General features: G+C 54.2%; 47 protein-coding genes and 2 tRNA genes (1 of these 49 running past the window's edge). 33 read left to right on the top strand and 16 right to left on the bottom strand.

Annotation, left to right across the window (positions count from 1 at the left end; all coding sequences use genetic code 11):
• Both CE153_RS04960 and CE153_RS04950 read right to left on the bottom strand, forming a co-directional pair.
• On the bottom strand, positions 1–613 hold the beginning of the coding sequence (locus CE153_RS04960; RefSeq protein WP_180753413.1) for an LCP family protein. 830 nt of this gene lie to the left of the window's left edge; the window shows 613 of its 1,443 coding nt (coding positions 1–613); it begins with the start codon at positions 611–613; its stop codon lies beyond the left edge, outside the window.
• A gap of 73 nt (positions 614–686) precedes the next feature.
• The gene (locus CE153_RS04950; protein ID WP_180753412.1) at positions 687–2,093 is read right to left on the bottom strand and encodes an LCP family protein; all 1,407 of its coding nucleotides are present in this window, start codon (positions 2,091–2,093) and stop codon (positions 687–689) included.
• Positions 2,094–2,356: 263 nt separating this feature from the next.
• On the opposite strand from CE153_RS04950, the gene CE153_RS04945 reads away from it, so the two are divergent.
• The 3 genes from CE153_RS04945 to CE153_RS04935 are packed head-to-tail and all read left to right on the top strand — an operon-like array spanning position 2,357 to position 7,320.
• Positions 2,357–2,656 carry a WhiB family transcriptional regulator gene (locus tag CE153_RS04945; RefSeq protein ID WP_099570697.1) on the top strand — a complete coding sequence of 100 codons (300 nt, stop codon included), beginning with the start codon at positions 2,357–2,359 and terminating at the stop codon, positions 2,654–2,656.
• 33 nt (positions 2,657–2,689) lie between these two features.
• Positions 2,690–5,791: a glycosyltransferase family 2 protein gene (locus tag CE153_RS04940; RefSeq protein ID WP_099595529.1), complete on the top strand. Its 3,102-nt coding sequence runs from the start codon at positions 2,690–2,692 to the stop codon at positions 5,789–5,791.
• Positions 5,788–7,320 carry a DUF5719 family protein gene (locus tag CE153_RS04935; protein ID WP_099595371.1) on the top strand — a complete coding sequence of 511 codons (1,533 nt, stop codon included), beginning with the start codon at positions 5,788–5,790 and terminating at the stop codon, positions 7,318–7,320. The genes CE153_RS04940 and CE153_RS04935 overlap by 4 nt, the downstream gene beginning before the upstream one ends.
• Here CE153_RS04935 and CE153_RS04930 read toward each other — a convergent pair whose 3' ends face one another.
• Positions 7,321–7,749, bottom strand: coding sequence for a metallopeptidase family protein (locus CE153_RS04930; protein ID WP_099570695.1), 429 nt, complete (start codon positions 7,747–7,749; stop codon positions 7,321–7,323). It lies immediately after the preceding gene.
• Between the two features lie 76 nt (positions 7,750–7,825).
• On the opposite strand from CE153_RS04930, the gene CE153_RS04925 reads away from it, so the two are divergent.
• Both CE153_RS04925 and CE153_RS09005 read left to right on the top strand, forming a co-directional pair.
• Positions 7,826–8,632: an HAD-IIB family hydrolase gene (locus tag CE153_RS04925; protein ID WP_099595370.1), complete on the top strand. Its 807-nt coding sequence runs from the start codon at positions 7,826–7,828 to the stop codon at positions 8,630–8,632.
• 407 nt (positions 8,633–9,039) lie between these two features.
• Positions 9,040–9,387 carry a ComF family protein gene (locus CE153_RS09005; RefSeq protein ID WP_236824470.1) on the top strand — a complete coding sequence of 116 codons (348 nt, stop codon included), beginning with the start codon at positions 9,040–9,042 and terminating at the stop codon, positions 9,385–9,387.
• A 13-nt stretch (positions 9,388–9,400) separates the two neighbouring features.
• Here the strand turns inward: CE153_RS09005 and CE153_RS04915 are convergent, their stop codons facing one another.
• Genes CE153_RS04915 through glgB form a run of 3 tightly spaced genes read right to left on the bottom strand, consistent with a single transcriptional unit; the run spans position 9,401 to position 13,511 of the window.
• Complete coding sequence (locus tag CE153_RS04915; RefSeq protein WP_099570692.1) at positions 9,401–10,477, bottom strand: sensor histidine kinase; 1,077 nt, start codon at positions 10,475–10,477, stop codon at positions 9,401–9,403.
• Between the two features lie 34 nt (positions 10,478–10,511).
• Entirely contained in the window at positions 10,512–11,240 is a 729-nt protein-coding gene (locus tag CE153_RS04910; RefSeq protein ID WP_099570691.1) for a response regulator transcription factor, read from the bottom strand.
• 15 nt (positions 11,241–11,255) lie between these two features.
• Positions 11,256–13,511, bottom strand: a complete 2,256-nt coding sequence (gene glgB, locus CE153_RS04905; protein WP_099595368.1) for a 1,4-alpha-glucan branching protein GlgB — start codon at positions 13,509–13,511, stop codon at positions 11,256–11,258.
• 137 nt (positions 13,512–13,648) lie between these two features.
• Here glgB and CE153_RS04900 point away from each other — a divergent pair, with 137 nt between their 5' ends.
• Together CE153_RS04900 and ispF are read left to right on the top strand one after the other, a co-directional pair.
• Positions 13,649–14,245 (top strand): CarD family transcriptional regulator, encoded by a 597-nt coding sequence (locus CE153_RS04900; RefSeq protein ID WP_099595367.1) that lies wholly within the window; start codon positions 13,649–13,651, stop codon positions 14,243–14,245.
• Between the two features lie 9 nt (positions 14,246–14,254).
• Complete coding sequence (gene ispF / locus CE153_RS04895) at positions 14,255–14,749, top strand: 2-C-methyl-D-erythritol 2,4-cyclodiphosphate synthase (protein WP_099595366.1); 495 nt, start codon at positions 14,255–14,257, stop codon at positions 14,747–14,749.
• 24 nt (positions 14,750–14,773) lie between these two features.
• On the opposite strand, the gene CE153_RS04890 is transcribed toward ispF, so the two are convergent.
• From CE153_RS04890 to CE153_RS04880, 3 genes are all read right to left on the bottom strand, one after another.
• Positions 14,774–15,610, bottom strand: coding sequence for a metal ABC transporter permease (locus CE153_RS04890; RefSeq protein WP_099595365.1), 837 nt, complete (start codon positions 15,608–15,610; stop codon positions 14,774–14,776).
• A gap of 2 nt (positions 15,611–15,612) precedes the next feature.
• On the bottom strand, positions 15,613–16,506 hold the full coding sequence (locus CE153_RS04885; protein ID WP_099595364.1) for an ABC transporter ATP-binding protein: 894 nt from the start codon (positions 16,504–16,506) through the stop codon (positions 15,613–15,615).
• Between the two features lie 188 nt (positions 16,507–16,694).
• A complete protein-coding gene (locus tag CE153_RS04880; RefSeq protein WP_099570685.1) occupies positions 16,695–17,780 on the bottom strand; it encodes a metal ABC transporter solute-binding protein, Zn/Mn family in 1,086 nt (361 codons plus the stop codon).
• Positions 17,781–17,920: 140 nt separating this feature from the next.
• Between CE153_RS04880 and CE153_RS04875 the strand changes: the two genes are divergently transcribed.
• From CE153_RS04875 to CE153_RS04845, 7 genes are all read left to right on the top strand, one after another.
• Positions 17,921–18,796, top strand: a complete 876-nt coding sequence (locus CE153_RS04875) for a bifunctional methylenetetrahydrofolate dehydrogenase/methenyltetrahydrofolate cyclohydrolase (protein ID WP_099570684.1) — start codon at positions 17,921–17,923, stop codon at positions 18,794–18,796.
• Between the two features lie 164 nt (positions 18,797–18,960).
• Positions 18,961–20,436 (top strand): 30S ribosomal protein S1, encoded by a 1,476-nt coding sequence (gene rpsA, locus CE153_RS04870; RefSeq protein WP_003835223.1) that lies wholly within the window; start codon positions 18,961–18,963, stop codon positions 20,434–20,436.
• Positions 20,437–20,557: 121 nt separating this feature from the next.
• Positions 20,558–21,190: a dephospho-CoA kinase gene (gene coaE / locus CE153_RS04865; RefSeq protein ID WP_236824479.1), complete on the top strand. Its 633-nt coding sequence runs from the start codon at positions 20,558–20,560 to the stop codon at positions 21,188–21,190.
• A 2-nt stretch (positions 21,191–21,192) separates the two neighbouring features.
• Complete coding sequence (uvrB, locus tag CE153_RS04860) at positions 21,193–23,304, top strand: excinuclease ABC subunit UvrB (protein WP_099595528.1); 2,112 nt, start codon at positions 21,193–21,195, stop codon at positions 23,302–23,304.
• A 39-nt stretch (positions 23,305–23,343) separates the two neighbouring features.
• On the top strand, positions 23,344–24,327 hold the full coding sequence (locus CE153_RS04855; protein WP_099595362.1) for a TerC family protein: 984 nt from the start codon (positions 23,344–23,346) through the stop codon (positions 24,325–24,327).
• A gap of 172 nt (positions 24,328–24,499) precedes the next feature.
• Complete coding sequence (gene pyk / locus CE153_RS04850; protein WP_033501733.1) at positions 24,500–25,942, top strand: pyruvate kinase; 1,443 nt, start codon at positions 24,500–24,502, stop codon at positions 25,940–25,942.
• 218 nt (positions 25,943–26,160) lie between these two features.
• Positions 26,161–26,234 (top strand) — tRNA-Leu (locus CE153_RS04845).
• Positions 26,235–26,346: 112 nt separating this feature from the next.
• On the opposite strand, the gene CE153_RS04840 is transcribed toward CE153_RS04845, so the two are convergent.
• Positions 26,347–26,571, bottom strand: coding sequence for a type II toxin-antitoxin system RelB/DinJ family antitoxin (locus CE153_RS04840; protein ID WP_099595361.1), 225 nt, complete (start codon positions 26,569–26,571; stop codon positions 26,347–26,349).
• A 306-nt stretch (positions 26,572–26,877) separates the two neighbouring features.
• The gene (locus CE153_RS08840) at positions 26,878–27,084 is read right to left on the bottom strand and encodes a hypothetical protein (RefSeq protein WP_155497141.1); all 207 of its coding nucleotides are present in this window, start codon (positions 27,082–27,084) and stop codon (positions 26,878–26,880) included.
• A gap of 301 nt (positions 27,085–27,385) precedes the next feature.
• Between CE153_RS08840 and CE153_RS04830 the strand changes: the two genes are divergently transcribed.
• From CE153_RS04830 to CE153_RS04815, 4 genes are all read left to right on the top strand, one after another.
• Entirely contained in the window at positions 27,386–28,597 is a 1,212-nt protein-coding gene (locus CE153_RS04830; protein ID WP_099595359.1) for a trans-sulfuration enzyme family protein, read from the top strand.
• Between the two features lie 34 nt (positions 28,598–28,631).
• The gene (locus tag CE153_RS04825) at positions 28,632–29,453 is read left to right on the top strand and encodes an amino acid ABC transporter ATP-binding protein (protein WP_099595358.1); all 822 of its coding nucleotides are present in this window, start codon (positions 28,632–28,634) and stop codon (positions 29,451–29,453) included.
• Between the two features lie 44 nt (positions 29,454–29,497).
• Positions 29,498–30,325 (top strand): amino acid ABC transporter substrate-binding protein, encoded by an 828-nt coding sequence (locus tag CE153_RS04820; RefSeq protein WP_099595357.1) that lies wholly within the window; start codon positions 29,498–29,500, stop codon positions 30,323–30,325.
• A gap of 84 nt (positions 30,326–30,409) precedes the next feature.
• Positions 30,410–31,072 (top strand): amino acid ABC transporter permease, encoded by a 663-nt coding sequence (locus tag CE153_RS04815; protein WP_099595356.1) that lies wholly within the window; start codon positions 30,410–30,412, stop codon positions 31,070–31,072.
• A gap of 122 nt (positions 31,073–31,194) precedes the next feature.
• Here CE153_RS04815 and CE153_RS04810 read toward each other — a convergent pair whose 3' ends face one another.
• Positions 31,195–31,905, bottom strand: a complete 711-nt coding sequence (locus CE153_RS04810) for a class I SAM-dependent methyltransferase (RefSeq protein ID WP_099595355.1) — start codon at positions 31,903–31,905, stop codon at positions 31,195–31,197.
• A gap of 190 nt (positions 31,906–32,095) precedes the next feature.
• Between CE153_RS04810 and CE153_RS04805 the strand changes: the two genes are divergently transcribed.
• The 6 genes from CE153_RS04805 to CE153_RS04780 all read left to right on the top strand — a co-directional run bounded on the left by CE153_RS04805 (position 32,096) and on the right by CE153_RS04780 (position 42,195).
• The gene (locus CE153_RS04805) at positions 32,096–32,308 is read left to right on the top strand and encodes a hypothetical protein (protein WP_099595354.1); all 213 of its coding nucleotides are present in this window, start codon (positions 32,096–32,098) and stop codon (positions 32,306–32,308) included.
• 407 nt (positions 32,309–32,715) lie between these two features.
• The gene (locus tag CE153_RS04800) at positions 32,716–34,452 is read left to right on the top strand and encodes an ATP-dependent nuclease (RefSeq protein WP_099595353.1); all 1,737 of its coding nucleotides are present in this window, start codon (positions 32,716–32,718) and stop codon (positions 34,450–34,452) included.
• Between the two features lie 4 nt (positions 34,453–34,456).
• A complete protein-coding gene (locus tag CE153_RS04795) occupies positions 34,457–36,040 on the top strand; it encodes a UvrD-helicase domain-containing protein (RefSeq protein WP_099595352.1) in 1,584 nt (527 codons plus the stop codon).
• Positions 36,041–36,457: 417 nt separating this feature from the next.
• Entirely contained in the window at positions 36,458–39,514 is a 3,057-nt protein-coding gene (locus CE153_RS04790) for a type I restriction endonuclease subunit R (RefSeq protein WP_442861968.1), read from the top strand.
• Between the two features lie 25 nt (positions 39,515–39,539).
• The gene (locus tag CE153_RS04785; protein WP_099595350.1) at positions 39,540–41,048 is read left to right on the top strand and encodes a type I restriction-modification system subunit M; all 1,509 of its coding nucleotides are present in this window, start codon (positions 39,540–39,542) and stop codon (positions 41,046–41,048) included.
• Positions 41,038–42,195, top strand: a complete 1,158-nt coding sequence (locus CE153_RS04780) for a restriction endonuclease subunit S (protein ID WP_099595349.1) — start codon at positions 41,038–41,040, stop codon at positions 42,193–42,195. Before CE153_RS04785 ends, CE153_RS04780 begins: the two co-directional genes overlap by 11 nt.
• Here the strand turns inward: CE153_RS04780 and CE153_RS04775 are convergent.
• Both CE153_RS04775 and xerA read right to left on the bottom strand, forming a co-directional pair.
• A complete protein-coding gene (locus tag CE153_RS04775; RefSeq protein WP_099595348.1) occupies positions 42,158–42,628 on the bottom strand; it encodes a restriction endonuclease subunit S in 471 nt (156 codons plus the stop codon). The genes CE153_RS04780 and CE153_RS04775 overlap by 38 nt on opposite strands.
• Positions 42,625–43,584 (bottom strand): site-specific tyrosine recombinase/integron integrase, encoded by a 960-nt coding sequence (gene xerA, locus CE153_RS04770; protein ID WP_058062704.1) that lies wholly within the window; start codon positions 43,582–43,584, stop codon positions 42,625–42,627. Before xerA ends, CE153_RS04775 begins: the two co-directional genes overlap by 4 nt.
• A gap of 193 nt (positions 43,585–43,777) precedes the next feature.
• Between xerA and CE153_RS04765 the strand changes: the two genes are divergently transcribed.
• Positions 43,778–44,425, top strand: a complete 648-nt coding sequence (locus tag CE153_RS04765) for a hypothetical protein (RefSeq protein ID WP_099595347.1) — start codon at positions 43,778–43,780, stop codon at positions 44,423–44,425.
• A gap of 431 nt (positions 44,426–44,856) precedes the next feature.
• Here the strand turns inward: CE153_RS04765 and CE153_RS04760 are convergent, their stop codons facing one another.
• Positions 44,857–45,723, bottom strand: coding sequence for a D-hexose-6-phosphate mutarotase (locus CE153_RS04760; RefSeq protein ID WP_099595346.1), 867 nt, complete (start codon positions 45,721–45,723; stop codon positions 44,857–44,859).
• 331 nt (positions 45,724–46,054) lie between these two features.
• Here CE153_RS04760 and CE153_RS04755 point away from each other — a divergent pair, with 331 nt between their 5' ends.
• The 5 genes from CE153_RS04755 to glgX all read left to right on the top strand — a co-directional run bounded on the left by CE153_RS04755 (position 46,055) and on the right by glgX (position 53,513).
• Positions 46,055–46,816, top strand: a complete 762-nt coding sequence (locus CE153_RS04755) for an ANTAR domain-containing response regulator (RefSeq protein ID WP_099570675.1) — start codon at positions 46,055–46,057, stop codon at positions 46,814–46,816.
• Positions 46,806–49,658 (top strand): DNA polymerase I, encoded by a 2,853-nt coding sequence (polA, locus tag CE153_RS04750; protein WP_099595345.1) that lies wholly within the window; start codon positions 46,806–46,808, stop codon positions 49,656–49,658. The genes CE153_RS04755 and polA overlap by 11 nt, the downstream gene beginning before the upstream one ends.
• 77 nt (positions 49,659–49,735) lie before the next feature.
• Positions 49,736–50,641 (top strand): Nif3-like dinuclear metal center hexameric protein, encoded by a 906-nt coding sequence (locus CE153_RS04745; RefSeq protein ID WP_099595344.1) that lies wholly within the window; start codon positions 49,736–49,738, stop codon positions 50,639–50,641.
• 6 nt (positions 50,642–50,647) lie between these two features.
• On the top strand, positions 50,648–51,307 hold the full coding sequence (locus CE153_RS04740) for an NUDIX hydrolase (RefSeq protein WP_099595343.1): 660 nt from the start codon (positions 50,648–50,650) through the stop codon (positions 51,305–51,307).
• Between the two features lie 61 nt (positions 51,308–51,368).
• Entirely contained in the window at positions 51,369–53,513 is a 2,145-nt protein-coding gene (gene glgX, locus CE153_RS04735) for a glycogen debranching protein GlgX (RefSeq protein ID WP_099595342.1), read from the top strand.
• A 153-nt stretch (positions 53,514–53,666) separates the two neighbouring features.
• Here glgX and CE153_RS04730 read toward each other — a convergent pair whose 3' ends face one another.
• Entirely contained in the window at positions 53,667–54,836 is a 1,170-nt protein-coding gene (locus CE153_RS04730) for an ABC transporter permease (protein ID WP_099595341.1), read from the bottom strand.
• Positions 54,837–54,956: 120 nt separating this feature from the next.
• Here CE153_RS04730 and CE153_RS04725 point away from each other — a divergent pair.
• From CE153_RS04725 to CE153_RS04710, 3 genes are all read left to right on the top strand, one after another.
• Positions 54,957–55,030: transfer RNA gene (locus tag CE153_RS04725), tRNA-Pro, on the top strand.
• A gap of 252 nt (positions 55,031–55,282) precedes the next feature.
• Positions 55,283–56,623 carry a 3-phosphoshikimate 1-carboxyvinyltransferase gene (gene aroA, locus CE153_RS04720; RefSeq protein WP_099595340.1) on the top strand — a complete coding sequence of 447 codons (1,341 nt, stop codon included), beginning with the start codon at positions 55,283–55,285 and terminating at the stop codon, positions 56,621–56,623.
• A 629-nt stretch (positions 56,624–57,252) separates the two neighbouring features.
• On the top strand, positions 57,253–57,671 hold a 419-nt coding region (locus CE153_RS04710; protein WP_099595339.1), incomplete at its 3' end, for a GNAT family N-acetyltransferase.

The following is a 57,671-nucleotide window of genomic DNA, read 5'->3' as shown; positions in this document are numbered from 1 at the left end:
TCAGCCAGGACTGTTTGTTGAGCTGCCCGTCCACCCAATTCCATGCGGAGAATGTCGACAATCCCAAAGAGAGGATTATGGCAAGGAAGATGATCAGAATGGTTCTTCCCACATGGCGCTTTCCGTGCGGTCGAACGGATTTTTTTGCGACGGATTGCAATGCCGATGCGCCGGAGCCGGCCATGTTTTGTCTTGAGGTGCCTTGGTTGGTCATTCGTGGTGTGCTTGCTGGTCTGGAGGAGGAGCCTCGTACCTGTTGTACCGTACGTTTCGGATTATGCGATGCTGAAACAGGTGCGAATGAGGCGGGAGAGGACGTGGCCGGTTTGCGTGTTCCGCTGGCGGAACGTGCGGCAGGGCGGAAGCTTTGCGGTGTGCCCGACGCAGCTGCGGATGGCGCTGCGGAAGCCGATTGCGTGGATCGTCTGGCCGAATGCGAAGCGCTAGAACGGGCCTGTTGCGAGGCAGGAGAAAAGCTCGGAATCGATTGGGAGCCGGATTTCGGAGGAACCGGGGATTTATGAGGTTGTGGTTCCGTCTTCTTCCGCCCTGCGGACGGGATGAAGCTCGGTGGTACGGACATGGGATCCTTGCCGCCGTTCTCTTCACTCATACAAATATCCTCCACAAAGAAATCCGTTCCTACACCATTTACACCGTGTAGGAACGGATTCGGTGAAAGCGGTCTAGTTCTTTGCGGGAACGGCACAAACCGTCGCATTGAGGTAACGGTCGGCAAGTCCGATGTACTGTCCGGTAAGAGCGTCATGGATGGAACCATCTTCAGGGTCGACCGTGCCGCCGGTGTTCGGATCGATCAGCGTGCCATCGGCTTGCGTGATCAGACCAGTAACTGGATCGGGCGTGGGTGCTGCTTCCTGGGAACCCGCATTGTCGGTGCCTTCAGCCGAAGTATCGGTGGAATCGCCGGAATTGTCTGCGCTGCCGTCATTAGTGTTCGCCTCGGACTCATCGGAACCATAAATCGGCTTGTCCGCGCGCATCTTTTCCCAAAGCGTCTCCGCCTCATCGGCCCAGACCGAACGGTTCGGATCCGACGGCGCGGACACTACCGGAACGGTCTGCGAATACAGGTTGGACAGATTGAAGTCCTTGAGACTCATGGCGAGACCTGCAAGTGCGGCGGTGTCGGCCATGCCTTGCGAAATATACAGTGATTGCAACGCCGATTTCGCCAGCTGATATAGCTGTGCGGTATCGGTGAGAAGATTCTTGCTGAGTGCCTCGTTCATCAACTGTTTGATGAGGTACTGTTGCCTGGTCGTGCGCGACGTGTCGGAACCATCTCCCAAACCATGGCGGGTTCGCGCGTACTGCGTCGCCTGATATCCATTCAGATGGTGCAGTCCCTTGGTGAGCTGCAGGCTGGTGTAGGGATCGTCGACATCCTGCGGGATGCACAGGTCGACGCCTCCCACGGCGTCAACCATCTTGACCAAACCTGCGAAATCCACGACGATGAAGTTCTGAATGTTCAATCCGGTGAGACTGTTCACTGCATTCAACGTGCAGCTTGCGGCCGAGGCGAGATCGCCGCCGGTCTGATATGCGTTCGCGAAAATTGAATTGAACATCACGTTGTATTGCGCTGGAATCGTGCCATTGGTCGTCTCGCACTGGGGCACATCCACCAAGGAATCGCGCGGAATGGAAACCAGGTTGATTTTGGTGCGGTCCGCGGAAATCTGCACCACCATCGTGGTGTCAGCCTGATGGTTGCCTACCACATCGTCGAAATCGCCTCCGACGGACTGGTTTTCCTTGCCATCGCGGGAATCCTGCCCGATGAGTACGAATTCGATAGGCTTGCCGGAATTTGGGTCGATGATCGCCGTGTTGGCATCAAGTGAACCTTGACCGATAATTTCCACTGAATGGTTTTTGATGATGCCATTCACATCCAACCATGTCGCGGCTGCCGCGGTTCCCGAGAACACTAGCATCGCCGCGATGACCGAAGCGACTATCGTCCTCGTGCGATGCTGCACTCGATATCCAAGGCTGTGTCGCGGCTGTGCATCTCGCAGTCCATTGACGTTAGGAAGCTTATCGCCGGCTGGTGATGTGGTCACGGTATCGCCTTCCTGTTTATACAAAAGATCACGCCATATCTCAACGCGTTCTAGAACATACCACTACTCTGTTATGGGATTATAGAGATGTTCCCCGATTTTCACTGATTTTGCTTCAGACCCCCATCGTCCCGGTCGTTCCATATACCACATTTTTCTTGAATCAAGGTTATTGACACGGCGGAAAACTTGACAAAAAGAAATTGCATGTGTGTAATTTAACACGACTGAAGTGTGCATATGTATAGATATGGGGAGGACGCATGTGGGGCGTGATCGATGAGTCCTCCGACAATCCGCTTGCGGAGTTGTGGGGTCTGTTCAAGCGCGATGACGATGTTTCTTGGCAGCATAGGGCCTTATGTTCCCAAACCGACCCGGAGGCGTTCTTTCCTGAAAAGGGCGGTTCCACTAGGGATGCCAAACGCGTGTGCGCCCAGTGTGAGGTCCGCGAACAGTGCCTGAAATGGGCCATCGAACACGATGAGCGATTCGGCATTTGGGGTGGTTTGAGCGAACGCGAGCGTCGTCGTTACAAGAAGGAACACAAGGAACAAGCATGACGTACGGCATGCCCCGTGCGTACACTGGAAATTATGAATTCTAATGCCAGCAGCGATATTCAGGGAATCGTGACCGATATGCTTAACAGCAGGCCGTACTCCCACCGGCAGGATGCCGATCCGTCCGTGGCTGCGGTGATTACCGCGCAAAGCGATTTACGCTTTTTCCCTTCCACCTTTGCGGCGGTGCTCGCACAGCGTGTGCTTCCGGGTACCATCATCGTTGCAGATTGCACTAATCAGGTAGAACAGCCCATGCAGATGACGTTTGACGTCATTCCGTCGCCGGCTGGCGTGCTTACGGAAGTTCCTGAAAGCAAAACCGTACGTGTCGTTCTGGTAGGGGTGAAAGGCGCGACGTCATTCACGAACGCCGTGTCTCGCGCGATACGGCAGATCGATCTTGACGCCCAGGTCAGCGCACTGTGGACTTTGCACGACGATTCCAGGCCGGCCGACGAGCTATGCCTCGAAGCATTGCTTGATGCTTGGAGAAACACGCCGACGGCGTCTTTGCTCGGCGCGAAACAGTTGGATTGGCAAGCGAAAAACCTGCATAACGTCGGTCTGTATGCGGGACACCACAATCTTGTGTCTTTGGTGGTGGATGGGGAACCCGATCAGGAACAGTATGATGGCCGGCAGGATGTGCTGGCAGTTTCGCTTTCCGGCGCGTTGGTTCCATTGGCTGCCTTGCGAACGTGGAAGGGCGCTGATTCCTGGTTTGGCACCTTCGCCGAATCCATGGATCTATGCCGGCGCATCTGCCTGGGTGGAGGTCGTGTGGTGGTGGTGCCACAGGCTCGGATTGCCCATAGAAGAGCACGGTTCGACGGCGTACGCTCCAAAAGTGGCCAGCCGGTCGAAGACGAGGATGGCCGCGTCGATCCATATCTTGCGAAGCGTGAGGCGAACACGAAATATGCGTACACGGATGTGCATCGTTCCTGGTGGCCTTTGCTGTGGATCTGGTCGATTATCAAGGCGCTGGGCTTGGCCGTGCTCTGCCTCACCCGTAAGCAGCCGTACCATGCCTGTTGCGAGCTGGCTTTGCCGTGGCGTTCACTGCTCTACCTGCCGGGCGCATGGCGTGCTCGCGCCAGGCTGCGCGAGCAAAGCAAGGTTTCTCTGAAATCACTGTCAGCATTGCAGGCGAGCCGTCAGCAAATCAAACAATGGAACGATCGCAGGCGGGCTTTCCTCGACCAGCATGGCACGGTGATTCTTAGCCCCCTCGCCAAAGCGCATCTGCGCAAAAGGCTGATGCGCAGGTGGGGATTTGCCCTCACTTCTGCGTTGATCGCGTTCGCTTGGATCGTCTTCCTGTATTGGAATGTGTTCCGTAGCGTGTGCTCCGGTGCATCGATGTATTCGCATACATTGCTGCCGACCGACGCAAGCTTTGCCCAGCTGGTCCGCGCCGCCACCACGTCGTGGGCGTATACCGCGGGAACCGGCGTCAGCGCGCCGAGTGCGCCATGGCTGTTGACGCTCATGGTGGTTTCCGTGTTCACTGCGGGGCATGTGGCGACCGCCGTCGCTGTGGTGTTTTTCCTGTCAGCGCCGTTGATGGTGCTGTCGTTCTGGGCTTTGGCTGGAATCTTCACCCGCTCTGACACGGTACGCTGCGTGACCGCATTGGCATGGTTCGCCATATCGTTGTCAATGAGCGTATATAACGATGCCGATGTGGCGATGATGACGGTTATGGTGTTCCTCCCCGGGGCTTTCGCGTTCTCTTTCCGAGCTGTGGGCATGTATCGAACGGAGGATTTGCTCAAGCCTCAGGCTTCCGTGCAGGCCGCCGCTCTTGCCGCGTTATGCTTCATTCCCGTTGTAGCCGCCGAACCGCAATTGTTGCTGCCGTTGATGTTGTCGTTCCTTGTGTTCCTTATGCTTGTGCGCTCCCATAGAACGACCCTGCTGTTGATTCCGCTGCCGGCTGCGTTCGTATGTGCGCCGACGTTGGTCAATGCGGTACGTTACGCGGGAGCTGGCACCTGGCGTCAGATTTTCGGTAGCGTGATGTTGCCGTCGTCGGCGCATGATGGGCGTCCGATGATCGCCAATCTTTCGGATATTGTTTCCCGCGCGTTCGGCGTTACCCTATCAGGCGAGGCATGGCAGTATGCGACTGTGGCGATATTGGCCTTGATTGTGCTTCTCGCCGCGGTGTCGCTGTTCCTGCCGTTTGTACTTCGTGCGTCGCGCATGATGTGGGTTGTGTCGATAGCAGGCTTGGCTACTTCGCTGCTTTCCGCTGCGGTTGTGGTTGCGGTCGACTCCGACGGAGCCGTGGCCGGTTCCGTGCTTCCAGGTGTTTCGTTCACGATGATGGGGTTGCTGTCTTGCGTGTGCATGGTCGCCGGCAGTGCGGTGCAAAGATTCGTCATGCTGTGGCAGCGGCCCGCCGGTAATGTTGAGATTGAAGGGCATGAATCCTCTGAGGGCATTATTGCCGGTCGTACCGTGCGAATCGTACTGGTTGTCTTGATCGCCGCATCTGTTGTGGCGAGTGCCGGTTTCGATTTCATCATGCGAGATCATGACACGGTCGCTGCCAGCGATTCGGGACTGCCTATCGTCGCTTCCGACTACCTTGCGCAGGATGAGGCGAGACGTGTGCTTGCCGTACGTGCGGATAGCACAGGTTCCATCAGCTACAGTGTGATGCGCACGCGTCGAGGTGATTTGATTGACGGTTCTCCGGCGCAGCGCGTCGAAGTGGCTTTCGGACGTTCCGATGATGCGAGCAAGGCGATTGCGAAGGATTGTGCTCAGCTATTGTCGAATGCTGATTCCGATGCCGTTGCCGATTTGAGTGAATTGGGATTCGGCGGCATATATGTGGTGCGTTCCGGTGATGACAAGGCGCAAAAGCAGATATTCGACCAGTTGAATTCTAATATCAGCGCTTCGGATGGTACGCAGAACGTTGTGAGCACCGATGCGGGGACGTACTATCGTCTTACCCTTCAAGACACAGCCAAGCAACATATCGACCGCAAGGGGTATCGCCAGGCGGAGTCGAGCGTTTGGCGCCAGGCATGGCTGTGGTGCATGGGGGTTGTTATTGCTGCGTACTGCTTGGTTGCGCTTCCGCGCATGAGGCGTCAGGGTCAGGAGGAAGCATGAGTAAGCATTCCCGTTCCAAAACGGTTTGGCGTGTGGTGCTGGCGGTTGCGTCGGTGCTGGTCATCGTCGCATTGGTGGCTGTGGCTGCGGTATATCGTCCGACATGGATTCATGCCGATTCGCCGGCGACGCAACGCTCGTCCGTGTCTCGTACGGTCAGCCCCCGCCAGCTGGAAACGTATTGCCCTGCACGAATGACGATTGCTGATACCGGTGCGTATGGTGACAGTGAATATCAGGCGTCCAACGGCAATATCGCATCGTCGGCGCGTTACACGGCATTCGGTGCGGTGTTCCGTTCCTCCGTAGGACTTTTTGGCGCTGATGAGACCACTTCGGCGTTGGTACTGAACAAGGATGATGAGGGATCGGACGATGATGTTTTTATTGCGTCTGGTACCGTCGATGACGGTTCCCAGTTGCAGGACACCCGTTTGTTGTCGGCTTCCGATGGAACGGGAGCGGCTTCCTCGATGATGTCTTGGGCCACTGATGGAGATTTGAAAGGCGTTTCCGCGGCTTCCTGCGTCACACCGGCTTTGAACCAGTCGTTGATGGTGCCGGGCACCAAAACAGGCATGACCCAGCAGCTGGTTGTGGCCAATCCTTCAGCCAAAGCCACGTCGGTGAACATCAAGGTCTGGGGATCCGACAAAGCCGGTGCCTTGGCGTTGTCTACAGGTTCGACGTTGATGGTGGGGGCGGGCAAGGAATCCATATTGAACCTTGCCGCGGCGGCTTCCGAACAGGACGCCCTGTATGTCACCGTGTCCAGTGCGGATACTCCGGTCGCTGCCGTGGTCCGCACGATCGCAATGGACGGTCTGACTTCGAAAGGTTCGGATTATGCGGTCCCCAACAATGCTTCAGCGAAGGCGCTGGCGATTAACGGATTGTCGGAAGGCGACGCCGTCAATCTGTATGTGTATCCGTCCCGGAAGTCCGACGTCACGGTATCTTGGACGGACGGAAAAGGAATGAAGAACACCAATCGGCAGACGCTTGAGGCGAATCGCGTTTCGGTCATCGACTTGGGTTCCGTTCCCGAATCGGCGACCGGCCTCACCATCAGCGCCACTGAGCCGGTAATGGCTGCTGCAAAAGTCACCAATGATGGAGATGGCGATCAGGCTGATTTCGCTTTGGTCAATGCTTCGGTGCCAATGAATGTCTCCGCCATGGCCGTCCCTGACCATGCCACGGCGCAAGTGAGCGTCACCAACACATCGGACGACGATCGCACGGCTACATTGACGTCATATAACGAGGCCGGCGGTATCGTGGATCAGAGTGACATCACCATCCAAGCCGGCGCCTCAACCACGGTCGAATTGGCGGATGTCAATGATGGAGACGTGGCCGCGGTCCGTCTCACCGATCCGAATCAATCCATGGTGTGGAACATCCGCGTAAGCCAGAAGGACGTTTCGGATGCAAAGCTGGCCGGAGTGTCCATTATCGGTGCAACTGATCTGAAGGAAGCCCGCGAACAGGTGTGGTCCAATCAGAACATGACCATCGTGCGCTGATCACATACCCCAATCCGGGTCGATCTCCTCAGGACGGCGCCCATACAGTTCCGCAAGACGCAGCACCACTTCGTCTCGAATCGCGAGCTGAAGATCCATGCGGCTGCGCGCATGCGACTGCAAAGGCATACGGTACAGCACTATGCGCGGCGGTATGCCATGCTCGGCAGGAAACGACTGCGACCCCAAATGTGGGGTGGCCTCCCAAGGCGCCGGGTCGGATGGTGGCACATCCTCGACAGCAAACTGCACCGGCGCCACCAGTTCCGGCCACGCATTGTTGAGCCTGCGAATCTGCGCAACCAGCATATCGTCGAACATGCCGCTTCGTGTGCGGTACCGTGGAAGTCTCGTGCCGAACATCGGCGTTCTCGTTCCACGACCATGACGATTCCTATACACGGTTGATTCCCAAGGCAATTGATACATGACCTCTACCATATCAGGGCTTTGCGTGAATATGCGATACCATATTGTTCATTGCACCGACATAGGAGGAACGATCATGACGGATATTTCCGTGCCCTGTTGGAATGACGTGAATATCGATGATCTGTGCGCTGGGGTACGACTTATCGCCTTCGATCTTGACAATACACTGGCAAGGTCAAAAAAACCGATGAAGGACGATATGGCCGAATGCTTCTCCGCATTGACGTCACTGATCGATGTCGCGGTGATCACCGGAGGCAAGTATGCGTTGCTGAAAAGCCAGGTGGTGGAACGGCTGACAGGGCAGGCAAACCGGGCGAATCTGCATCTTATGCCAACCAGCGGCACGCGATACTATCGTTGGGATGGTGCGAATTGGATGCAGATCTTCGCCCACGACCTCAGTGAAGAGGATCGTGCGAAAGCCTACGAATCGTTGGAACGTAATGCACGCGAGCAGAACATATGGCTCACCCATGTTTGGGGCGAGCGCATCGAAAACCGCGGCAGTCAGATTACGTTCTCCGCATTGGGGCAGCTTGCACCCATCGAGGCTAAGGAGGCATGGGATCCGACCAATGAGAAGAAAAATCGTTTGGCGCGGGCCGTTGCTGCCGATTTGCCGTATCTTGAGGTGCGTCCGGGTGGAGCCAGCAGTGTTGATATTTCCGCAAAAAACGTCGACAAGTCGTTTGCGGTCCGGGAATTGGCCGATATTCTTGGCATTGAAGTGGACCAGATCGTATTCGTAGGGGATCGTATGGATCCTGATGGCAATGATTACCCTGCGGCGCGGGCCGGCGCTAGGGCGGTGAAGGTCACCTGCCCAAACGATACCGTGAAGCTGTGTGGTGGAATCATCGCCAGTCTGTCACGGTAGAACCGGATGGAAGTCCGCGCATGGACTCAATGACGAGGGCATGTTCGCAGGTTATCGATCTGCTGTTTCCCAGAGGTTGTGCCGGCTGTGATAAGCCGGACGACGTGTTGTGCGAAGACTGCATGGCGTTGTTCTCTCATTCTTCCGCTCAGATCTTCGATGGCGTTGCGATGGGAAGCTGGTTTGCATGCGGATGGTACCGCGGCACCGTCAGAAAAGCGGTTCTCGCATGGAAGGACCATGGGGATGAGGAATGCGACCGGCCGTTTTCTGAAGCCATATGCAGACTTGCTGAAATATCTGGCGTCATTGATTTCATTCGTGGCAGGCAAAACTCCTACCGTGCCGTTTTCGTGGTTCCGGCACCGTCGTCGCGCGCTTCGATGCGGCGTCGAGGACGAAGGCACATGATGCCGATCGTCAAACGGCTGGCAAGTTTTCTTCGACGGAAAACAGGTTGCAAGGTGATGGTATGCGACGCCTTGGAAAACAAGGGCATCAAAGGAAAATCAGTGCAGACCAAGGGTGCGGCGCAGCGTTCGCAGCGCTTGAAAGGGCATGTTTCGGTGCGTTCTTCGGTTTCATTGCAGAATACGATGGTGATTTTGGTGGATGATATCGTTACGACCGGCGCGACCATGCGCAGTTGTGTCGAGACGATGCGGAAGAACGGTGCCACGGTTATTACCGTGCTCGCACTGGCGCACACTCCGGCGGGAAAGCGAGTGGACGAGTCAATGCAAGCACAGTATTGATCGCGGAAAATATTTATTCGTCATCCGAAGTATGATATTTCGGCAGGATGATTTCGAAATCGGCGCCGCGCGGATCGTCGACGACCATCACCGAGCCGCCATGCAATTGGGCGGCCCAACGTGCGATTGACAGTCCAAGGCCGGTTCCTCCCGATTCGGTGCCCGGTCCTGTTTTTCCCTTGACGAAACGACGGAAGATATCGGAACGGTCCTCTTGCGGAATCTGGGAGCCGAAATTGACGACATTCGTGACGATGGTGCCGAAATCCTTGTTTTCATGCGCTTCGATAAGCACTTTGGTGTTGTCTGCGGAATGTTTGAGCGCATTTGCGATGATATTGGTGAACAGTTGGCGCAAGCGGTCTTTGTCGCCTTCCATTTCGATATCGTCGGGCACATGCATTTCAATGTCGTGCGCATGCCCTGCGTCGGCGATTTCCAAAGGTTCCACGGTTTCATCGAGAAAATCCGCGAAATTGAACATTTCGATCCGCAGGCTTGCCGCACCGGCTTCCATGCGCGAAAGATCAAGCAGAAACGCGATCAGGTCGGATAAACGATGCGTTTGGTTGAGGATGCTTTCCAGATTCGAGGGAGTGGGCTCGACCACGCCATCCGCCATGTTCTCGACCATGGCCTGCAGTGCCGATACCGGCGTGCGTAATTCGTGGCTTACATTGGCCACCATATCTCGGCGCATCTGATCGGCATGCTGGAGTTCTTCCGCCATTTCGTTGAAGGTGAGGGCAAGCTGCCCGACTTCGTCGCGACTATTGGAATCGACATGCACGCGCACGGTGTAGTCGCCGTCGGCCATCGCTTCGGCCGCGTCGCGCATTTGGCGCAGGGGAGAGGTGAGACCTCTGGAGAAGAAGTAGGTGATGCCCAAAGCCACGGCAAGGGTAATTGGCATGGCAATCCATACGCTCAGGCCGACTTTGAGCAGAAACCACGCCATGATGAATGCGATGGCGGTGGAGATGGTGATAAGAACGCTCAATTCGACTTTGAGCGACGAAAACAAACCAATAGGACGTTCGGTTTCCAATGGATTGACCGAACGCCCTGATTTCGTATCGGTAGCACGCATACTACCGAATCTTAGCGCAATAGTTCCTCAAGCATTAGTCCTGGGGTTCCGGCGGTTCGAATGCGTAACCGACGCCATGCACGGTGCGAATGGTCTTCGAGCCGAGCTTGTGGCGGAGCGCCTTGACATGCGAGTCGACCGTGCGGGTGCCGGAGGCATCCACCCAATCCCACACCTCTTCGAGTAGTTTCTCGCGGGTGAGCACGGACTTTGGCTTGCGAGCCAGCGTGGCCAGCAGATCGAATTCCGTAGGAGTCAGATGCACCTGCTTGCCGTCGACGGTGACGATGCGTTGCGCCGGATCGATGACCAAGGAACCGAAATCGAGGAGCTTCTCGTTTTCGGAATTCTTGGCGATGACCTTGGCGCGATCCACACGGCGCAGCAGCGCCTTGCAGCGGGCGATGAGCTCGCGCATGGAGAACGGCTTGGTCATGTAATCATCGGCTCCGGCACCGAGGCCGATGACCTTATCGGCCTCGTCGTCTCGTGCCGTCAGGATCAGCACTGGCACAGGACGTTCCGCCACAATGCGTTTCGTGGCCTCAAGCCCGTCCATCACAGGCAGCATGATGTCCATGATGACCAGATCAGGACGCAGGGTCGTGGCGGCCTGAACCGCGCTGGCACCGTCAGATGCCACACGTGCCGTCCAGCCTTCCGCTGTGATGCGTTGCGCAATGGCAGTGGCCAGTGTCGGCTCGTCTTCGACCACCAGAACGGTGCGTGGAGTCGCTGTGGGTTGTGCTGATGAGTTGAGCATAGCTTTCCGCCTTTCTCAGAGTTCCGGCTTCAAGAATACTGCGCCCAGTGCCGGAACGGTGATCTTTGCGGACCAATCTCGTGAATGATACTCGCCTTCGACTGCTTCGACCGTGCCATTATGAATGCCGGAGCCGCCGTAGATCTCGTCGTCTGTGGTCAGCACTTCCGTCCACTTTCCGCCCTTGGTGAGCGGCACCTGATAGTCGGACCAGGCTTCGCCGGAGAAGTTCACGACTGCGACCATCTGCTCGCCATCCTTGCCGATACGCACGAAGCTGAGCGTGTTGTGGTCGGCGTCATCGCTGGTGAGCCACTGGAAGCCTGCAGGATCGAAATCCTGGCTCCACAATGCCGGCGATGTCTTGTACAGCTCGTTCAAGTCGGCGACAAGCTTCTGCACGCCTTGATGATCGGGCCATTCAAGGGCATCCCAGTCGATGGAGCCGTCGTGGTCCCACTCGCCATACTGGGCGATTTCATTGCCCATGAAGGTGAGGTTCTTGCCCGGATGAGCCCACTGGTAGGCGAACAGCGCACGGACGCCGGCATACTTCTGCCAATCGTTGCCTGGCATCTTGCCAAACACGGAACCCTTGCCGTACACAACCTCATCATGGCTGATCGGCAACACATAGTGTTCCGAATAGGCATACACCATGGAGAAGGTGATCTCGTTGTGGTGCCATTTGCGGTTGATCGGCTCCTCATGCAGGTACTGCAGGGTGTCGTGCATCCAGCCCATGTTCCACTTGAGGCCGAATCCCAAGCCGCCTGCGTCGGTCGGTGCGGTGATGCCCGGGTATGCCGTGGATTCCTCGGCGATCATCATGATGCCCGGATTGTTCTTGTATGCCGTGGCGTTGGCTTCTTTGAGGAAGTCGATGGCCTCGAGATTCTCGCGGCCTCCGTAGATGTTCGGATGCCACTGGCCGGCCTCGCGGCTGTAATCCAAGTACAGCATGGAGGAGACCGCGTCCACGCGGAGAGCGTCGATATGGAATTCATCCAGCCAGAAGCAGGCGTTGGCCACTAGGAAGTTGCGCACCTCGCGGCGCCCGAAATTGAACACGTACGTACCCCAATCCGGGTGCTCGCCACGCGTCGGATCCGGATCCTCGTACAGCGGCGTGCCATCGAAGCGACCCAGTGCGAACGCATCCTTCGGGAAGTGGGCCGGAACCCAGTCCATAATCACACCGATGCCGGCTTCGTGCAGTTTCTCAACGAGATACTTGAAGTCGTCCGGACCTCCCAAACGTGAATCAATCGCGTAGTAGCCGGTCACCTGATAGCCCCAGGAGCCAGAGAACGGATGCTCCGCCAACGGCATGAACTCCACGTGCGTGAAGCCTTCCTTCTGCACGTAGGGGACCAGCTTGTCGGCGAGCTCGCGGTAGTCGTTCACGTCCTTGCGCCAGCTGGAGGCATTTACCTCGTAGATGCTGACGGGGCCGTTATGCGGGTCTTTGGCCGCGCGCTCGGCCAGCCAATCGGCGTCATTCCACTCATGGGTGGACTCGACCACGATGGATCCGGTACGTGGCGGAATCTCATGGGAGCGTTCCATCGGATCGGCCTTCATGGTCCACTCATTGTTGGCGTTGAGGATCTCATACTTATAGATCTCGCCAGCGCTGATGCCCGGGATGAACAGTTCCCAGATACCAGAGGATCCGAGTTCACGCATGGCGTGGGCACGGCCATTCCAGCCGTTGAAGTCGCCGACCACACGCACTGCGTGGGCGTTCGGTGCCCACACGGTGAACGCGGTGCCGACCACCTGCTCGTTCTTTACGCCCTCGGAGGAACCCATCGGGTCGTCGTAGCGGAGCACGTGCGCGCCAAGCGCATCCCACAGGCGCTCGTGGCGTCCTTCGCCAAACAGATACATGTCCATCTCGCCGATGGTCGGCAGATAACGATAGGGATCGTCGGAAACAACAACGGAACCGTCTTCATATTCAGTGCGGATGCGGTAATCCGGTACGCCGTAGCCATCATCGGTGGCGACAGCGGGAACGAGTGCCATGAAGACGCCGTTGTATTCATGGATTGCGAGTGTTTGACCTTGTTCAGTGAGGATCGTCACGGATTTTGCCAACGGACGCAAGGCGCGGATCGTGACGACATCCGTGTGCTTGCCGGAGCCGAGGTGCCCACCGAGCACCTCGTGGGGATTGTAGAACGTACCGTTGCTTACTGCATCCAGTGTGCCCTGGGAAACAGGAACAGCAACGACATCTTCATTGATCTTGGATTCTGTAGCCATGGCAAAAGTGTAAGCATGAAATGCAAGAAAAGTGGCCCGTGTCGCGCTTATTTTTTGTTTTTTCAAGCGTTTTTGGTCAAGTCCACCCCTGATGGCACAATAATTTGGGTTTTGTGTAAGCTTTTCACGGAGGATTCATGGGTTACAAGGTCGGCGACATGGTCGTCTATCCGCGTCACGGCGCTGCGAAGGTGGAGGCCATCACCGAACGGACAGTCAAGGGAGTCACCCGCGAATATCTGCAGCTGTCGGTGCTTTCGTCTGACGGTCTGGTCATCAACGTTCCGGTCGACAATGCTAGGAAAGTTGGCGTGCGAGACATCGTTGACGCCAACGAAGTGGCCAAGGTATTCGAGATTCTGCGTACTCCGATCATTGAGAAGGAGATGAACTGGTCTCGTCGCTACAAGCTGAACGTCGAGAAGATCGCCACTGGCGACGTCAATAAGATCGCCGAAGTGGTGCGCGATCTTGCCCAACGTGATGTCGACGAGCATGGTCTGTCCGCAGGTGAGAAGCGCATGCTTACCAAGGCCCGCAACATTCTGACCTCGGAGATTTCCCTGTCTGAAAAGCTTGATGAAGTCGAAGCCCAGCGTCTGCTGGATGTGAACCTCGGATATGAGCCCGCTCAGCCTGGCGATGAGAAGCATCATACCGAGGCTCCTGAGGAAGCTGCTATGGATACGTTGGCTCGAGTTGAAGCCGAAGGCAAGAAGTCCAAGAAGAAGTAAGGCGTTTTCATGCGTATCGGTCAGGGTTTTGACGCGCATCGATTCGCATCCCGTGATGCAGGCAAGCCGTTGTGGCTTGCCTGTTTGCGTTGGGATGGCGATGGCATCGAGGGTGATTCGGATGGCGACGTTGCGGCACATGCGTTGATTGACGCATTGCTTTCCGCAGCACGCCTTGGCGATATCGGCACTTTGTTCGGTGTCGGCTCGCAGTCCGACGGCGCAGGCAAACATGGTGCCGAGATGCTGCGAACCACGGTCGACTATCTGAACGAACATGGCATGAGGCCGTCGAGCGCCAGTGTGGTCGTGATCGCCAATCGGCCGAAAATCGGCAAACGTAGGGAAGAGGCCGAGAGGGCGTTGTCCGAGGCTGTGGGCTGCGACGTGTCGTTAACCGCCACCACTGCGGATGGTATGGGATTCACTGGTTCCGGCGAAGGCATCGCCGCGATCGCCAATGCTTTGGTGGAACCGGTCGAGCCGGTAAGGCAGGAAGCCTGATGCTTTTTCCTTACGGCTGTTTCGTTATTTCCTTCTGAAGGATTCAACCGCTTTCGCAATCGCCCAGAACAGCGTTGAAATCGTTACGATAATGAAGCTTGGGGGAGCCGGGAACATGGCGGAAAGCACCAGTCCTCCCCAAATCGAAATCAGGCAGATTACCGTGGCAACGACCATCGCCTTGAATGGCGAGCGGGCAATGATGTTGGCGGTGGCGGCGGGAGTGATCACCAACGCGAAAATCAGCAATGTGCCAACTGCTGGAACTGCAATCGTGATGACGCCGGCCATAATCGCCATAAAACAGATATTCATAAAACCTACGGGCACGCCTTTCGCCTGCGCCACTTGCTCATCAAGCGAACTGAATAACAGTGGACGATAGATAACGGCCAGAACCGCCAACAGCAGCACATCGAAAATCGCAAAGCCAATGATCTGACCGTCGGTAATCGTCAGAATCGATCCGAACAAAATCGATTGCATCTGTTGTGAGGCCGAACTTGACATGCGTGCGAAAAACAAGCCAAGGCCGGTGGCGAAGGCGAGCACGGTTCCAGTGGCGATCTCACGCTGCGATGCTTTCTTGCCGAGCGCGCCGATCACCAGCGCTCCGCCGAGGGCGAACGCACCAAGACCTGCGGAGACAGGCAGACCGAGCAATACGGCTCCGGTGGCACCTGGCAGTCCGATATGCGCCAAGGCGTGGGCTGCGAATGTGGAATGTCTGGCAATGGTGAAATAACCCATCACGCCGGCCGCCAATGCGATGCACAGGCCGGCGATAAACGCGTTCGTCATGAATGGGGCGCTGAGCGTGGAAACCCAATCCGGGTCGAAAGCGAATACGGTGCCGTCCATGTTCAGTCCTCCTGCGTGGTGTGGCCGTGATGGTGGAATTGCGCGATTTCTTCTGGAGCATGCATATCGATGTTCGTGTTTTCAGGCTCATCCTCGCTTGGTGTCACGAACATATCTCCTTGCGGAGTGGTGACCACCTGTACGGTCGTGCCGTACAAATGCGTGAGCAGATGGGAATCCAGCACCTCGTTCATGCCTGCATAGTGCGGATGCCCGTCAAGCAGATAGACGGCTCCGGTAAGGATCGGCAGCAACATGTTGAGATCGTGCGCCACCACCTGAATGGTCATGCCGAGCTCGCGGTTGAGTTTGGCGAGCACGTGCACGGTGGCGCGTTGGCTTGCCAGATCGAGATTGGCGAGGGGCTCGTCGAGCATCAGCAGTTTTGGATCGTCCACGAGCGCCTGCGCGATGGCGACCCTTTGGCGCAGTCCGCCCGAAAGCTCGGACAGGCGGTAGTTTGCTTTGTCTTGCAGGCCGACGAAGTCCATGGCCTTGCGGGCCTTGTCTCGGAGTGCTTTGGTGACGGGATGGATGCCGAATTTGGTTCCCGTCAGGCCAAGGAGCACCGACTGTTCCGCGGTGATATTCGATTCGATGTCGGAAGCGTAGCTCTGCGGCACATAGCCGATGCGGCGGTTTGCGGAACCTGCAGGCTGACCGAGCACCCTGATGCTGCCGTGCGCGGTCGGAATCAGCCCCAGTTCGGCCTTCATCATCGTGGTCTTGCCGGCCCCGTTGGTGCCGACGATTGCGGTTACCGAGCCTTGCGGAATGCTGAACGTGCCATGTTGCCAGATGATGCGACCGCCTCGTTTGACGCAGGCGTCGTCGAATTCGATGCAGGCAGGTGTCTCGTCGTGCATGGCTTCTCCTTGGTTTGAACGCACGTACATACTCGCAAATGGTGTTGACAATCATTCTCAATAAGGGAGACGTGGGCCGGCATTCAAAGTGACTCGTTGAAGGAATCCCAAGACGGCGCCAGAAGCCTTCGTAAGCAAGAAAAAAGACCGTCTCACGTTCGATCGAACGGTGAAACGGTCTTTGAAGACGATATTGAAAGGAAGACGATATTAAAAGGTTATTTGCTTGGATTCGGCTGCGGGGCGTCGCTTGATTCACCATCCGATTCATTCGCCATTTGTGGATCGTCGGCAGCGGAGGAATCCGCAGGATCCTTCGAATCCGTGTTTTCCGAATCGTCGTTGGAACTGGTGTCGGAGTCGGATTGCTCGTCGAACATGTCGTTCAGTGAGAGGATGAGTGAGCTGATCCATGATGTCAGGCTTTTGCAGTCGGAAGGCATTTGTTCGCTGATGTCAAGTACGGGAACATCCGATTTATAAGCGGTGCCGGTCAGCGTGTTCGTGGCGTCGCTTGTGGATTGCGTGTTGTTGATAAGTACGTCGACCTTATGTTTTTCCAGCAATTCCTGGAATTCCCGAAGATCGTCAGGGGCTGGTTCAGAGCCTGTGCTTGCCGATTGCAGGTATCCTTCCGGCGTGTTGTCGGTGAACCCCATGTCGCTGAGTAGATAGTAGGCGACGGGTTCGGTGGCGGCATAGGAGGCGTCCTTATGCGTGTCGCTGAACGCCTTCATGTCCTTCTCTATTTTCTTTTCTCGTCTGTTCCACGCGGCGAGCTTGTTATTGAAATACTTCTTTTGCGTGGGCATGATACGGCTGTACGTGTCGGCCAATTCCTTGGCCATGGCGTTGCGGGCGTCGCTGGAGAACCACAGATGCGGATTGTCGCCCTCGATGGCGCCGACCATCTGTGCCGCGGAAACGGAAACGGTGTCTTTGCTGAGATTCTTGGTGGCCCAAGCGTCGTAGCCCGCGCCATTGGCCACCGCGACCTGCGCCTGTTGAAGCTTGCCGATGTCGTCGGTCTTCGGCTCGAAATCATGCGCGTCAACATCGGTCGAAGACAGGATCGACGTGACTTTCACGTGAACGCCGCCTATCTGCTCGGCGAGAGATCCCCACTGGTTGACCGAGGCAACCACCTCGATCGGCGTGATCTGTTCGGTCTGCGCATCGGAATCGACGGAAGCATCATCCTTCTGCGAAGAGGATCTTCCAAAGCATGCTGTCGTGCCGAACGTCATGCAAAGCGCGAGTCCCGCGGCAAAAGCGCGTAACAAAGAACGTCTGTGCAAGCGCATATCGGTTGCCCTCTTCCTGAACCGCCTTAATCGTGTTCATCTCATAAATACGTGTGCGACTTACGACTGAAACCAAGATAGCCTACGATACATGCAAATGCCAATACAACAGCAATCCAATAAAAAGGGGAGTGGCCAGCATGGCAGTGAAAATCGATGGAAAGATGGTGTCCGCGCGGATTAAAGCGAATCTCGCCGAACGCGTCGCGTCGTTGAAAGAGCGGGGGGTTGACCCCGGTCTTGGCACCATTCTGGTTGGTTCCGATCCCGGCTCCGTCAAATATGTTGCTGGAAAACATGCCGATTGCGCTGAAATCGGTGTGAACTCCATTAAGAAGGAGTTGCCCGCCGACGCAACGTTCGAACAGATCGCTGAAGCCGTGCAGGAACTTAACGCTGATCCTGCCTGCACGGGCTATATCGTGCAGCTGCCTTTGCCGAAAGGTATTGACGAAAACGCCATCATTGATCTGATCGACCCCAAGAAGGATGCGGATGGCATGCATCCGTACAATCTTGGCGAACTTGTGCTGCACGCGCGAGGAGACATTACCACGCCGCTGCCGTGTACTCCGCGAGGCGTGATCGAACTGCTGAATGCCTATGACATCGATTTGGACGGCAAAGAGGTCTGCGTGCTCGGTCGGGGCATCACCATCGGGCGTACGGTTGGTCTGATGCTGACACGCAAGGCGGTGAACTCCACGGTTACGCTGTGCCACACAGGCACCAAGGATGTGCGCAAGCATATGCTCGAGGCCGACGTCATTATTGCGGCCATGGGTTCCGCAGGCTTTGTTAAGCCGGAAGACATCAAGGAAGGTGCGGTGCTGGTCGATGTCGGCGTTTCCCGTGTGTTTGACGAGGAAGCCGGCCGCTATCGCGTGAAGGGCGATGTTGACAAAGCCTGCTACGAGAAGGTTTCGGCATATACGCCGAACCCGGGTGGTGTCGGACCTATGACCCGTGCCATGTTGTTGGAGAATGTGGTAGAGATGGCCGAGCGTCAGCTGTAATTGCGCTTTATGCACGATGCAAGCTGATTTCGGGCGTGTCGCGTGTTGTAGCACGTCTTTTTTGTGCATGGTCCCATGTAAACTTGCGCCTTGCATGTGTTATATCGCATGCATATAACTGAAGACCGATTTTATCCACCCACTATTTGTAAGAAACCAAATTAATGGCAGAGAACAATAACGAAGTCGCCAAGGTCGCCATCAACGACATCGGCACCGAAGAGGACTTCATCAAGGCAGTCGATTCCACCATCAAGAACTTCGGTGATGGTGATTTGGTCGAAGGTACCGTCGTCAAGGTCGATCACGACGAGGTCCTGCTCGACATCGGCTACAAGACTGAGGGCGTCATTCCCTCCCGTGAGCTTTCCATCAAGAAGGACGTTGATCCGGACGAAGTCGTCGAGGTCGGCGACACCATTGAGGCTCTTGTCGTCACCAAGGAAGACAAGGAAGGCCGTCTGATTCTGTCCAAGAAGCGTGCACAGTACGAGCGCGCTTGGGGCGACATCGAGAAGATCAAAGAAGCCGATGGCGTTGTCGAAGGCACCGTTATCGAAGCTGTCAAGGGTGGTCTCATCGTCGACATCGGTCTGCGTGGCTTCCTGCCGGCATCCCTGGTCGAAATGCGTCGCGTCCGCGACCTGTCCCCGTACATTGGCCAGACCATCAAGGCCAAGATCCTCGAGCTCGACAAGAACCGCAACAATGTGGTGCTCTCCCGTCGCCAGTACCTCGAGGAGACCCAGTCCGAAGTGCGTGAGACCTTCCTGTCCCAGCTTAAGAAGGGCCAGATTCGCGAAGGTGTCGTGTCCTCCATCGTCAACTTCGGTGCATTCGTTGATCTGGGCGGTGTTGACGGCCTGATCCACGTTTCCGAGTTGTCTTGGAAGCACATCGACCATCCGTCCGAGGTCGTCAAGGTCGGCGACAAGGTCACCGTCGAGGTGCTCGACGTTGATCTCGATCGTGAACGCATCTCCCTGTCCCTCAAGGCCACCCAGGAAGATCCGTGGCAGCGCTTCGCTCGCACCCACGTTCCTGGTCAGATTGTCAAGGGCAAGGTCACCAAGATCGTTCAGTTCGGTGTCTTCATCTCCGTCGAAGACGGCATCGAAGGCCTCGTGCACATCTCCGAGCTGGCCAACCGCCACGTGGAGAACCCGGAGACCGTCGTCAAGCCGGGCGAAGAAGTGTTCGTCAAGGTGATTGACGTTGATCTCGATCGTCGCCGCATCTCCCTGTCCCTCAAGCAGGCTAACGACTCCGTCGATCCGGCTTCCGAGGACTTCGATCCGGCTCTGTACGGCATGCCGGCAGAGTACGACGAGCAGGGCAACTACAAGTATCCGGAAGGCTTCGACCCGGCAACCAACGAGTGGATCGCTGGTTACGAGAAGCAGCGTGAGGAGTGGGAGTCCCAGTACGCCGCCGCTCACGATCTGTGGGAGCAGCACAAGGAATTTGTGGCCAAGGAGCTCGAGAACGCTGAAGCTTCCGCCGCTGAAGATGGCCAGGCTCCGAAGGAAGAGAAGGTCGAAGAGGTGTCTTCCAACTACTCCTCCGAGAACACTTCCGCCGGCACCCTCGCCGACTCCGACCAGCTCGCCGCTCTGCGCGACCAGCTGCTCGGCAAGTGATTGTATGCTGAGCTAGAATCCAATCCAGCTCAGGCTAGATCCTAGAAAAGACCCCGTTCCTGATTCAGGTTCGGGGTCTTTTCGTATGTGCATGTCAAGCGTGCATGTGAAGCGCATTAGAATGGCGGTTGTGGTGATTCGAATAGGATTGACCGGCGGCATAGCGGCTGGCAAAAGCACGGTGTCCGCAAGACTGCGTGAGCTTGGTGCGGTACTTGTCGATTATGATCTGCTTGCGCGTCGAGTGGTGGAACCCGGCAGCGTTGGCCTTCAGCGCATAGCGAAATGTTTCGGCTCCGATGCTTTGACCGATCGAGGTGAGCTCAATCGAGCGTGGATGTCGGAGCATGTGTTTTCCGGCTCCGATGCGGAACGGAAGCGCAAGATGCTGGACGGAATCGAGCATCCACTGATTTATGAGCTTGCAGTACAGCTCGAACATGAGGCTGTTGAAGCTGATTGTCAAGCCGTAGTGGTGCATGACATACCGTTACTCGCCGAAGTAATCGACAGCATCCCTTTTGAATTCGACCATATCGTAACTGTTGAAGCGCCCGAACAGGTAAGGGTAAGCAGAATGATGGCAACGCGAGGCATGAGCGAAAGCCAGGCATGGAATCGTGTGAACCATCAATCCAGCGCGGAACAGCGTCTTGCCATTGCCGATGAGATCATCGATTCCACACAGCCATTGGAACAAATGTTCGAGCATATTGATATGCTGATGAAACAATGGCGCACGGAAGCGAGGTAGGCATGGGATTCAATATTGAACGCACGAACAAGCCGTTTGTGGTCAAATCGCCGTATAAGCCGAGCGGCGACCAGCCTAAGGCGATTGAAGAGCTTGCGGAACGCATTGAAAACGGTGAAAGCGATGTGGTGCTCATGGGTGCCACTGGAACTGGCAAAACCGCCACCACAGCATGGCTTATTGAACGTCTGCAACGCCCGACGTTGATTATCGAACCGAATAAAACGTTGGCAGCGCAGCTGTGCGCCGAGTTCCGTGAGCTCATGCCAGACAATGCGGTGAGCTATTTCGTTTCGTATTACGACTACTACCAGCCGGAAGCCTATATTCCGCAAACCGATACGTATATCGAAAAGGATTCCAACATCAATGACGATGTGGAACGACTTCGCCATGCGGCCACGGCGAACCTGTTGACGCGTCGTGATTGCGTGGTCGTGGCAACGGTTTCCTGCATTTACGGACTCGGTACGCCGGAAGAATATGCCGGTCGCATGCTTTTCTTGGAAGAAGGGCAGGAGCTTGACCGAGACGAGCTGCTGCGTACTTTCGTTGCAATGCAGTACAAGCGCAACGATATCGCCTTCACCAGAGGTACTTTCCGTGTGCGTGGCGATACTGTCGAAATCATTCCCGTATATGAGGAACTGGCCATCCGCATCGAGTTCTTCGGTGATGAAATCGACCGTATTTCAACCCTGCATCCACTTACCGGAGATGTGATTGGGCATCAATCGCAAGTCCATATTTTTCCTGCATCGCACTATGTGGCAGGGCCGCAACGTATGGAGCGAGCATTGTCTACCATTCAGCAGGAACTTGACCAACGTACCGCCGAACTGCGCAAACAAGGCAAGGAACTTGAGGCGCAGCGTCTTTCCATGCGTACCACATACGATTTGGAGATGCTCTCTCAAGTTGGCGTCTGCTCTGGAGTGGAGAATTATTCGAGGCATTTCGACGGTCGAGAGCCGGGAAGTCCTCCGCACACGCTGCTTGACTTTTTCCCCGACGATTTTCTGCTGGTCATCGATGAATCGCATGTTACCGTGCCTCAGATTGGCGCCATGTATGAGGGTGACGCCAGCCGTAAGCGCACGCTGGTGGAACACGGGTTCCGTTTGCCTTCGGCAATGGATAATCGTCCACTCAAATGGCCGGAATTCCTTGAACGCGTCGGCCAGACGGTTTATCTTTCCGCCACACCGGGCGATTATGAACTTGGTCTGAGTGATGGTGTGGTCGAACAGATCATCCGACCGACGGGATTGGTTGATCCGCAGATCGATGTGCGTCCGGTTGACGGGCAGATCGATGATTTGCTTGCTGAAATCAAGGATCGTGTGGCTCGTAATGAACGTGCGTTGGTGACTACGTTGACCAAGAAGATGGCCGAAGATCTTACCGATTATCTTCTGGAGCGTGGCATTAAAGTCGAATACCTGCATTCCGATGTGGACACCCTGCGACGTGTCGAATTGCTGCGGGAACTGCGCGAAGGCAAAATCGACGTCATCGTCGGCATCAACCTGCTGCGTGAAGGTCTCGATTTGCCGGAAGTGTCATTGGTCGCCATTCTTGACGCGGACAAGGAAGGTTTCCTGCGTTCCTATCGTTCGCTCATCCAGACCATCGGACGTGCCGCACGAAACGTGTCCGGCACCGTCATCATGTATGCGGACGACATCACCGAAGCCATGCACAAGGCCATCGACGAGACCAATCGCCGCCGTGATATCCAGATCGCCTACAACAAGGAACATGGCATCGATCCGAAGCCGCTCATCAAGAAGATCTCCGATGTCAACGACATGCTTGCCAAAGAGGACGTCGACACCCAGACATTGCTCGGTACCGGATACCGCAACGCGGACAAAGCCGGCAATTCTCATCTTGGCGTGCCTGCCACCAGCAAGGAGGAATCCGACAGACGGCATGAGGAGATTCTCAAGGCCGGACTGCCCGCGCAGGATCTAGCTGATCTCATTCGACAACTGTCCGAGCAGATGCATACCGCCGCCGAACAACTGCAATTCGAGCTTGCAGCTCGTCTGCGTGACGAGATCCGTGACCTGAAAAAGGAACTTCGGCAGATGACGGAGGCGAGCAAATAGCTCTCGACTGGTCATACGGCATCCGTACCATAGTGGATTATGGCTGAAACACCACTTGTTTTTGAAATCGCCACGTTCGCGGTGCTTGCCGTCTTCTTCGTGGTCGACTTGTTCATCATCGGACGTAAGCCCCATGTGCCCTCCACCAAAGAATGCGTGCAGCATATCGCGTTCTTTGTGGTCATGGCGTTGATCTTCGGCGGACTTATGTGGTTCTTCGCGGGATCGAAACCGGCCATCGAATTTTATTCGGGCTGGCTTACGGAATATTCGCTGAGTATCGACAATCTATTCGTCTTCGTCATCATCATGTCGAATTTTGCGGTGCCAAAACAGCTGCAGAAATTCGTGCTGTCCATCGGTATCACCATCGCATTGGTGTTGCGCGGCGTGTTCATCCTCATCGGCGCGGCCATTATCTCCCGCTTCACCTGGGTGTTCTTCCTGTTCGGCGCATTTCTTATCGTCACCGCCATCAAGTTGGTCACTGGGGGAGATGAAGATGAGGAATATCATGAGAATGGCTTGATTCGCGCATTGCGCAAGGTCATCAAGATCACCGATGAGTATGACGGAGAAAAGTTGCGTACCGTCAAAAATGGTGCCAAGTATTGGACTCCGATGCTGATCGTCTTTCTGACCATCGGCACCACCGATGTGATGTTTGCCTTTGATTCCATTCCTGCGATTTTCGGTTTGACGAAGGATCCATTCATTGTGTTCACATCCAATGTGTTCGCGTTGCTCGGTTTGCAACAGCTGTACTTCCTGCTTGGCGAGCTGCTCGACAAACTTGTCTACCTGCCGTTGGGTTTGTCCGTGGTGCTCGGCTTTATCGGCGTCAAGCTCATTATGGAGGCATTGCACGGCAATTCGTTGCCGTTCATCAATGGCGGTCAACCGATCGCTTGGGTGCCTGAAGTGCCTACATGGCTATCTTTAGCGGTGATCGTTGTGGCGATTGGTGGTGCCGCATTGGCCAGCGTGCTGAAGATGCGTACCATCGGAGCAAAGGAAAAGTGACGATTTGAGAAACCGCATGGAAATATGCGGTTTCTTTTTAGCAAAAAAATGTGAGCGCTCACAACACGCCTCGTTTCAGGGTGGAAGTGAGCGCTTTTTGCTAGTAGACTGGTCGGTTGGAAACAGGGTCGTCAGATCCCAAATCAATATCAACAAGAATAGGCAGGCATTCATGCGTAAAGCCAAGATCGTAGATACCATCGGTCCAGCTACCGAGTCCCTGGAAGGCATCACCAGCCTTGTCGAAGCAGGTATGGACGTCGCTCGTCTGAACCGCTCCCACGGCACTCCGGAAGATCACCTCAAGGTCTACAACAACCTCCGCGCCGCTGCCAAGGCCACCGGCCGCAACGTCGCAGCCTTGGTTGATCTGCAGGGTCCGAAGATCCGTTGCGGTTGGTTCAAGAAGAACGCCGACGGTGAAGACAAGGTCCAGCTGACCGAAGGCCAGGAGTTCGTTATCACCACCGACGACATCGAGGGCGACGAGCACATCACCTCTACCACCTTCAAGGGCCTGCCGGGTGATTGCCATGCTGGCGATCCGATCCTCATCGATGACGGTAAGGTTCGTCTTGAGGTCACCAAGGTCGAAGGCAACAACGTGTACACCAAGGTTGTCGTGGCTGGCCCGGTCTCCAGCCACAAGGGCATCAACCTGCCGGGCGTTGCCGTGTCTCTGCCGGCTCTGACCGAGAAGGACGAAGCCGATTTGCGTTGGGCTATCCGCACTGGCGCCGACATCATCGCCATGTCCTTCGTGCGTTTCGCCACCGACATCGACCGCGCCCACGAGATTATGGACGAGGAAGGCCGTCGCATCCCGGTCGTCGCAAAGATCGAGAAGCCGCAGGCTCTTGAGAACCTTGAAGAGATCGTCAAGGCCTTCGACGGCATCATGGTCGCCCGTGGCGATATGGCTGTCGAGTGCCCGCTGGAAGAGGTTCCGCTGGCTACCAAGCGTTGCATCGAGCTGGCTCGTCAGTACGCCAAGCCGGTCATCGTGGCTACCGAAGTCCTTGGCTCCATGGTCAATTCCCCGGTCCCGACCCGTGCAGAGGCATCTGACTGCGCCAACGCCGTCCTCGACGGCGCCGACGCCACCATGACCTCCAACGAGACCGCCGTCGGCAAGTACCCGGCAGTCACCGTGAGCACCATGAGCCGCATCTCCTCCTTCGCCACCGAGCACGGTTTCGACCGTATCCCGGAACTGAAGAACCTGGATATGTCTTCCACCGGCGCCGTGTCTTCCGCAGCTGTGGATCTGGCTGACAAGCTGAACGCCAAGGCCATCGTTGCCTACACCCAGACCGGTTCCACCGTGCACCGCGTGTCCCGCGAACGCCCGGCCACCCCGATCTATGGCATCACCAACAACGAGCACACCTATCACTGGCTGGCTTTGTCTTGGGGCACCGAGTCCTTCCTGCTCGATGAGGATTACCACGACAAGTCCCGTAAGGACCTGATGATCTTCACCGATAAGATTCTGAAGGATGCCGGCAAGGTCACCGATGGTGACAAGATCGTTGTGCTGAGCTCCGCCCAGGGCGAGCACCAGCCGGGTCGCACCGATTCCATCTACGTCCACACCGTTGGTGCTTGCGACTGAGATGCGTTTCGGTCAGTGACTGACTGATTAGCGAATAGGAGGGCTTCCGTCCGTTTGGATGGAAGCCCTCCCGTTGTTTTTGGATGATGTTGATATGTTGCCGATTTGCAGACTGCGACAGGTTGTGATCAAGGTGTTGCACATGGTGCGAAACGCCGACCGCTCAAGGACTTTGCAAAATCATCTTTTCTGTGTTAGCATAATCAAGTTGTGCGAAAGCCCCTGTATCCCAATTGGTAGAGGAGACAGCCTCAAAATCTGTACAGTGTGGGTTCGAGTCCCACCGGGGGCACCGGATTGATGAACAGCCGTGGACGGGTATCACCCGCCGCGGCTTTCTTGTTATCTGACAGCATGTGCAGTTACGTGGTAGCCCAGTGTCTTGCCATCCACCAGATTGTAGATTATCTCCACGTCTCCGCCTTTTCGCGCACCTCGTCGAGCGCATCAAGGGTCTCAGCCGGAATGGGTTGCCTCGACAGTCTGAGCGGGATACGGTTCTCCCTGACGATCTGCCGGTAGAACGCGCGGGTCACGCTGGACAGGTCAAGTCCAAGATCCTCCACGATGTCCGTAGCCTGTTTTTTCGTGGCGTCGTCCACGCGGACCGTCACCGAAGTCATGGTCATCTCGACCTCCATCTTTTGCTGATTGTTGTAAGACGATTATAGCTCAATGTCTTACGTTTGGTATGGAGAGTCTGCGCATCCTGTTTTTCCGGTTGACGGGATGCGGATTGGGACTGGACCGTGACTTGAACGCGATCATCAGCATCGGGGTCGCCGGGAGTGCCCTGGAGACTCTAAACGCGCATGGAGGAGATGGAAGATGGACCGGTTCGGACCGGGCAACGTAGGCTCCCGTGAAGTGTGAACCAAGTTGCTGCGCGAGCGACGTGAGGCTTGGAGTTGGCGTCCGCAAGAACGCCATGCAAACTAAAACAAACTAGTTTGTATGGCGTCATCACCCTCGCCGGTGGTCTGAAGGGCCAGAACGGTCCGACCACCCAGTCCGACGTGCGGCAGATCATCGACCTGCTCATCCCATCCGCCATAATCCGTGGGCGTCACGCTAATACGGTACTGGGTGGCTTGGCCGCTGTCTTCGATGACTTGGATGATCTTGCCCTTGAAGTGCACCACAGCATCTTTATGACGCCTAGTCTCTCTCGAATAGTGTACCCATTGTTCCACCTTTAAAGGGTGGTAATTTGTGCGTGTTGCGGTGCATGGGAAGCCAAATAGGACGAAAGAAAAACCAAAGAGCGATGTCTTGCTCCATTGATAAAAGCTAATAAATTATCCTGATAACAGTTTAAACGTCATATAAATTATGTCGATAAGTCCAAGCGTGTGGCGCATTTTCTTTTCGGGTTAAGTAGATGATCGTGCAAGCATGAAAGATGTGCGCGCGAAACAACTCTACAACCCGAGGGGGTGCGTGATGGCAAGATTCAACACACAGCTGGTCCACGGTGAACCGGTGAACGACAATGACACCAGGGCCGTGAATCCGCCGATCTATAAATCGTCCACTTTTGCATTTGAGTCGGTCGATGCCATGCCCCGTTGGGATTACGCACGTAGCGGAAATCCAACGCGCGAATACCTCGAAAGGCAGATCGCGCAGCTCGAACATGGTACTAGGGGATTTGCCTTCGCCTCCGGTCTGGCGGCGATCCATGCGGTGCTGTCCATTTTCCAGCCTGGAGACCGCATCGTTGCCGGAGACAATGTCTATGGCGGTTCGTATTCGCAGCTGAACGAGCATTTCAACCGCTGGGGTCTGGAGGTCACGTCAGCCGACACCCGCGTTCTGGAAGATGTAGAGCGTGCTGTGGCAGGGGATCCGAAACGGGGAATCCAGCCAGCCAAGGCGGTGTATTTTGAGACGGTCACGAATCCCTTGCTGAAGGTGAACGACGTCCACGCGATCGTTGAGATCGCCCATCGATACGGAACGATTGTCATTGTGGACAACACATTTGTGACACCTTATCTGCAGAATCCCCTTGATCTGGGAGCGGATATCGTACTGCATTCCGCCACGAAGTATCTTGCGGGCCATTCCGACGTCATCGCTGGTCTGGTCGTGGTGAAGGATGAGCAGATAGGGCGGCGCGTCTACTTCGCCCAGAACCGTCTCGGTGGCGTCCTCGCGCCCGTTGAATGCGATTCCGTGCGTAAGGGCATCCAAACATTGGCTCTTCGCTTGGAACGACAGCAGGAGAATGCCGCCGATGTGGCGAAATACCTGCTTGCCCACCCGTTGGTGAAGAAGGTCTATTATCCGGGTCTTACCGATGGCGAGGACCTGGCGGCCAAGGGGTTGCGCGGCGCTGGCGGCGTATTGAGCTTTGAGGTCGTCGACGGAATCGATCCCGTTGATGTGCTCGACAATCTTCGACTGTTCCGCCTTGCGGTTTCACTGGGCGCCGTCGAAAGCCTGGCGGAGCTTCCGTGCCGTATGACCCACTTCGAACTTCCCCGTGAGGAGAGGCTGAGGGTAGGCATTACGGATGAGTTGATTCGTCTCGCCATCGGCATTGAAGATGTCGCCGATCTCAAAGAGGATCTGGGCCAGGCGTTCGAGAAGGCCTCGGAGAAACACTCCGACAAGTGGAACGATGCGATCACAGAAGATGCATTGGCCTGACCGTCACGATTGGATGAACTGGGGGGAGGCGAATATGATACGAATTCGTGGAGTTCGAAAGTCGTTCGAATCGCAATTAGTGCTTGACGGCGTCGACCTGGACATTTCGGAACGTAGCGTTGTCTCGATTATCGGTCCAAGCGGATCCGGGAAATCCACTTTGCTGAGAACGATTGACTTTCTTGAGACCGCCAACGCTGGCACCATCGACTTCGGAGAAGGCCCGGTGTCCCTCACCAGCACCAAGCCAAAGGATATCGCTTCGGTCCGCGCGAAAATCGGTTTTGTGTTCCAGAATTACAATCTGTTTTTGAACAGAACGGTTTTGGACAATGTGGCCATCGGCCTGATCCACGCCAAGGGAAAAGGCAGGAAAGAAGCCGTACGAATCGCATATGACGAACTCGACCGGGTGGGCATGGCCGGATTCGCGGACCGATATCCGAGCAAACTGTCCGGTGGTCAGCAGCAACGCGTGGCCATTGCGCGCGCGATCGCCATGGATCCAGAACTGTTGGTGTTGGATGAGCCGACATCGGCTCTCGATCCGGAAATGGTGGACGGCGTGCTCGCCGTTATCAAATCCTTGGCGGATTCCGGAACGACCATGCTGATGGTCACCCACGAAATGCGTTTCGCCCGCAACGCCTCCGACCAAGTCGTGTTCTTCGAAGGAGGCAACATCGTGGAACAGGGGAAGCCGGAACACATCTTCAGCCATCCAAACGAGCCACGAACCGCACGTTTTCTGTCATCGATACACGATGTCAACGTGCTGGACGATTGGAAACCGGAAGAACTCGTGACAATTCAGCAGACGCACTCCAAATCCCCAACGTCTGAATTCAGTAATTGATAATCAACAAACCCTCCAAAACGTTAAGAAAGAACAGGAAGAAAATGTCTGATACCAAATCTGTCTGGAAGAAATATGCTGCCGCCGCGCTTGCTGTCGTTTCGGTCGTTGGATTTGCCTCATGCGGATCCTCGAACGGTGCGGGATCCGATGATTCCGCCACCAGCGAGCTTGAGCAGGTCAAGAAGAACGGTGAGATCGTGTTCGGCACGGAAGGCACGTATGCACCGTTCTCGTACCACGATACCGACGATAATCTGACCGGCTACGATGTGGAGGTCGCCACCGCAGTCGCCGAGGAACTTGGTGTCAAGGCCAAGTTCGTGGAAGCGAATTGGGATTCGCTGCTCGCGGGTGTGGACGCGAAAAAGTTCGATACGGTTGCCGACCAGGTGACTCCGAACGATGAACGCAAGCAGAAGTACGATTTCACCGACCTGTACACCTACTCGCAGAGCGTCGCGGTGACGAAGAAGGGCAACGACGACATCAAGAGCTTCTCCGACATCAAGGGTAAGAATGCGGCGGAGACCAAGACCAGCAACTGGAATCAGACGGCCCAGGAGAATGGCGCGAACATCGTCTCTGTCAATGACTTCGCGCAGGCGGTTGACGCCATTACCTCCGGTCGTGCCGATGTCACGTTGAACGACAAGCTCGCCGTGCTGGACTATCTCAAGCAGAAGCCGGACGCGGATGTGCAGATCGCGGCAAAGTCCGAAATCAGCCCCGCGGCGGCCTTCCCGATCCGCAAGGGTGAGGACGACTTGGTGAAGGCGCTGAACGATGCCCTCGCGAAGCTGCAGGAGGATGGCACATTGAAGAAACTGTCTGTCAAGTACTTTGGAGAGGACGTTTCGGTAAAGCAGTAGAAAGATGGGTTTGCCTGTTCTCAACGGATTTGCATAATGCGTGCGGATCCGACGAAAGCGGGCCGGATATGAGGATCGCGCATCATGGATGACAGACTGTTGGGAATCATCATCGGTTCCTTCACGAAATTGCTGATTCCTGGGCTGACGGTAACCATCCCGCTGACACTGATATCGTTCGCAATAGGTCTGGTGTTGGCCATCGCCGTGGCGCTTGTTCGAGTAGCCAAGGTTCCTATGGTGCATCGAATCGCGCAATTCTATGTGTGGGTGTTCCGAGGGACTCCTCTGCTGGTACAACTGTTCGTTATTTTCTTTGGTCTGCCGTCCGTGGGCATTGTCGTGCCGGCGTTTCCCTCGGCACTTATCGCTTTCTCCCTGAATGTCGGCGCGTACGCTTCTGAGACACTTCGCGGAGCTATTCTCGCGGTACCAAAGGGGCAGGTCGAAGCCGGCCTGACCACGAACCTCAGCTATCTGACCATTATGAGGCTGATCGTGCTGCCCCAGGCTTTTCGATCGGCATTCCCAGCATTATTCAATACATTCATCTCTTTGGTGAAAGACACTTCACTGGCCTCGAACATTACTGTGGTTGAGATGTTCATGGCCGCGCAGCGCATTGTCGCCACCACCTATGAGCCACTGGTGCTTTATTGCGAGGTCGGTGTGATCTATCTTGCTTTTTGCACGGTACTGACCTGGCTTCAAGGAGTATGCGAGAAGCAGCTTGCCAAACGGTTCTAAAAACCAGCGCTGAGTTCAGCGCGTTGAATGGCAGGTCCGTGCTTTATAAGCGGAAATATCTAATAAAAATGATTTGCGTGGCATCCACATAATGTCGTGAATGCCACGCAAATCATTTTTTTTTACTTGGTGGCGACGATGGCGACGTAGCCACCGGCCTGATAGCCTTCGATGGGTTCCTCGACGGCACGGTTCGTGTACACCGGATGAGCCACGAGCGTCTGGCGGTATTCAAGGTCATGCAGTCCCAGATGCTCGGTGAGAACCTGGGACTTCTCCTCGGTGGTGTGCCAATATGCGGTATGAACCAGCTCGAGCGGGTAAGGGCAGGCCGGAGCAGTGTCGAGCAATTCTGGCGCAGTGTAGGTGTCGAGCTTGCCTGCGAGCAGGTAGAGCAGACCGTACGCGCTTTCCTTCGGCACGTCAAGCAGAACGAGCTTGCCGCCGGTCTTTAGTGCCTTGAGGATGTTGCCGTAAGCTACGTCGAGGTTCGGAATGTAGCTGGAGCTTCCGTTGAAGTAGATCACGTCATATGATTCCGGCTCCAGCTGCGCGGTTTCGGCGGTGGCGATCTGAACCTGCATGCCACGCTTCCTAGCGATGCCTGACATATCCTCGGACGGCTCCACGCCGTCGGTCACAGTGATGCCGTACTCGTCGTTCAGTGCTTTTTCGAAGAGTCCGGAGCCGCAGCCTACGGACAGAATCCTGCCTCCGTCGGTCAGGTCCAGTGCGGCCTTGAGGAGTTTGAGTTCGCTGAGGAACACGTTCTCGTTGGTCATGAACCAGATGTCGTATTCTTGCGCGTATCCGTCGAATTTTGCCTTGCCCATTTTTGAGATCCTCCAATCTGATGATGCCGTTACGCTCGACCGGAGGAACCGCCTCTGGAGTGGTTCGGCTTCCCTGCGCGAGCATTGACTCACAGGTTCTAAGGATTCCGTAACAGGTCTCAGTAAAAAGCTCCCCCAGCCAAGAACCAAGACTACACATTCGGGGGTATTGGGTCAAGGGCGTTTTGGCATGAGACAGTTTGATACTGTGAGCCACGCCACCGTTGGCTTCCCGCATATTGTGGATGCTGCTTTCGCTGGGCCTTACAATCGGGATGGAGCGAGTGGTCGCCAGACAGACAACGTTGACAACAGGACGAAGGATATCAAGGATGAGTTGATCGGCATGGCTTCTAAGGGCGTTCCGATTGACGTCGTCTTACTTCTGTTTTCATATGCGTAGATCGCGAACTTGAGGAGTAATCGGGTGATGTCGATGAGTCTTGTTTCGTGTGCACTTCGTAGGCGTTTACCGAGATGCAGGTCGTTGGGGTGCTTCTGTGTCTTGTTTCAGCTATGAGTGGGATTTTACGTGGTTATGTAGTTCGGGGTTACTTGTGTAACGAGCTGACATAGGAGATTGTTATGGGCAAATGTGTGGGTTGGGTAAAGCAAGGCTTAGGCTATGTCCCTTGGGCGGGATGGCAATTCGTCCGACTCGTTCCTCGTAGTGAAGGAACCGGTGATGTGGTTATCGCGTCAGGATTTCTATGAAATACGTGTATGAGACTGTATTTTTGTAAGAATAGACAATTATTGATGAGAGAGCCCTAGTTAGTTTGGCTCGTTGCAACAGTTGATTGGATAGACATGAGAATTTCGAATCTACACATTAAAGGATTTCGTAATTATGTAGATGAATCAATAGATCTCGATGAGAAAACGCTTATTATCGGCGGCAATGATGTCGGCAAGTCCAATTTATTGTACGCTTTGCGTATTCTTTTTGATCCAAACCTAAGTCGTCGAGATTTGGAGCTTGAAGACACGGATTTTTGTATCTACTCGAATTCTGATGCAATCGAGATTACTGCAAAATTGGAAGATATTCATGAAGATTATTTGATTAGTGTGTTGCAGGGAGCAGTTAAGGATGGTGTTGCATACGTGCGCTATTCCCTTATTAAGGGAGAAGACTATGAAATACTGGTTGGTTATGATAGCGAAGCGCTTGTATCTTGTGATGGTCGTCCATATATCAGAAATCTGACTGTTGAATATGTTGGCAGTGGCAGGGATCTTTCTTCGTTTCTCAAAAAACAACAGAGCAAGTTACTAGATATCGCACGTGACCAAAGAAATGAAGTGCAAGAAAAAGAAGATGCTAACGCCGTTGAACAGATCCAGTCAAATCTTATGAAGCTTAACGAAGACATCAATTCTCTTCATTATGTTGCGAATTCACTCGAGGTGGTTAATGGGGAGATGAGCGAGCTTTCCATAGGGAATGAAGGTTACCGTGCGGAGCTAGTGGCGGGAAATACTGATGCAGGGAAGCTGTTGAATAACCTTCGGCTGACATATTTACGTGACGATTCTCAGCTAGTGTTTGGCGGGGACGGTCGAAGTAATCAACTCTATTTCGCAACTTGGATTGCGGAGCATAAGCTTACGAGACGTCCTGAGAAGGCAGTTGTATATGTTATCGAGGAACCTGAGGCGCATCTGCATCCGCACCAGCAGAGGCGGCTTGCGGAATATCTTTCTTCGGTGATGGATGGTCAGGTTTTCATGACAACGCACTCACCGCAGATTGTTGAACGTTTTCAAAAGGGTCGCGTCCTGAGGTTATCGAGTGGTGGAAATGGCATGACTGGTAGTCATGCATCGGGATGCAGTGCAGAAGTTGATGCAGCGCTAACAGGTATGGGATATCGGCTTAGTGTCATTTCCTCTGAGGTGTTCTTTTCAAGAGGTGTTCTTTTCGTTGAAGGTCCGTCTGAGCGGATTCTCTACACTGCATTGGCGCAGGCTCTAGGTAAAGATATCGATAGGCTTAACATTTCAATTCTTTCCGTTGACGGTGTTGGTTTCGAACCGTATGTTCGAGTATGTACGGAACTTGGTATTCCATATGCAATTCGTACAGATAATGATGTGTTTAAAATCAAAGGCAAGGCTGAATATCGTGCAGCTGGAGTAGAGCGTCTCATAGGAATTGTAGAGAGCTATATCAAAGATGAGGAGCTAATTGACCTTATTGCTGCGCATAGGAACGGTCTAATTTGGCCTGACAATTCCAAAGGTTCAAATATCCCCCAGAGCGCTAAGGATGCTGTCCTCGCATTAAAAGCAGCTTTTGCGGACCGAGGTCTCTTCTTGTCCGAGCATTCTGATCTTGAGGATGATTTGGTTGCCAGTTCTATAGCGAGTCAGTTAATTGATTTCTTTGAAAGAGATGAGCCTCAGGAGGTTCGGAAAGTCATGCAGCAGCGAAAAGCAGAAAATATGTATTCATTTATTAAATCAGTTCCAGACCTTAGTCAGCTGGAGAATAGTGCGTTGGCTGCTCCGCTGGACTACATCATCAATCAGGTGGTGCTTTGAGCAGATGAACATGAAGCCAACGTCTGCGCAACAAGCTGCAATCGATTGTGAAGGGAATGCTGTTGTTACTGCGTGTCCTGGGAGTGGGAAGACTTTTACCCTTGTGCGAATGATTGCTCGTGAATCTGTTGACTTGCTTTCATTCCAGGGCGTCATCGCGCTTTCGTACACCAATAAGGCCAGTGAAGAGCTGAGAAAACGATGTGAAAGAATTGGTGTAAAAAAGCAGAAGTCTTTTTTTGGGACTGTCGATAGTTTTTGCCTTAGCCAGATTATTATCCCTTTTGCTCCTCAGATCATTAACAGACCTTTGAATCTTAAGGTTGCTGAGGATAACAACTTTAATTATGGACAATGGAAAGAACTGCCGGAGGAATGTCGTAGAGATTTTATCCTGAAATCGTTCGAAGTGGAGTCTATTCAGGTAGATATCATAGGGGCAGCTGCATTATTGGTCCTTGAAATGGTGCCTCAGGCTCGCATTTTTATCAAAGCGAGATATACGAGTATTTTTATCGACGAATATCAAGACTGTGATTACTACCAGCATCAGCTCATGAAGACCTTGATGTCTTATGGCCTTCGCAGCGTGGCGATTGGTGATATTGATCAGTCGATATTTCAATATAATGGCAGTTCCCCTAACTATCTCAGAGAACTTATTAGTTCCGAAAAATATGAGCATTTCGTAATCAATGAAAATCATAGATGTGATCCTTCAATTCAGGAGTATTCTCGAGTGCTCATTGGCGGGACTCATGCTAAAACGATTCCGGAGAGAGAAAGGAGAGTCTTTGCTGTTCATATATCCGGAGATGAGGGAGACGTTTCCAGAACTATCGAACGATTCCTGCCTCGTATCATGAAGAAATATCAGGTGGAGAATCGTAGTTCAGTGGCAATTATTGGGTGCAGAAATAGGACTCTTGAAAGAGTTAGCAGTGCACTTACTCTTCCGCATAAAAGATTTGCTGACACTACTCTTAAGAGTTTTAGCCGATGGCAACGTATTCTTTCGGGTCTTTTGACCGAATATTATAATCCTGAACATTTCAGTGGGGACTTCCTTGATAATTATTTAGGGATTAATGCCAAAACAACAAAGCGGAATCAGGGACTTGCTCTTGTTGATGACTTCTTTGGAGTTCGTGAAGAAGATCTGGTAAACCAAACAGATTTAGCGTTTGCTATAGCTGACCTATGTGGGCCGGGGTTGGGATGTGATGAAGATATCGAGGCATATTGCAGCACCGTTAAAGACGTGGATATTCTTAGAAGGGGTTTTCGTCCTGCTCAGTCAGATGAGATTAATGTGCTTACTTATCATAAGGCTAAAGGACTTGAATTTGACATCGTTTTTTGTCTTGAAGCCTATCGTTTTATCATGCCTCCATATAAAGGAGTACAAAAAGATATTGAGCAATCTCTTGGCATGCACTATGTCGGAATAACCCGTGCAAAGAAAGCTTGCTATATTGCTTTGGGGTCTCAACGGCACAACAAAGATGGTTTACGAGATGCTGAACCATCGGAGTTTTTAACAAAAAACGAAGCTCTTAAAGGACTGCGCAGAGATGTGCACTGGTGATAGATGAAGGGCCTGTGATAAACGAGCCTCGGTTGTTGAGAGGTGAATTCGATAATCGGATGTGCGGTGCGTTTTTTGAGGGGGTCTGCTTTCGAAAATATCATGCGGCGGGCTTCCAGACGAGAATCGAGGTGTGAGGCTTGAGTTTGGGAAGTAGATGAGAGGAAGAGATAATATGCCCGTCGGCGTTTAAGCTGCGGGCGTTTTTCTTGTTCTACTGAACAAAAATAAGACAGCATGACGTAATCTAAAAACAGCAGACACTCATGTTGGTTACATCCAGACGATAGGTTAATTGATAGACTAAACCGAAAGATGGTTTGCGAGAGAATCCATATGTTTGTGGGGTGAACAATGACTGTTTCCAAAGTCGAATCTCGTACGGTTTCGGAGTGTTCTCTGAACAACATCACGTCCATGGATCCACTGAACGAGGAATGGTACGAAAATCTGATCGTCGAACATCTAACGGAGAAACTCGGATATGAGCACCTGTACGGGCCCGATGTTCGCCGCACCGACGACTCGTATCGCGACGTATTCCTTCCTGATATTCTCCCGGATGCGTTGCGACGAATCAACAGAAATCTGCCGGAAGCAGCCGTCGAGGAGGCCATTCGGAAGATTCAGAATGTCGAGATCGGCAGCTTGGAGCAGCGCAACGAGATATTCAATGACTACCTGCAATCAGGAGTCGAAGTGCACTTCTTTGACGGCAAGGAAGAGCGTGATGACATCGTCCGGCTGCTTGATTTCGACGATCCCGAGAACAACGATTTCCATGTCGTGAACCAGTGGACGTTCGTGGAGTATTCCGAGAAACGTCCCGACGTCATCATCTTCGTGAACGGCATGCCGCTGGTATTGTTCGAGCTGAAGTCCCCGTCACGCGAGGAGACGGACGCTTCACACGCGTACCTGCAATTGCGCCAGTACATGAAGCAGATACCGAGCATGTTCGTGCCCAACGTGTTCTGCGTGATGAGCGATATGACCCAGACCAGGGTCGGCACGATCACATCCGACGAGGACCGTTACGTGGCTTGGAAGTCGGTTGACGGCGACTATTCCGGAACGAAGGCCGCGACATGGAGCACCATGATTGACGGCATGCTCCCGAAGGAACGGCTGCTCGACATCATCCAGAACTTCGTATGCTTCAACGATTCCTCCGAGCAGGTCGTGAAGATCATCGCCGCATACCACCAGTATTTCGCGGTGAGGAAAGCCATCGTCAGAGCGGATGAGGCCGTCAATGGGGATGGCAAGATTGGCGTGTTCTGGCATACCCAGGGAAGCGGAAAATCACTTTCAATGGTGTTCTTCGCGCATCTGCTGCAGCGTTATATTGAAAGCCCGACCATCGTGGTCATCACCGACCGCAACGATCTCGACGACCAGCTTTTCGGACAATTCAGCCGCTGCGCCAGGTTCCTGCGCCAGAAGGCGGTCCAGGCCGAGAGCCGCAGGAACCTTCAGGAACTGCTTGAGGGTCGTGAGGCGAACGGCATCATCTTCACGACCATGCAGAAGTTCTCGGACGGCGACGAGCCGTTGTGCGACCGGAGCAACGTTGTGGTGATGGTGGACGAGGCTCACCGCGGCCAGTACGGCCTGACCGAACGGATCAATGCGGACGGTCATGTGTCGGTCGGCGCGGCCCGTGTCGTGCGCAAGGCGCTGCCGAACGCGTCCTATATCGGTTTCACCGGAACGCCGATCTCCACGGATGACCGCAACACCCGCGAGATCTTCGGCGACTACATCGACGTGTACGACATGACCCAGTCCGTCGAGGACGAATCCACCAAGCCGGTCTACTACGAAAGCCGTGTGGTCTCGCTCCATCTTGACGAGAACGCGTTGGGCCGTATCGACGCGGTCTACAAGGAGTTCGCGGACCAGGCTGACGAGGCGAGCGTGGAGAAGTCCAAGCATGACCTCGGCGGCCTCGACGCCATCTTCGACACTCCCGAGACCATCGACGCATTGTGCCGCGACATCGTGGACCATTACGAGAACAACCGCGCCGACATCCTGGCCGGCAAGGCCCTGATCGTGGCGTACAGCCGGCCGATCGCGATGAAGATCTACTACAGGATCATGGAGCTGCGCCCCGAATGGAAGGACAAGGTCGGCGTGGTGATGACCATGTCGAACCAGGATCCGGAGGAATGGTTCGACGTGTGCGGTGGCACCACGCACAAGAAGGAGATGGAACGCAGGTTCAAGGACGATTCCGATTCCCTCAAGATCGCCATCGTCGTGGACATGTGGCTCACCGGCTTCGACGTGCCCAGCCTGTCCACCATGTACGTGTTCAAGCCGATGAAGGGCCATAACCTCATGCAGGCCATCGCCCGCGTCAACCGCGTGTGCAAGGGCAAGGAGGGCGGTCTGGTCGTGGATTACATCGGCATCGCAGGCGCGCTCAAGCAGGCGATGAAGGACTATACCAGCCGTGACCAGCGCAATTACGGCGACATGAACATCGCCGAGACCGCCTATCCGAAATTCCTCGAAAAGCTCGACGTGTGCCGCGGTCTCATGTATGGCTTCGACTACCGCAAACTCATCTTCCGGAACAGCAGGGAGGCTCTTGCCGACGCCATCGCGGAGGGAACCGACTGGCTGCTCGATCCGGAACGGCACGAAAACACGGAATCGTTCCTCAAGCAATGCCAGCTCATGAACCAGGCACTGAGCTTGTGCAAGAGCATGGTGAGCGAGGAGGACGCTCATGAGGCGGCTTATCTATCCGTATTGCGCGTGCAGGTCCTTCGCCTGACCGGACGCGGCTCCGGCGGGGGCAGCAGCATGACGTACACGGAGTTCAACAAGCAGGTGAGCGAGATCCTCCAGCAGAGCGTGCATGCGGACGGCGTGCTCAACCTGTTCGAGAAGGACAGCGTGGAGATCTCCCTGTTCGATGAGGCGTTCCTCCAGGAGGTCGCCGGCATGAAGGAGAAGAACATCGCGATCGAGAGCCTGAAACGCCTCATCAAGGAGAAGGTGCGGGCGTACGGGCGCACCAGCGTGGTCAAATCCCAGAAGTTCAGCGAGATGCTCCAGAACACGTTGAATGCGTATCTCAACGGCATGCTCACTAATGCGCAGGTCATCGAAGAGCTCGTCAACATGGCCAAGGAGATCATGAAGGACCGCGACGACGCGCAGAAGCTCGGCTTGAGCGACGAGGAGATGGCGTTCTACGACGCAATTACCCAGCCGCAGGCGGTCAAAGACTTCTACGACAACGACCAGCTCGTCTCGATAGCCCGCGAGCTGACCGATGCGATGCGGAGCAACGCCACGATCGACTGGCAGAAGAAGGAAAGCGCCAGGGCCGGCATGCGGCGTGCCATCAAACGTTTGCTGCGCAAATACAAGTATCCGCCCGAAGGCGTCGAGGACGCCATGAAGACCGTCATGGAACAGTGCGAGCTGTGGGCCGACACCAAGATCAGCGAATAGGATGAGCAGGAGGATAATACAAGACATGGCAAAGAAGAAGGACAATACCGCCGAGATCGGCTTCGAGGAACAGATCTGGAGCGCCGCCGACAAGCTGCGCGGCAACATCGACGCTTCCGAATACAAGAACGTCGTGCTCGGCCTCATCTTCCTGAAGTACATCTCCGACAAGTTCGACCAAAAATACCAAGATCTCGTTGAAGAAGGAGAGGGCTTCGAAGAGGACCGCGACGAATACGCGAGCGAGAACATCTTCTTCGTTCCCGAAAGCGCCCGCTGGAAGACCATCGCAGCCGCCGCGCACACGCCTGAGATCGGCAAGGTCATCGACGAGGCCATGCGCCAGATCGAGGCCGAGAACAACAAGCTCAAGGGCATCCTGCCGAAGAACTTCGCCCGCCAGGAGCTCGACAAGCGACGTCTGGGCGAGGTCGTGGACCTGTTCACCAATGTGAAGATGGCCGAAAAGGGCGATAGCCGCGACATTCTCGGACGCACCTACGAGTACTGTCTGGCCAAGTTCGCCGAAGCGGAGGGCAAGAACGCCGGCGAGTTCTACACGCCCGCGTGCGTCGTGAAGACGCTGGTCGAAGTCATCGAACCCTACCACGGGCGAGTGTACGATCCGTGCTGCGGCAGCGGCGGCATGTTCGTGCAGTCCGCGGATTTCGTCAAACGCCATCAGGGCAACATTAACGACATCTCCGTGTACGGTCAGGAGTTCAATCCGACCACGTGGAAGATGGCGACCATGAACCTCGCGATCCGCGGCATCGACGCGGATCTGGGCGATCATAATGCCGACACGTTCTTCGAGGACCTGCACAAGACCGAGAAATTCGATTTCATCCTCGCTAACCCGCCCTTCAACCTGAAGGACTGGGGAGGAAAGAAACTCAAGAACGACGTACGCTGGCAGTACGGCACCCCACCGGAGGGCAACGCCAACTTCGCATGGGTCCAGCACATGATCCACCACCTCAACCGTTCAGGCCGCATGGGGATGGTCCTGGCGAACGGCGCGTTGTCCAGCCAGACGAACAACGAGGGCGAGATCCGCGCCAAGATCGTGGATGCCGATCTGGTCGAAGGCATCATCGCAATGCCGGACAAGCTTTTCTACAGCACCGGCATACCTGTGAGCCTGTGGATCATCACCAAGAACAAGAAGCAGTCCGACAAGACGTTGTTCATCGACGCGCGTGATATGGGAACCATGGTGTCCCGTAGGCTCCGCGAGTTCACCGATGAGGACATCGCCAAGGTATCGACTGCGTTCGACGCGTTCCGTGACGGCACTCTGGAAACGGAGAAGGGCTTCTCCGCCATCGCCACGACGGAAGATATCAAGGCGCAGGATTACATCCTGACTCCGGGCCGTTACGTCGGTGTCGCCGAAGTGGAAGAAGACGATGAGCCATTCGAGGAGAAGATGACCCGTCTGACCGACGAGATCGCCAAATGCTTCGAAGAATCCAACCGTCTGCAAGAGCAGATCAAGAAGAATCTGGAGGCCATCGGCTATGGCATGTGAGCAGCTGACGCGTCTAGGTGATGTTATCGAGCTTGAAGATGTCAAGAGAGAGCCGATATCTTCTAGGGACAGAAAGGACAGAAAAGGTTCCTATCCTTATTACGGAGCTCAAGGTATTGTCGATTATCTAGATGATTACACCTATGAGGGAGATTACCTACTGGTTGCTGAAGATGGGGAAAATCTTAGGAGTCGCAAGAATCCTATTGCGAATGCGGCTTCTGGAAAATTCAGAGTGAATAATCATGCGCATGTTATTGCTGAGTCCGAAAAGTGTAATCTCGTTTTTCTGAGACATCTTCTTAATATGACTGATATTTCTGCCTACGTAACAGGATCTACGCAGCCAAAGCTGAGCCAGAGTAATCTTTGTGCCATGAAATTGCCTCTTCCTTCGATGGCGGAACAAAATGCTATTGCAAATGTTCTTAGTTTGTTTGATAGGAAAATCGAGCTTAACAACCAGCTAAATGATTATTTGTTTGAGCTCGTATCATCAGTTTTTGCGCATCGGTTTAGCGACAATGTCAATACGACTGAACTGAAAAACGTTCTTTCGATCTTGACAAAGGCATTAAAGCCACAAGAGCACGCTGACGAAATATGGGAACATTACAGCATTCCAGCATTTGACGAAAAGCATAGACCTATTTTTGAACCTGCGTCAGGAATCAAGAGCAACAAGTACCAAATCGACAGTGAGTGCATTCTTATCTCTAAGCTAAATCCATCCACCAAGCGAATCTGGATGCCATGTTGCTCAAGTAATAACGCAGTATGTTCAACAGAATTCATCGTGTATAGACCATATTTGAAAGAATATAAGAGCTTTTACTATGCGGCCATTGATTCGCCTAGGTTTACTGACTATCTGCTTGAGCACGTAAGCGGTTCCACGGGAAGTCGCCAGAGAGCGCAGCCCAAAGACACCCTTAACTACTTGATGCCAAATCCGGATAACGAAGAAATCAAGGATTTCTGCACTTTTGCTGATCCGATATATCGTCATATCCAGATAAATGAACAACAAACAGCAAAACTCGAGTTACTGCGCGAAACGCTTCTTCCAAAACTTATGTCCGGCGCAATCGACGTTTCGAAGGTTGACCTCACGCAGCTAACAAATAATCATTTAGCCGATTATTAAGGGCAATTTTGTCGACAATGGAATCAAGCACTTCTACGATTGCATCTTGCGTTGCCCTGTCAGGTATCTTGACAGGGCAGAGATTCACGTGATTTCGATTGACACCTGGCACAGCACTAGCTGTTGTGTATCCCTGCCAAGGAATTGTCTGCAAAAGATAATAAATAAATCGAGGATTGTTGCCGTTGAATTCGGTAGAATACAAAGCTGTGTTGAGAGGCCAACATGGACCACCCGAAAAGAAAACTTCTCCGATAGTGCCGCATCGCCCTGTGATTACACAGGGCCCCTCTACTGCTGCAGTACTATTAGATCCGGTAATTCCCGATGATGAATAAACCGGCACATCCCCTTGCAAACGCTGGCTTTTCGGCAAATCAAATCCTCTTTTTAAGTCGGTAATCTCACCAAGGGTCGTCTCTCGCCAGCTCATTCCAAATACCTTCTGTGTGAAGCTTTCACGTTGTTCTGGTTGACCATGACGTAGTGCATGGTCGTGTCTATTCTCGCATGCCCGAGCAGTTTTTGCACCTGTTCGATCGGCATGCCTTTGTCGATGGCGTGCGTGGCCAGAGTACGACGGAACTTATGTGGATGGACTCGATTGATGCCGGCGTCTTTGCCGAGCCGCCTGAGGCGGCTTTCGATGCCGCCGATGCTGATACGGTCGCCATCGCCATTCAAAGCGACGAATAGCGCCGGATTGCTGTCGTTACGCGATTGCAGGTATGCGGTGAGATGGAGCTTCGTTCTGGCGTCGAAATAGACGGGACGCTGCTTGTTTCCCTTGCCTGTAACCAAGCATTCCCGCTCCTGAAGATTTACGTCGGCTATGTTCAAACCGACCAATTCGCCCACTCGCATGCCTGTGGATGCGAGAATGTCCACGATGGCAAGATCCCGCAAGGTGCCGCATCGGTCCCGCAGAGTTTCCAGGTTTTCGTCGCTCAGGACTTCCTTAGCCATTACGGCGGTCTTCACACGGTGGATGCGTCTTACGGGGCTTTTGACGATATAATCCTCGTCTTCAAGCCACGCGAAGAAGCTTGACATGATACGCCGAATGTTGTCGATGGTGACCTTGCCCGCATGACGTTCGTTCTCGTATCTGTTGAGGTACTCGCGCAAGTCATCGCTGTTTATCCGCGTGCAGGGCTTGGCAAGGGCCTGGGTCATGTGCTGGAGCGTGCTCTCATAGTAAGCGATGGTTTTCGGCGAGCAGCCTTCGACCTCTTTTGCCGTGAGGAATAGCGTCAGCAGATTCTGCGGCGCTGATGTTTCCTGAGCTGGCAGTAACGTGACTCTGAGTACTTCGGCCAAATGTTTGAGCTGCGACGGATCGAGCATGTTCTGCATCTGTGACAGAACATTATTAATGATGGTTTCCATAGGTGTTCCTTCCAATAACGGTTAGGAACATTGTGCCTGCGCACCAGCAAATGATTATTTAGAGCAGTTATGCCAGTCTCTTTTCGACCGTTTTGATAACGACGAGAATAATCTATTCGTAAAAGTTTCCGATATTGCTGATGTAAATCCAAGAAGAACTCTCAAAAAGGGAGAAGAGGCTCTTTGCGTCGAAATGGCCGACCTGTCCACAACGGGAGCATTCCCTACGGATTGGCGCACGAAAGCATACAACGGTGGCGTTAAGTTTGTTAATGGGGATACGATCTTAGCCAGAATTACGCCATGCCTCGAAAACGGGAAGGCAGGGTACATTAATTTTCTGGAACAGGATGAAGTGGCTTTTGGATCAACCGAATATATTGTGCTCACTTCAAAAGGCGAGCTGCCTTCAGAATTCTTCTATTTTCTAGCCCGCAATGAGGACTTCATTTCATATGCAACAGCTCACATGAACGGATCGAGCGGACGGCAGCGTGTTTCAGGCGCGGACGTCGGAAATTATGAAGTAAGAATGCCCAGCGAGAAGCAGGTCTCAGAATTCAAGGAAATCGCGGGAAAAGCCATGAGGGTTATTTCCGCTAGCTCGATAGAGAGTAGAAAACTTGCACAATCATGCGATGCGCTTCTTCCCAAACTCATGTCCGGTGAAATCGATGTTTCGGAAGTTGACCTCACGCAGCCAACAAATAATCATTTATCAGGCTGTGGGTCTTTTTGTAGCGTTTGTTGTCCGTCCGGATTGGCCTCTGAATTTCATGAGTGGTTCCGTGAACATTTTTTCTTTGGTTACGGTCACCTATGCAAAGCAGATTTGGGATGAGATGATCTGCCCTAAAGATACCAAGGAAGAAGAATCCTTGCAGGCTAGTTGTGACTGTAATCGAGGTGAGGAGCAAGAACTGATGAGGCCGGATTTTCGAAGAGGTGAATTAAATGAGGGACAGGTCGAAATGAAAGTGGACGATGATGCGCATTCAATCGTGCCTGAGTCAACGTCAGCGTATGTCCAAAAGAACTCCGTAACGACATCTGGGCCATCGGACATTTTATTGCAACAATTGTTGCGGTTGGTAACTGTTCAGGGCTGTTTATTGGCGTTATGTACTTTGCGTCGATATTCATCGAGTCCGGACGATCGACATGACGCCGATTAGCGTAGTCCAGGAAAGATTGTCGATGAATAAACTGCTGGTTCGATGGACATTGGAAACCATATTCGATGTTCATCGAACCGGCAGTTTCTATTTACTTTCAGTGCTTGACCGACAGTGTTTGCTGCAAGGTATGCGAATCATGTGGAGGCACGATGACCGCGCAATCGCGATTGTTAACCGCTTCCACGCACACGAAGCCACGCCATTCGCCGTCGCTCAAATCTCCGATGGCATTGCCGGCTTGCTCTCCCGGATTCCAGACCACGGTCTGCGCTGCGCCCTGCTTGGCGACAATGATGGTGCGTTGCAACACGGGGTCGCGCAGTTCAAGCGTGTCCGCCGAATAGTAGATGCGGTCAACCATGCCTTGGAAGGTCACAGGTTCATCACCTTGGCTGCGACGCGGATCGCCATCCAATACGGTATCGAGATAGTCCGCGCCCTCCAGTCCGCACACCTGCGACTGTTCGGCGTCGCCAACCTGCAGGTATGTATGCAGTGCCTCTTCGTAAGACAATGGCTCGTCGCCATCGTTATATACGGTAAGCGACATCGTCAATTTATGGCCGACCTCAATGGTGTAAACGGCATGAAATTGAGGATTCGGGCCAGAAACAAACTGGGAAAGTATATCTGCGTCGATCTCGCTGGAATCCAATGTATAGCGCAACAAGGCATCGGAAGAACCTTCCTCGTCATAATGCCAGAAACTATTGCGGGCAAAACCATGCTTAGGTGTCTTCGAAGCCACATGGCCGCCTTCAAAACCGGAATTGAACCAAGGGAAAATAATGGGAACGCCGCCACGGATGGCAGTGCCTTCCTTAAGGTAAATCGCCTTGGAGCGCCAGACAACAGGCTGTTCGCCGGCGGGTGCCCAGGAAAGCACATGCGCACCGTAATCGCTGACTGATGCCGTTGCGTCTTCGTTGACAATATCTCTGATGGTGAAAGTGCTACTCATACGCCCAGTATAAACAAGGTGACGTTGAACATAATTCCCGGAAAGATACTTTGCAAGATTGTGATATTTCCTGAATTTTCCAGCTTGATACGCAAGGCAGGAATGAGGATTGCTGCAACACGCGCTTGTAGGCTTCTGCTAGTATCATCCATGAAAGTACAAGGAAGATAGCCGGTTCGTTTCAACTTGCGTTATGAAAGGTGAATCAAGGCTGTGAAAAGCTGAGAATTCCCAGAATCCGAACGATTGCAAGTAACTGCATCGAATCATTCCGGAAGCGAGTTGGGGCGTGCAAGGCCGGCTTTGGGTGTGACAGTGGAAAGAGACCGACATGTCTGCAGAAAAGACCACGGAACCGGACGAAGTGCTCACCGATGATGAACTTCAGGCTGCCGCAGCGCCTGAGCGACCCCTCGAAGAGGAGAAGCCTCGCAAGCGTACCGTCGTCGTGGCCGAAGACGAATCCGTGAACCGTATGGATTTGGTTGCCATGCTGGAAGATAACGGCTACGAGGTTGTAGGCGAAGCCGCTAACGGTGAAGAGGCAGTTGATCTGACTCGCAAGTTCCGTCCGAGTGTAGTGTGCATGGACGTCAAGATGCCTCGTATGGACGGCATCGAAGCGGCCGGCATCATCTGCGACGAGAACATCGCCCCGGTTGTTATGCTTACGGCATTCTCCCAGTCCGATCTGGTGAAGAAGGCCACCGGCGCCGGTGCCATGGCGTATGTTACCAAGCCGTATGAGGAGTCCAAGCTGCTGCCGGCTTTGGAAGTGGCCATGGGCCGTTTCGCCGAGATCAACGATCTGCTCGACAATGTGGAGCGCAGCGAATCCAAACTGCATGAAGCCGAAGAGCGGCTTAAGAAGGCGGAAGAGCAGCTGAAGAAGGCTGAGGAAACCCTCGAGGAGCGTAAGCTCGTCGACCGTGCCAAGGGTCTGCTTATGGACAAGGCCGATTTCTCCGAGCAAGGCGCATTCCGTTGGATTCAGAAGACCTCCATGGACCAGCGTATTCCGAAGAAACGCTTGGCCATGGCCATCATCGCCAAGTATGGTGATCAGAAGTCGGAAGCAGAGGATGAGCGCTAACACAGTAACTGTGGAAGGCACTTCACGCGGGACGCTATTGGTCGTTGACGGCCATTCCTTGGCGTTCCGCGCTTTTTTTGCCTTGCCCGTAGAGAATTTCAGTACATCCGCAGGTCAGGCAACCAATGCCGTCTGGGGTTTCGCCACCATGCTTTCGCAAGTGATTGATGCTGAGCATCCCGATCATCTTGCCGTCGCTTTCGACGTCAAAGGCGGCACGTTCCGCAATACGATGCTGCCGCAGTATAAAGGCACGCGAGATGCGGCTCCGGAAGATCTGCTCACGCAGTTGCCTCTGATTCAACAGATGCTTGATGCGTTGGGCGTCACGTTCATCGAAAAACCCGGATATGAGGGTGATGACGTGATCGGCACGTTGGCGAGCATGGGAGACGAAGCTGGCTATCGCACGCTGGTATTGTCTGGCGACCGTGACGCGTTCCAGCTCATCAACAACAACATCACCGTACTGTATCCGGGGCATCATTTCAAAGACCTGAAACATATGACTCCCGATGCGGTAGTGGAGAAATACCATGTCACCCCGGAACAGTACCCGGATTTGGCGGCGCTCCGCGGCGAAACCGCTGACAACATTCCAGGCGTTCCAGGCGTGGGCGATGGCTTCGCAGCCAAGTGGATCAACCTGTATGGCGGGCTTGACCAAATCATCGAGCACGCCGACGAGATCGGCGGCAAAAAAGGCGAGGCACTGCGGGCCAACATCGACCAGGTCAAGCTGAACCGTTCCGTGAACGCCCTGGTGCGTGACCTCGACCTTGGCGTGTCCATCGAAGATCTGACCTTCGGCCAGGTGGATGCCAACCAGCTCAACGAATTGTTCTCCAAGCTTGAATTCGGTATTCGCACCAAAAACCGTGTGCTAAGAACATTCAACGCAGGCAAGCCTACGAACAATCTTGTGCAGCAAGATGAGTCCAGCAAGCTGGAAATACCAGAATTCGAAACGATTGATTCACCGGAAGCGCTGGAATCATGGGTGCAATCCAATCTGCAGGCGACGAACAGGCATCTGCATGATGAGCGAGAAATCGCGCCGAAAACAACTCCTTCCGGTTTCGCCATTGATCATACGAAGAAGTGCTCGCAATCCGTGGCCCGCTCATGGGTGTTGCAGGTGGAAGGCGAAAGCAAGCCGGGGAACGCGGCTTATTCGTCGCTGATGATCGCATCGCAAGGCAAAGCGATTCGCATCAATCATATTGATCGCGATATGGCGTCACAACTGCAAACGCTACTTGACGAATACCACCAATCCATGGTGGTGCATGGCTATAAGGAACAGTCCCATCTGTTGGGAAGCGTCGGCGTGAAACTGCCGGAACCGCTGTTCGATACCAAACTTGCCGGGTATCTGGTCCATCCCGATTTCCATGCAGACACTTTGGAACAGGCGGCGGCTCATTTTTTGGATCTGCATATCGAGGAGCAGTCCGAAAGTGCGACGCAGGGAACGCTTGATTTCGACGAGCCTGAAGAATCCGTGCAGCAGAAAGACGACCAGCTTCCGCGTCACACGGCGATTGTGGGGCTGTTGGCGCGAAATCTGGCGAATTCGCTGGATCAGCGTGAGCAGTTCGCCTTGTTGGATTCCGTGGAGATTCCAGTATCTCGTGTGCTTTATGGCATGGAGCATGCCGGCGCGCAAGTCGATATGAACAGGCTGATGAACATGCGCGAACAGCTTGCCTCCGATGCGAATCATGCGCAGGAAACGGCCTGGCAGTATGCGGGCGAGCGGGTGAATCTGCAAAGTCCCAAACAGTTGCAGAAAATTCTGTTTGAAAATATGGGTTTGAAACCCACGAAGAAGACCAAAACCGGTTCGTATACCACGAATGCGGCGGCTTTGCAGGCGTTGCGCGATCGTTCGTATGATAATGACAGTGCATGCCAGTTCCTTGACGCGTTGTTGCTGCATCGCGAGAAGAACAAGCTCAAGCAGATCGTGCAGACGTTGATCGATGCGACCAACGGGTCTGACGGGCGTATTCATACGACGTTTGAGCAGACTGTGGCTGCGACCGGTCGATTGAGCTCGGTCGATCCGAATTTGCAGAACATTCCGAATCGTGATCCGGCTGGACGTGAGATTCGTTCGGCTTTTGTGCCCGGTGAGGGTTTTGAATCGTTGCTGAGTTCGGATTATTCTCAGGTCGAGTTACGTATTATGGCCGACCTTTCCGGCGATGAGGCGTTGATTGAGGCATTCCGTTCCGGTAGGGACTTCCATAAGTATGTGGCGAGCTTGGTGTATGGCGTCCCTGTTGACGAGATTACGTCTGATCAGCGCAGTCATGTTAAGGCGATGAGCTATGGCTTGGCTTATGGATTGAGCACGTATGGGCTTTCGCAGCAGCTTGGCATTAAGCCGGGTGAGGCCGAATCATTGAAGCGGCAATATTTTGCGACGTTCGGCAAGGTCCATGAGTATTTGGAGTCGTTGGTTTCCACGGCCCGTGAAAAGGGGTATACGGAGACGATTTATGGTCGTCGTAGGTATTTCCCGGGGTTGAAGTCGTCGAATCGTGCGGTACGTGACGCTGCGGAGCGTGCTGCGCTGAATGCGCCTATTCAGGGTTCCGCCGCGGACATTATGAAGATTGCCATGATTCGGGCTGATGATGCGTTGCGTGAGGCTGGTCTTGCCAGCCGGATCATTCTGCAGATTCATGACGAACTTGTGGTGGAGATTGCGCCGGGCGAGGCACAGCAGGCCACTGCGTTGGTGAAGGATTCCATGGAGCATGCGGTTGACATGGCGGTTCCGTTGGATGTTTCCACGGGTATTGGTTCAGATTGGCAGCTTGCCGCGCACTGATGCCGTCTGTTTGAAACATGCCGGTTGTCGTGCGATGATGCCACGTATGTGAAATCGCGGATGATGAGGAGGTTGCAATGGCTGCATTAAGCCAGGTCGTTGATGTGTTGGAAACACTGTATCCGCTTCGCTATGCGGAACAGTGGGATGAGCCTGGACTGATCGTTGGCGATTTGCGTCAGCCTGTGCGCAATATCGCTTTTGCAGCTGATCCCTCTATGTCGGTGGTTGATCAGGCGATTGCGGGGGACGTTGATTTGCTGGTCTGCCACCATCCGTTGTTCTTCCGTTCCGTTCATGCGGTATCGGGATTGGGTTTCCGCGGTGAGATCGTGCGCAAGCTCAATCGTGCCGGATGCGCGCTGTGGGTGGGGCATACGAATGCCGATGCGGCATATCGTGGTGTCGGCATGGCTGCGGCTGACATGTTTGGTCTGGTGGACCAGCGTCCGCTCGTACCCATCGACGATCCGAACGCCGAGCATCCGGTCGGCCTGGGACGTGTCGGGCGGCTTGCCGAACCTGTGATGCTGCGTGAATTCGCCCGCCGTGTGGCCGACGTGCTGCCGTATACTGAACTTGGCGTGCAGGTTTGCGGTGATCTGGATGCTCCCGTCAATACGGTGGCGATATTGCCGGGATCCGGTGATTCGCTGTTCGATGAGGTGCGTGCGACCGGAGCCGACGTGTATGTGACCAGCGATCTGAGGCATCATCCCGTAACGGACGCCATTGAACAGGCCCGCTATGAGGCTTCCATGCGCGCTTCCGGCATCGCCCTGGGTCATGGCGATGAACATGTGCGTCCGGCGTTTATCAACACTCCACATAGCGCCATCGAATCCATGTGGTTCCAGTATGCGATGAAAGACGTTCCTCAGGCGGTCGCGTCCGTGACCGGCGACACTCCCGACGTACGTTGGATTTCCATGAGCACCGATCCATGGAGCATGGTTATCCCTTCAAGCGGACAGGAACGATGACACGTCATGAGTAATGAAGCGGCAGACGAAACCCAAGTTGATGCATTGCTGGACGAGTCCAGTGACGGAGTGGACATGTCCGGCACGGTAACGGTGCTTGACAGCGAGCACGTGTACCAGGGTGCTATCTTCGGTGTCGACGATATGCGGATCGCATTGCCGATGCGTGGTGGCGGGCGAACGGTGATTCGTCGGCAGGTGATGCGCCACGCGCCTTGCGTGGTCATGCTGGTGCATGATTGCGCGAACGACCGGTACCTGATCGAACGCGAATACCGTATCGGTTGCGACGCGTTCGCTTACGGTCTGCCGGCCGGACTCATCGACAGGGGAGAGGACGTTGAAGAGGCCGCGCTGCGCGAACTTCGCGAGGAGACCGGTGTGGAATCCACCGGGCATGACGGCATCGAATTTGACCATGTGGGTCAGTTCTACTCGTCCGAAGGCATGACCGACGAGCTTGCCAACATCATGGTGCTTCACCTGCGTTCATGGCGCCCCGTCGAACGTCACTTCGACGGCGATGAGCATGTTGAATCGGCGTGGATCTCTTGGCAGCGGCTACGTGACACTCGCATCACCGCATCCAATTCCATGATCGCCATTCTTCACGAGCAAATTAGGCGAAACCGGCAAAATACAGTCAAAAGTTCTTTCGAATCGTAAAAATAATCGCCGAACAACACGAAATTACGATTTGGGGGCTAAAACGTGAGATACTTGAATCATGCAAATCAGACCCGGATCGATGTATCCGCTCGGCGCAAGCTATGACGGCGCCGGCGTGAATTTTGCCCTCTTTTCCCAAGTGGCACAAAAGGTCGAGCTTTGTCTTTTCGATGAGGAAGACAACGAAACTCGAATCGAAATGACCGAGCAGAACTCGTATGTCTGGCACAACTATCTGCCCGGAATCCAACCGGGGCAACGTTACGGCTACCGTGTGTACGGCCCGTACGACCCGATGCAGGGTTTGCGCTGCAACCCGAACAAGTTGCTGCTTGACCCTTACGCGAAAGCCATCGAAGGCAATATCGACGGCGATGAAAGTCTCTACTCATACTGGTTCAAAAGCCCTGACGACGTTACCAGCATGAATACGCTCGACTCGGCCGCACACACTATGAAAGCGGCCGTGGTGAACCCTTATTTCGACTGGGGCAACGACCAGCATCCGAACATCTCATACCACGATTCGGTAATTTACGAAGCCCACGTACGCGGCATGACCAACCTCAACATGGACGTGCCGCCGGACATTCGCGGAACCTACGCGGGACTGGCCTACCCCTCCGTAATCGAATACCTGAAGAAACTGGGCGTCACGGCCATCGAACTCATGCCCATCCACCAGTTCGTCAACGACAGCTTCCTGCAGGAAAAAGGCTTGAGCAACTACTGGGGATACAACACTATCGGCTTCTTCGCCCCGCACAACGCCTACTCCAGCTCCGGGCAGCGCGGCGAACAGGTCAACGAGTTCAAATCCATGGTCAAGGCATACCATCGTGCCGGCATGGAAGTCATCCTCGACGTGGTATACAACCATACTGCCGAAGGCAACAACCTCGGACCGACCCTCAGCTTCAGAGGCATCGACAACGGCGCCTACTACCGTCTGGTAGACAACGACCGCAGGCACTATTTCGACACCACAGGCACCGGAAACTCGCTGCTCATGCGCTCGCCGCACGCGTTGCAGCTCATTACCGACAGCCTGCGCTATTGGGTCACTGAAATGCACATCGACGGATTCCGATTCGATCTTGCGGCCACATTGGCGCGTCAGTTCCAGGAAGTCGACAAACTGTCGGCATTCTTCGATATCGTCGAGCAGGATCCGGTCATCTCCCGCGTCAAGCTGATCGCCGAGCCATGGGATTTGGGTTCCGGCGGATACCAGGTGGGCGGCTTCCCATCCAGCTGGTCCGAATGGAATGGCCGCTATCGTGATTGCGTGCGCGACTTCTGGCGTTCGCAGCCGTCTACCTTGCCGGAATTCGCCAGCCGACTTATGGGCAGTTCCGACTTGTATCAGGTCAACGGCCGCCGACCGGTCGCATCCGTGAACTTCATCACTGCGCATGACGGCTTCACCATGAACGATCTGGTGAGCTACAACGAGAAGCATAATGAGGCCAACGGCGAAGACAATCGTGATGGCGAAAGCAACAACCGTTCTTGGAACTGCGGTGTCGAAGGTCCTACGACCATCAAGGATGTTAATGAGCTTCGTCAACAGCAGATGCGCAACATGTTCGCCACACTGTTGCTCAGCCAAGGCATTCCGATGATTTGCGGAGGCGACGAGGTGGCGCGCACCCAGCAGGGCAACAACAACGCCTACTGCCAGGACAATGCGATCTCTTGGACGAACTGGGATTTGGACGAGGACCAGAAGGATCTGCTCGAATTCGTGTCGAAGCTGATCCATCTGAGGCTTGAACATCCTGTACTGCATCGCCGCCGCTTCTTCTCCGGCCGCGAGCAGGGGAACGACAGCGCTACGATTCCGCAGGTCGAATGGATGGACCATACCGGTTCCATCATGGATATGGACGACTGGTCGAACACACACGCCTTCACTGTGATGATCTATCTGAACGGTTCCGATATTCCGGAAACCGACTGGTACGGCAATCAGATGGTCGATAACGATTTCATTCTGATTTTCAACGCGCATTACGAGCCGATCATGTTCACTCTGCCCGATGAGCAATATGGCAAGAAATGGCGTCTAATTGTCGACACGCATAATCCGAAAGGTCCGGAACTCAATTATGAGGCCGGTTTTGCGATTACTGCGCAATCAAGAAGCTTCCTGCTGTTGATGAGCGACAAGAAGCCGTCCAACAAGCATTACAACTTCTAATGGCGCACTTGCGTTGTGCCGTCAGAATCTAGTGGGGAGGAGTCATCGCCAATGCGCTGGCTCCACCCCACTGGCATGTGTATGTCTATGTATGTTTGTGTATGTTTGTGTATGTTGGAATCCGGCGATTGTCGGTCAGTCCTGCACCCTGCATCAGACCTGTGCGGCGAGTCTTGAAACCGTGTCGGGAACGGTTTCGCTGACTTCCGCAAGATCCTCGACGGAGTGGGGTCTTTCGGACTGCGCCAGCACCAGCTGCGTCTGCACGCGGTCCGCTTCGATGGCGGCAATCTGACGCGAGAAAATGATGAACCAGCCAAGGAACATCATGCCGGCCAAAGCCTCCACGTTCGTCAGCGTGTTATGCCCGCTCAGCCATTGGAATCCGGCATAGGCGCCGATTCCGATCGCAAGATCGGAAACCACATAAACGACTTTCGAGAGCTGCGGGGCAAGCCAAGGCAGTGCAATCATCAGCACGCTCATCAGACATGGCAAACCGCGTGCGAACACATTATGCAGGATTGGGTGTGGCGTGTAACGGAACATGCCGATGCCTACGAAAGCGATGCCGGCCAACGTTAGCATGATCGACAGCAGTAGAATCCTCGTACGAAAATGCTTCGGTGTTTCATTGATGGAGTTGGAATCTAGATACTGCAATTGCAGACGATGCGTGGTGATGAGTTCAGAAACCGCGAAATAGCTGATAATGACGATGCAGATGCCCGCGAGCATCAGCGTCGAATTGAACATGCGTGCGGCGAACGTCGTACGATCGCCCAATTGGGAGAAATTGTTGTTATACCAGTATGGATCGTCGGACGTCAATCCTGCGATGCTCACGCCGGACACCACGAAAAATGGCAGTAGGGAAGCGATCGTTTTAGCGTTCATGAGCTCCGCCTGCACGAAAGTAATATAGCCTACAACGCCTGCGATGGCCGCGCATAGGATGGGCAGATAACCTTTCAATGTGCGAATGCCCATCATGTTGTTGATGATGGACAGCATCATGAACGATGTGACGAAAATGGTCGACGCGTACACAACGGAAAGCGCGAGGATTTCGAAAACACGACGAACCGGAGTGACCCAGCCATGTTTGAGCGTCAACGAACGTGATTTTCGTGCATAACCCAAACTGAATGAAACGACTCCGCATCCTGTCGCGATTCCCGAGCAGACGGTGAACAGCCGCTGCGTGACACGCCAGATGGCCGGGGCAAACTGCGTGTACGCGTTCATGGCGAGCCAGGCAATGATGGCGCATATTACAAAGGAGATGATGCCTGACGATTCGGCCTGTTGGTGACGTCCCATGCCGCTCTCCTTTCCAAAACGCTATTGTAAGCCTGTCGTTGTCCAACCATACGCTATAATAGAAACTCGTGTTCACTTAATGCGATTCCGTGAGGCGGTTTCGCGGGGCGTGAACATGAACGGGCTGTAGCGCAGTTTGGTAGCGCGTCTGCTTTGGGAGCAGAATGTCGCAGGTTCAAATCCTGTCAGCCCGACGAAAATCGTTGGAAACAAAGGCGTTTCAGACGGTTTGAAAACCTTTTCCGGTTTCCGGTATAAACAGTGCAAACACTGAACAACCTCCTTGACGTCAGTCCTCCAGCATGCGGAGTGGAGCATCTCGACCGCGTCCGCGCAACCGTCCAGATTCTCCGGCCACAACGCCGCGTACGTGCCCAAAGTGACCGTCGCGCTGCATGGTGATACCGGAACATGATTTTCCACGGGTTTTGGATACGATAAACCCTATGAACGCATCTCAAGAGAATCTTTGGTCGGCGCCGTTTGCCGGCAAGCCGCTCGACGCCACCGTTGTGGTGCCGGGCAGCAAATCCCTGTCGAACCGTTATCTCATTCTTGCGGCTCTCGGGCATCGTCCTGTGCGATTGGTCGGTCTGTTGCGCTCGCGTGATACCGAGCTGATGATGGACGCGTTGCGTTCGTTGGGAGTGCGCTGCGAAATCGATGAGCAGGTTGACACCACGGTTACGGTGGTGCCGCCGTCCGACGGCCGGTTCCACGGTGGTACGAAGGTGTTCTGCGGTCTTGCGGGAACGGTGATGCGCTTTGTGCCCGGTCTTGCCATGTTCGCGGACGGTCCTGTGGATTTCGACGGTGACGAGCAGGCGTACGCACGTCCGATGAAGCCCGTGTTGGACGGTCTTGAACAGTTGGGGGCATGTATCGAATACCACGGCGAGGAAGGTCGCCTGCCATTTACAATCACTCCACCACAAACGGTGAGCCAGTGCGCCGAGCCGAGCGTAGTCAGCATTGATTCTTCGGGATCCTCGCAGTTCATTTCCGGACTATTGCTCATCGGCTCTCGAGTGCCAGGCGGGTTGGAACTGCATCACACGGGGGAGAAGACGCCGAGTTTGCCTCATATTCGCATGACCGTGGCCGATCTGCAAGGTTCCGGCGTGCGTGCCAACGCAGACGAACACGCCCGCGTGTGGACCGTGCAGCCGGGAGCCGTGCAGTTGCCCGAAACCGTGACGGTCGAGCCTGACCTGTCGAATGCCGCCCCGTTCCTCGGCGCCGCACTGATCGCCGGCGGAACCGTTCGCGTGCCTCATTGGCCGGAATCCACCACCCAGCCGGGCGGCCTGCTTCCCGGATACTTGGAACGTATGGGTGCTGAAATCAGCTTCCCCGTGATCGGCGGCGTCCGGTACTGCGAAGTGACCGGCAGAGGCTATATCAACGGTTTGGGTGATTTCAACCTGACGGCGGCAGGTGAAATCGCGCCATCATTGGCCGCAATCCTGGTCTTCGCCGATGCCCCTACGCGCATGCTGGGCATCGGTCATCTGCGTGGCCATGAGACGAACCGCTTGAAAGCATTGGTCAACGAGATCACCAGAGTCGGGGGTGATGCTCGTGAGCTTCCCGACGGGCTGGAGATCGCGCCAGTGCCGGCAATGAATCTCAAGCCGGCTGAAATGGAAACCTATGCGGACCATCGCATGGCGACGTTCGCTGCGATGCTGGGGCTGAAAATCAACGGCATCCAAGTCAAGAACATTGCGACCACCGCGAAAACGCTTCCCGATTTCGCAAACATGTGGACCAACATGCTGGCCTAGCAATAATTGTCCAGGATAATCCGCAAATAATCCACGATATTGAAAACGGTACGGAAATGTCCTTCCTCCGCAAAAACGGAAGAAGGACATTCTACGTTTGCACAGGATCGTGATCATTTTGCGGATGCCGCTATGTCAAGCCACGATGGTTCTTAGCTTTCCTGACACGGCTTGGCCTTGTCCGGCCCCAACATGGCAAAGGTAGTGGCGCTCGCAAACGTCATAATGCCTACGAAAAACACGGAACCAATGGAACCTGACACCGTACGTAAAGAGGTAAGCAGCGACGAGGCGTCCGGCACCTTGAGAGGTGTTATCTGGCTCGAGCCTAGAAGGCGGAAAGCATGATGAAGCCGCCGGAAGTTTCACGCTTCCGGCGGCTTCATCATATTGATTGTGATTTTGCGTTCAGTAACGAATCAGTTTGGAATCACTCCCACTCACTTGTTTGAACTGGGAGAGGCATTTTGCGCCCCCTCTGAGCAAAAATTTTTCAACTTTTTTTGAAAATAAAAAAAGCCGCCTGTTTTAAATTTGAGGTCAACAGATGGCGGGTAGAAATTTTCATATCTATGATGTATAATATGTGATATTAAAGATTGATAAATCAGAATTTGTAGGTGCGATTGATGAAAATTATTGAAGTTAAAGAAAATAAAAAACAATATCTTGATTTGCTCCTACTGGCAGATGAGCAGGAAGATATGGTTGACCGTTATCTTGATAACGGCAAGATGTATGTACTTGATGATAATGGGGTCAAGTGTGAGTGTGTCATAACCGATAAAGAAAATGACATACTTGAAATCAAGAACATTGCGACGGTTCCAGAATATCAAGGGAAAGGTTATGCAAGAGCCTTAATTGAGTTTATTGTTAATAATTACAGAGAGCAATATGCCATTCTGCAAGTGGGAACAGGCGATAGCCCACTGACAATACCATTTTATGAAAAGTGTGGTTTTGTCCGTTCGCATATCATATCAAATTTCTTTATAGATAATTATGACCACCCAATCTATGAGAGTGGAATACAGTTGGTAGATAT

This window comes from Bifidobacterium sp. N4G05 (genome assembly GCF_002742445.1).
In the GTDB taxonomy this organism is placed as follows: Bacteria; Actinomycetota; Actinomycetes; order Actinomycetales; family Bifidobacteriaceae; genus Bifidobacterium; species Bifidobacterium hominis.
This window is presented reverse-complemented; position numbering and strand designations above follow the sequence as displayed.

What these genes read in the sequence shown, in the direction of transcription:
- CE153_RS04935 (WP_099595371.1), top strand. Translation starts at nt 5,788, where the DNA reads ATGAGTAAGCATTCCCGTTCCAAAACGGTTTGGCGTGTGGTGCTGGCG.
- CE153_RS04800 (WP_099595353.1), top strand. Translation starts at nt 32,716, where the DNA reads ATGAGAATTTCGAATCTACACATTAAAGGATTTCGTAATTATGTAGAT.
- uvrB (WP_099595528.1), top strand. Translation starts at nt 21,193, where the DNA reads ATGGGATTCAATATTGAACGCACGAACAAGCCGTTTGTGGTCAAATCG.
- CE153_RS09005 (WP_236824470.1), top strand. Translation starts at nt 9,040, where the DNA reads ATGATGCCGATCGTCAAACGGCTGGCAAGTTTTCTTCGACGGAAAACA.
- CE153_RS04745 (WP_099595344.1), top strand. Translation starts at nt 49,736, where the DNA reads ATGGCTGCATTAAGCCAGGTCGTTGATGTGTTGGAAACACTGTATCCG.
- CE153_RS04875 (WP_099570684.1), top strand. Translation starts at nt 17,921, where the DNA reads ATGGCAGTGAAAATCGATGGAAAGATGGTGTCCGCGCGGATTAAAGCG.
- CE153_RS04810 (WP_099595355.1), bottom strand. Translation starts at nt 31,905, where the DNA reads ATGGGCAAGGCAAAATTCGACGGATACGCGCAAGAATACGACATCTGG.
- CE153_RS04825 (WP_099595358.1), top strand. Translation starts at nt 28,632, where the DNA reads ATGATACGAATTCGTGGAGTTCGAAAGTCGTTCGAATCGCAATTAGTG.
- CE153_RS04795 (WP_099595352.1), top strand. Translation starts at nt 34,457, where the DNA reads ATGAACATGAAGCCAACGTCTGCGCAACAAGCTGCAATCGATTGTGAA.
- CE153_RS04910 (WP_099570691.1), bottom strand. Translation starts at nt 11,240, where the DNA reads ATGCTCAACTCATCAGCACAACCCACAGCGACTCCACGCACCGTTCTG.
- CE153_RS04945 (WP_099570697.1), top strand. Translation starts at nt 2,357, where the DNA reads ATGTGGGGCGTGATCGATGAGTCCTCCGACAATCCGCTTGCGGAGTTG.
- CE153_RS04890 (WP_099595365.1), bottom strand. Translation starts at nt 15,610, where the DNA reads ATGGACGGCACCGTATTCGCTTTCGACCCGGATTGGGTTTCCACGCTC.
- CE153_RS04885 (WP_099595364.1), bottom strand. Translation starts at nt 16,506, where the DNA reads ATGTACGTGCGTTCAAACCAAGGAGAAGCCATGCACGACGAGACACCT.
- CE153_RS04880 (WP_099570685.1), bottom strand. Translation starts at nt 17,780, where the DNA reads ATGCGCTTGCACAGACGTTCTTTGTTACGCGCTTTTGCCGCGGGACTC.
- CE153_RS04755 (WP_099570675.1), top strand. Translation starts at nt 46,055, where the DNA reads ATGTCTGCAGAAAAGACCACGGAACCGGACGAAGTGCTCACCGATGAT.
- CE153_RS04740 (WP_099595343.1), top strand. Translation starts at nt 50,648, where the DNA reads ATGAGTAATGAAGCGGCAGACGAAACCCAAGTTGATGCATTGCTGGAC.
- CE153_RS04940 (WP_099595529.1), top strand. Translation starts at nt 2,690, where the DNA reads ATGAATTCTAATGCCAGCAGCGATATTCAGGGAATCGTGACCGATATG.
- xerA (WP_058062704.1), bottom strand. Translation starts at nt 43,584, where the DNA reads ATGGAAACCATCATTAATAATGTTCTGTCACAGATGCAGAACATGCTC.
- CE153_RS04815 (WP_099595356.1), top strand. Translation starts at nt 30,410, where the DNA reads ATGGATGACAGACTGTTGGGAATCATCATCGGTTCCTTCACGAAATTG.
- CE153_RS04830 (WP_099595359.1), top strand. Translation starts at nt 27,386, where the DNA reads ATGGCAAGATTCAACACACAGCTGGTCCACGGTGAACCGGTGAACGAC.
- CE153_RS04900 (WP_099595367.1), top strand. Translation starts at nt 13,649, where the DNA reads ATGGGTTACAAGGTCGGCGACATGGTCGTCTATCCGCGTCACGGCGCT.
- CE153_RS04760 (WP_099595346.1), bottom strand. Translation starts at nt 45,723, where the DNA reads ATGAGTAGCACTTTCACCATCAGAGATATTGTCAACGAAGACGCAACG.
- CE153_RS04930 (WP_099570695.1), bottom strand. Translation starts at nt 7,749, where the DNA reads ATGTATCAATTGCCTTGGGAATCAACCGTGTATAGGAATCGTCATGGT.
- CE153_RS04820 (WP_099595357.1), top strand. Translation starts at nt 29,498, where the DNA reads ATGTCTGATACCAAATCTGTCTGGAAGAAATATGCTGCCGCCGCGCTT.
- aroA (WP_099595340.1), top strand. Translation starts at nt 55,283, where the DNA reads ATGAACGCATCTCAAGAGAATCTTTGGTCGGCGCCGTTTGCCGGCAAG.
- CE153_RS04730 (WP_099595341.1), bottom strand. Translation starts at nt 54,836, where the DNA reads ATGGGACGTCACCAACAGGCCGAATCGTCAGGCATCATCTCCTTTGTA.
- CE153_RS04775 (WP_099595348.1), bottom strand. Translation starts at nt 42,628, where the DNA reads ATGAGCTGGCGAGAGACGACCCTTGGTGAGATTACCGACTTAAAAAGA.
- CE153_RS04855 (WP_099595362.1), top strand. Translation starts at nt 23,344, where the DNA reads ATGGCTGAAACACCACTTGTTTTTGAAATCGCCACGTTCGCGGTGCTT.
- ispF (WP_099595366.1), top strand. Translation starts at nt 14,255, where the DNA reads ATGCGTATCGGTCAGGGTTTTGACGCGCATCGATTCGCATCCCGTGAT.
- CE153_RS04805 (WP_099595354.1), top strand. Translation starts at nt 32,096, where the DNA reads ATGAGACAGTTTGATACTGTGAGCCACGCCACCGTTGGCTTCCCGCAT.
- CE153_RS04785 (WP_099595350.1), top strand. Translation starts at nt 39,540, where the DNA reads ATGGCAAAGAAGAAGGACAATACCGCCGAGATCGGCTTCGAGGAACAG.
- polA (WP_099595345.1), top strand. Translation starts at nt 46,806, where the DNA reads ATGAGCGCTAACACAGTAACTGTGGAAGGCACTTCACGCGGGACGCTA.
- CE153_RS04780 (WP_099595349.1), top strand. Translation starts at nt 41,038, where the DNA reads ATGGCATGTGAGCAGCTGACGCGTCTAGGTGATGTTATCGAGCTTGAA.
- coaE (WP_236824479.1), top strand. Translation starts at nt 20,558, where the DNA reads ATGGCGGTTGTGGTGATTCGAATAGGATTGACCGGCGGCATAGCGGCT.
- CE153_RS04765 (WP_099595347.1), top strand. Translation starts at nt 43,778, where the DNA reads ATGGCCGACCTGTCCACAACGGGAGCATTCCCTACGGATTGGCGCACG.
- CE153_RS04925 (WP_099595370.1), top strand. Translation starts at nt 7,826, where the DNA reads ATGACGGATATTTCCGTGCCCTGTTGGAATGACGTGAATATCGATGAT.
- pyk (WP_033501733.1), top strand. Translation starts at nt 24,500, where the DNA reads ATGCGTAAAGCCAAGATCGTAGATACCATCGGTCCAGCTACCGAGTCC.
- CE153_RS04840 (WP_099595361.1), bottom strand. Translation starts at nt 26,571, where the DNA reads ATGACCATGACTTCGGTGACGGTCCGCGTGGACGACGCCACGAAAAAA.
- rpsA (WP_003835223.1), top strand. Translation starts at nt 18,961, where the DNA reads ATGGCAGAGAACAATAACGAAGTCGCCAAGGTCGCCATCAACGACATC.
- CE153_RS04915 (WP_099570692.1), bottom strand. Translation starts at nt 10,477, where the DNA reads ATGCGTGCTACCGATACGAAATCAGGGCGTTCGGTCAATCCATTGGAA.
- glgB (WP_099595368.1), bottom strand. Translation starts at nt 13,511, where the DNA reads ATGGCTACAGAATCCAAGATCAATGAAGATGTCGTTGCTGTTCCTGTT.
- glgX (WP_099595342.1), top strand. Translation starts at nt 51,369, where the DNA reads ATGCAAATCAGACCCGGATCGATGTATCCGCTCGGCGCAAGCTATGAC.
- CE153_RS04790 (WP_442861968.1), top strand. Translation starts at nt 36,458, where the DNA reads ATGGATCCACTGAACGAGGAATGGTACGAAAATCTGATCGTCGAACAT.